Origin of the sequence: Pontibacterium granulatum (assembly GCF_029961155.1) — a bacterium.
Lineage (GTDB): Bacteria > Pseudomonadota > Gammaproteobacteria > Pseudomonadales > Balneatricaceae > Pontibacterium > Pontibacterium granulatum.
This window is the reverse complement of sequence record NZ_JASBRH010000013.1, coordinates 1-57671: the sequence shown is the minus strand read 5'-3', so window position 1 is coordinate 57671 and position 57671 is coordinate 1. Positions and strand designations below refer to the sequence as shown.

Genomic DNA, 57671 nt, shown 5'->3' with positions numbered 1-57671 from the left:
ACCGTCCGTTCCACCGCGAGATGTACAGCTTCGAAATGATGCCAAACCCGGAATTGAAAGACATTCTGGAGTTGGTGGAAGCCTACACCCGTATCGACCAAGCGAACGTCGGTTCGCTGTTCGACATGAAGTTCGACGAAGACAAGCCGCACCAAGATGCACTGGCCAAGATTCATGACGTATTGAAGGACGAAGGCGAGAGCAGCTTGCTGCAGGACTATCGTAACTTCTACAACTTCGAACTGGTGGTACGAGACCTGGAAGGTAACCGTAAGACGACGTTGTCCCAGCGTATCAAGACCGGTTCCGGTGGTGAGCACCAGGTACCGTTCTACGTGGCGATCGCTGCCGCACAGGGGGCAACCTACCGTCTGCGAGAGAGCGCTGATGGCAAACCGTTGGGTGGGATGAGCCTGGCGGTGTTCGATGAGGCGTTCAATAAACTGGACTCCGAGAACACAGTAACCTCCTTGGGCTTTATGGGGGATCTGGGCCTGCAGACCATTATTGCGGCACCGGATGAGAAGTACTCCCTGCTCAGCTCGTGCATGGACACTATCATCAACGTTTGCCGTGACGGCCGCGTCGTGGACGTGGATGTGGAGTTTCCAACCATTGCAGGGCGTGAACTGCTGAACTCCGATAACCCGCTGAAGATCATGAAAGAGATCGATGCGGCGGAAGCTGATGCACGTAATGAGCTGGAAGAGGCTGCTGCCGATACGGAAGCTGAACCGGTTTAATCCGGTTCAGTAACATCGTCGAAACAGATAACGCCCGTTGAGTGGCACCTCGTTCAGAGGTACTGCTGGCGGGCGTTTCCTTTTGCCTTAAGGCGTGGGCCCGGGGGCGTGAAGTCTGGGACCAGACTCACCATTGGCTGACGCTCCCGGAACAGGTGCAAGCGGTCTCCGTGGGGCTGTCCGATCCACTCCCAGGGTTTATCCAACAGCATTAGACGCAAGCTGTTGATTGAAGGTGTGGGGATACCACCGTTTAAGGTGTTGCCTTCGGTGCCCGGTAGAGCGATCTGTTCGCTGCGCAGATCATTATATTGGCCATTGGCGAGCAAGCGCAGCAGACTCTCCGCATGCCATATCTCCGGCGTGTTTTTCAGCGGCTTCAGCAGACCGACTTTGGAAGGCGCTACAACCGAGCGCTCCTTGGAAAAGAACTTGCGTGCCGTCAGATCGGTATGGACCCCCAGCAAGGAGTTATCGCGTACATTGCTGCTGAAATCCATCTGCTCCAAACCCGCGACCACGGCCGACAGATCCCAGTTACAGGCGCGGATCAGTTTCCAGGCGGGCTCCACAGAACGTCGTGAGCCCAGGCTGTACTTGATTGCATCTTTACCCTGTGAGCGGTTGGAGAGCAAGGTGATCTGCAGATGGGTACTTTGAAAATCTACCAGGCACTCGGGCTGGTCGACGAAACAATAGGGTGTTTCTCGACGGCAGAAGTCGATCCACTGTTGGCGACTGTTGAGTTGGGGTAGAACACGTATGATCATTAACGGGCTGTGATCGTATGATTAGACAGCCGAACAGTATATAGAAACCGCAGGATAAGAACCATGAAGCTGCTAAACCGTTCCGCTTTTGCCGTGATTCCCAAACAGCCATTTGTGGATTGGGCCAACAGTCTTGAGCAGGATGACGAAGGGTTGAATCAAACCCTGTCCCTCGAAGAGCACCAGCGCGAAGGCACAGTGTACCTGATCGACGAAGTGGAGAGTGAGACCGATTTTGATGATGCGCTGGCTGCACATTGGGCCTTGATCTTCGAAAATGAATTGGCTGCCTGGGATGAGATGGCCGATGCCTGGCCGGAGCCTCGCAGCGTGGAGCTATTCAATGAGTGGTTTGCGGTGACCCCCCAGGTGATGGCTTTGGATCTTGCATCCCAACCGCTGATGACGGCTGTCCTGGAGCCATAATATTTTTTCTGTTGCACCCAAGGATGGAGGCTATTGGCACCTCTGTGCAGTTGCGAAAAATGTTCAACAACGCTATCAATAGAGGCCCTGTAAATTTCGGAGCCCAAGATAGATGGATCAACTGCCCAGCAATCCGTATGGATTGGACCTGCATCCTTTACGGGGCGCGCTGTACGATGAGCTGCATTCGCGTCCCTTTCAGGTTATCCCCAGCCCGTCGCGGCTGACGTTCCTCGCTGCACAGATTGCCAGTGAATCCCGCGAGCAGGAATTTGAGCACTTTCAGAAGATTTACGAACACTTCGGGCATCGGGCGCCTGAAGAAGACGGTGTGTGTTACGAAGCGGACTTTGGGCAGGTCCGTGTTCGGCGTGAAAAACACCTGGAGTTCATTACCTATACGTTTGTGAATCTGGATGTGGAAGTGTGTGCTGATCCTTTTGAGTGTTCAGGCATCAGCCGGATTCCGGAAGAGTGGTTAAGAGCACTGCCGGGCACTGTGGTGGTGTCGTTCCACGTCGCGGTTGAAGATGCACGTCAACAACCGGAACCACCACTGCCGGTGGTCAAAAGCTTCTTCGAAGGCATGCGCCTGGTGGGCAGCAGCCCGCAGGGGGGCGATGCCCGGGTGTGGACCACTTTCCGGCTGCACAGCGACGGTTTTGGCCGCTTCCTGATCTACAACAAGAGGATGAGTGACAGCCAGTTAGGTCGTCTGACGCAGCGTGTAATGGAGATCGAAACCTACCGTCTAATGGCGCTGCTTGGTTTGCCATTAGCCAGAAAGTACAACCCGAAGCTGACCGATATGGATCGCCAGCTGGCGGAAACCACCAGTAACCTCGCGGCCAATGGGAATCTGGACGAGCGCGTGCTGTTGGGGAAGCTGACCGACATGGCCGCATGGGTCGAAGCCTGTCGTGCACGTACCACCTTCCGATTCAGTGCAACCCGGGCTTACCATGACCTGGTGCTCAAACGACTGGCTGAGCTGCGAGAGGATGAGGTATCCGGGCACTTAACCATCACTGAATTCATGACCCGTCGTCTGACACCGGCGGTGCGAACCTGTGAATCCGTCAGCGAACGTCTGGAAAACCTGTCCCGCCGTATCGACCGCGTGTCCGATATGATGCGTACCCGGGTGGAGCTGTCGATACAGGGGCAGAACCAAGAACTGCTGGCCTCGATGGACCGTCGCTCCAAGATTCAGCTCATGATGCAGCATACGGTGGAGGGGCTGTCTGTTGCCGCAATCAGTTACTACATGGTCGGACTGCTCAAGTATCTGATCGAAGCGCTGTATAATAGCGGTGTTGCGATTGATAAGAGCCTGACCGTAGGGATCTCGGTACCGGTAGTGGTATTGGTTGTCTGGTTTGCAACGCGTAAGATCCACAAAAAATTCCTCAAACTGGCGACCGAGCGGGCCGACCAGGACGATGAGGCACATTAGATTCTTCAAGGCTGGAGTGAAGTAAGCATGAGTGTTCAGGCAACAATCGAACAGAAACTGCAGGCGGGTATTGCCGTACAGCATATGGAAATTGAAAACGAGAGCCATATGCACTCCGGTCCTGCAACCGACAGCCACTTTAAGCTGACGCTGGTATCCGATGATTTTGCAGGTAAGCGCCTGGTGCAGCGTCATCAGGTGATCTACGGCTTGTTGGCAGAAGAGCTGCAATCACCGGTTCATGCGTTAGCAATGCACCTGTATACGCAGGATGAGTGGGAGAAGCGTGGCGCTCCTGCGCCAATGTCCCCAACTTGCCGAGGTGGTGAGTAACATCTCGTCACCGCTACCAAACGTAGGGTGCATTATAGAGGGTGTTGTAAAACGTAACGAGCGCAGCTGAGGCAAGGTAAAAAGCTGCGAAAACGCATTTAGGACGGGACAGACTGATAGGCATTTGTAGGGGCAGCGTTCACGCTGCCGGCAGCTTAAAAGTTGTCCTACAATGTGTAGGTGTAAATGAGCATTTTGAGCATATTTTTAACGCCGTATCAGCCTGCGCAGTAGTTTTGCGACACCCTCTATAACGCACCGGAAAGCCTGCACACGAGATTAGCGGATACGCTCCCTCAACGAAATGATCTCTCGGTCATAGTGGGTGAAGATCTCCTCCAGACAGCCACTGGCCAGGTTGAAGTAGATCTTGGATTCAATTTGCGGTGTATCTACCAAAACCCGATACTGTATGCACTGCAGCAATTCCCTCAGTTTGTGTTGTGCTTGTTGCGGCAGGCCCAGATTGCCCAGCAGGTTTTGGCTGGTCATTTCGATCTTGCTACTTAGGTAGCTCATCTGAATGCGCGAAACGCTGTCGCATTGGCCGGAGGCGGTAATTGCCGTGCCGATCGCCCTGGCCTGACCGATATGTTCAGCCGCGACCAACAGGTCGTGCCACACCCGTTGCCCTTGCCCCTCTGATTGGCACAGTGCCGTCAGGTGGTGGGTTTCCGCGATGTCCTCGATTAGGTAGATCAAGTTAGTCAGCAAACGGTTGTGTTGGTTGATGTTGTCGTCACGCTCCAGAGTTTTAAAGCGGGAGGTCAGGCGTTGCCAGTGTTCCTCAATACCTTGCCAACGGCTGTTTTCACAAATCCACTCATCCACCTGATTGATCGTATCCATATCACGATGAATTACGTGGTGTAGGTTATTGAGCTCGTTCAGCAATGCATGGTTCCCCGCGATATAGCCGCTGCTCAGGCCGCGGTGCTGCTGTATATGGGCCAGCACCAAGCGCAGTTTCTCCAACCACTCCAGGCCTCTTAGCTGCTGGGCGCGCCGAATACGGTTGTGCCGAAGCCGCAACATGCCGGCGATAAGTGCAAAGCCGATTGCGGCCGGGGTGATAAACATGATGACATTTTCCGAGGGGGTCATGCGGCACCTCCTGTGGTGGAGCGGTGGGTAAGGTTTGCGATATGACGGGCCACACGTGCTGTTTCTCCCGCCATATCGCTGTTGGATTGGGCGACCGCTGCAACCTGTTCGATATGCTGCGAGATGTCCCGGGTTGCGCATTCCTGCTGTTCGATAGCCGTTGCCACTTGGCTGATCTGGTCTGATACCATCTCAGTGCGTTCCGTAATATCGTTGAGGGCTTGTTCGACCTGGTTGGTGTTCTCGACGCAGCGCTCGCTACTGGAAACTACCGCCTCCATCTGGTCGTTTAACAGGTTCATCTGCTGTTGAATGCCGTTGATCACGCTGCTGATCTCAACAGACGCTTCGTGGCTGCGTTTTGCCAGAGCGCGTACCTCCTCTGCTACCACCGAGAAACCGCGGCCATGTTCTCCTGCGCGGGCGGCCTCGATTGCGGCATTCAGGGCGAGCAAGTTGGTCTGGTCAGACAGATCCCGGATGAACTCTGACATGGATGAAATCTTGTCTGAACGCGCCCGTAATGTAGCGAACAGAGATGAGGTTTCGGACGCCAATTGAGCAACCGACGAGACCTCGTTGCGGGTTGGGATCAGCACATCAATACCCTCAACCGACAGATCCTTTGCCGACCGAGCCGCCGTGAGTGTGTCACTGATGTGGCGTGTGACCTCCTCAACGCTATGACTTATTTGAGTGACGGCAGCCGCCGTGGATGCAGTGGCCTGTGATTGCTGATCGGTATTTTTGGCGACATTGTTTGCATTATTGGATAGCTCTGCAACGGAGTAGCTGATCTCATCGACGATCTCCGCGGCTTCTGAGTTTTTTCGCTCCCGGTCCTTGATATGTTCTGTAATCAGAACGGCCAGGGTTGAGAGAGGGCCGGTAATCTCTACTGATGGATCAGTATCGATTCCGTTGAGTTGTTCGGTGATAGTCAGCAGGTCCTGAGTCATAAGGCGTAGGTAGCCAAGGATGAAATATCCCAATACAAGCAGTGGGGGTAGGCCATAGATCTGCGTATCTGTCAGACCAACAGTTATCACAGAGATAAATAGCAGGGCAGTGATTATTGTGCTGATGAGGCGATTGCCACCTGCATTTACCAAGAAAAGAATAGGTTGCAGCATAGTTTCATTCCTGAAAATCCTCTCTTTTGATGCAATGCACAAAGTGTTCCAGTGCAGCCCTTCAGGCGGTATTAATAGGTTTTGGAGGCTGAGGCGGATGTTTAAACCTGATTTATAAGCCTGTATGCACTGGAGTGGTGCGCTCAGAAAAATAAGCTGTCCCAATTTAGGGCCTGTATGGCTGGTAATGCTCAAAAAAAGAGCGCAACGGCCGGCTTTAAAGTACTGGCATACTACTTGCTGTTTGAAAGCAAATGCATCAGCAACAAGGTAGAGAAGCAATGGATATGGAACTGTTCCCTTGGTATCAACCGATTGTGGAAACAGCCAGTGGTCGTATTGCCGGATATGAAGCGTTGGCGCGCACCCAAAATGAGCAAGGTGAAGTGGTATCTGCAGGCGCCTATTTTGCGGATTGCTCGATAGATCTCGAGAAGCGGATCAACGCTGACAGACATGTACGTTACCAGGCATTGTCCGCTTTACATGAAATACCGGGCGATAGTTTTGTCAGTATCAACTTGTCGCCAGAATGGTTGCATCATGTTGCCAAAACAGGTGAGTTGCCCACGCTTTCGATGCTCGAGGAGCTACAGGTTGACCCGTCCCGTGTGATGATCGAAATCACCGAGTTAAGCGGCGATCTTGAACTGATTTGCCAGGCGGTATCGTTATACCGGGCGGCCGGGTTCAAGATCGCGATAGATGATTTTGGTGCTGACTTCTCCCAACTGGATCGTGTGGCGCTGCTCATGCCTGATGTAGTGAAACTGGATATGAAATTGCTGCGTGATGGTTTGGATAACCCGCGCAACGCTTCGATGATTCAGGTACTGGGTGAGATGGCATCCCGGCTGGGGGCGAAGGTTCTGTGTGAAGGTGTAGAAACGGAAGAGGCGTATTTCCTGGCACTTACCTGCAATGCCTATTACATGCAGGGGTTCCTGTTTTCACAGGCGCGTGCTCACGCCCTGCCGGTTGAACAATTTAGTCGTAAATCGACCCTGTTGCGGGATAGCTATCGTGATATGGCCTTGGATAGCAGTACTCGCAGTCAGTGGTTGGCACAGAAAGTCAGTGCGGAGCTGGTGGGATTGCGCGAGCAGATCCGTGCCAAGGGCGTGGTTGCCGGGGTGATCGACCTAGAACACTATCTTCCCACGGGTCAGATGTTGCGGTTTTATATATGTGATCGCACTGGCACGCAGATTTCACCGAACTATGAAAACCGTTCCGGGGCGTGGAAAATCAACCGTGAAGCGGAAGGCAGCGACTGGAGCTGGCGCCCGTACTTTATCGAGCTGATGGCGTCCGACGATATCGAGCAGCGTTTGGTCTTTTCCGAGCCCTACCACGACATCTATGCCGGTGAGCTGTCTCAAACGGCCGCACTGCTGATCGATGAATCACATATCCTGCTGGCAGATCTGCGCAGCGGACAGGTCGATGGCGACCTGTTCCACAACGGGCGTGGTATGCGTGCCCGCTCTATTGATGTGTTCTGATGACTAACGTTGCTTTGGAGCCGGAGTGTGGCTTTGCTCTGGTTCTTTACCCAAAAACATCGCCAGTACACCCCCGGCACACACCAGCAGCGTACCGACAATCGCCAGGTGGTCGGGGATTTGCTCCCAAAACATCCAGCCCCAGAAACCGGTAAAGACGACACCGAGATAGTTGAGCGGTGAGATCACCGATGCCTTGGCGTAACGGTAGGCTTGGGTATAAAGCCACATCACCAGCCAGATGGATAAACCGATTAGCAGCAGGGGCAGCCAGGCGTCCGCAGGGATCGGTTGCCAACTGACCAGTGCCAGTGGGGCGGCCGTTACGGTAGAGATCGCAAAGTAGTAGAAGATGATCCGATTGCTTGGTTCCGTTAGGGTGAGGAAACGGGTGGTCACCATCGAGCCTGCCAGAGCGATGGCCGATCCAAACCCGATCAGGTGCCAGAAACTCAGTCCGTCTGAACCCGGCTTTAGAATAAGCAGCACACCCGCCAAACCGATAAAAATCGGCAACCAGCGCAGTGCCGGAATCCGAATCCCTTTCCACAGCAACAGCAATAACGGTACACAGAGCGGTGCCGAGTTACGTAGCAGTGCAGCATCCACCAGAGGCACGTAGTTGAGTGCCAGGTAATAGCAGTAGAAGCAGGCCCAGCCCGAGATGCCACGCACCAGGTGTAACCCGGGTTGTTCGGTCTTGAGTGCGCTGGGGCCTTTGCGTACGAGCCAGGGCAGCATTACGGTGACACAGACCAGGTACTGGCTGAATACGATGGTTTCGATACTGACCATCGCAGAGGTGTACTTGATCAGGGCGGCGGCAACACTCATTGTCAACGAGGTACCGATCGCAAATGCGACGCCCAAAGAGAGGTTTTGTGGTGTGCTGCTCATGCAATCTGTGCCGGTTCCGGTGTGAGAGGACTGCTTCTGAACTGACAGTCTCTCTGCCTTAAATTACAATGGGTTAGTTTATTTCTGTACTCAGGTAAAAAACATGGATACCGTTTTGCAGTTTATTCAGCACAACTGGCTGAACCTTCTGGCAATGGTGTGGTTCCTGATCTGTTTCAAGGGCTACATGTATTACTCCAAAAAGCGGAGTTACGACACAGCCTGTCTTGCCAGTATTTTGCATCTGTACCGGACCGAGTGGATGATGCGGATGCTGAATCGTGAAATGCGTATCGCCGATGCAACAGTGGTTGCAAATCTGGAGCGTAGCGTATCATTTTTTGCTTCAACTACAATGCTGATTCTGGCGGGTTTGATGACCGTGCTGGGCTCCACTGAGCAGGCGATCAATGTGATTGCAGACATCCCATTTTCAATGGAAGCCACCCGCCGGGAGTGGGAGGTGAAGCTGTTGGTGATGATTGCGCTCTTTATCTATGCATTCTTCAAGTTCACCTGGAGCCTGCGTCAGTACGGCTTCGTATCGGTAATGGTGGGTGGCGCGCCTGGTCCGGAAGAGCAGATTAGCGAGCAGGAGAAGAAGAGTATCGCCAACCGTATTGCGATCATGAGTTCTATGGCTGCTAACCACTTTAACTTTGGCTTGCGATCCTATTATTTCAGCCTAGCGATGCTGGGTTGGTTTATTAATCCCTGGCTGTTTATGGCCCTGTCTACCGGTGTGGTATACGTGCTGTATCGCCGTGAATTTAAGTCCTCAACCCTGAAAACCCTGATGATGAGCGTGGGGCCTATCGATGAGAAATCCTGAAATTGAAGCACGCTGCCAGCGATTTATGGATGCGCTGGCCCATGTCCGCAAACTTGGATTGCGTGTGATCAAGGCCAACGAGCGCCGGGTAACCTTGGTACTGCCGGTTCAGGATCAGCTTAAGAGTGACAAGACCACCACCTACCTGCTGGGCGGTGCACTGACCACCTTGATTGATACTGCCTCGGCAGTATCTACCCTCTGCGTATTGCCCGAGTTCGAGATTGCACCTACGCTGGATTTGCGCATCGACCATATGAAGGCACCGGAGAAGAACCAGCCGCTGTACATCCAGGCGGAGTGTTACCGCACCACCCGCAGTGTGATGTTTACCCGTGCCACAGTGTATCAAACGTCAGTGGACGAACCGGTAGCCTTTGGTATTGGTACCTTTATGCGCCTCGGTGCTGATGTGGTGGATCCGAAGATGAAAGCGCTGGTGGAAGGCGAGATTGAGAGTTACGACGATAACGGAGATGTGGAATCATGATCAGTCTCGAACAAACCGTGGCCAAAGCGCATGAAACCGGTGACTACAATCCGCTGATCGAATTGATCCCCTATGCCAATGTGATTGGCGTAAACTGCGAGCGTTTCGGTGAAGAGATGGTGTTCCGCCTGCCGCGTAACCCGGACAACCTCGGTAACCCGACGCTGCCTGCAATCCACGGTGGTGTGATCGCGGCGTTTATGGAGCTGTCTGCAGCATTTCAGGTATTGTTGCAAACCACCACGCCGGAGCTGCCGAAGATTATCGATTTCTCGGTGGACTATATGCGTGCGGGGCTCGACCGCGATACCTTCGCCATGTGCCAGTTGGAGCGTCAGGGCCGCCGCGTCACCAACTGCTCGGTCATCGCCTGGCAGGAAAAACGTACCGAACCGATCGCCACCGCTCGCGCTCACTTCCTTGTTAAACCTAATTAGCAGGTGCCTAATCTTAAGGGAAATTAAAAATAGCCCTTGAAATAGATGACCCAGCCCCAATCTTGGTATGAAACCAAAGGAGATCGGTTGTTCAGACCGGTCGAGATTACGTTTCAACTGAAAGTTTGGGCTAGTCATCTATGAGCACAGAAACACATTCCGAAACCCACGGATTTCAGACAGAAGTAAAACAGCTACTGCACCTGATGATCCACTCCTTGTATTCCAACAAGGAAATCTTTCTGCGTGAGCTGATCTCTAACGCGTCCGACGCAGCAGAGAAACTGCGTTTTGAAGCGCTGTCTAACGGCGAGCTGTACGAAGATGACGGTGATCTGAAAATCCGCATCGAATTTGATAAAGATGCGAAGACAGTCACCATCGACGACAACGGCATCGGTATGACCCGCGATGAGGTGGTAGAGCACCTGGGGACTATCGCGAAATCCGGCACCTCCCAGTTCTTCTCCCAACTGACCGGTGATCAGGCGAAAGACAGCGCACTGATCGGTCAGTTTGGTGTGGGTTTCTACTCCTCCTTCATCGTTGCCGACAAGGTAGATGTCTTTACCCGTAAGGCGGGCGCAGACAAAGCGGACGGTGTGCACTGGAGCTCCAAAGGTGAGGGTGAGTTCACCATCGCGACCACCGAGAAAGCGGGACGTGGTACCCGCATCGTACTGCACCTGAAAGAGGGTGAGGAAGAGTTTGCCGATGGCTGGCGCCTGCGCTCCCTGGTTCGCAAGTACTCCGACCACATCGCCATTCCTGTGATTATGCAGTCCGAGCCGATGCCTGCGGCAGAAGGCGAAGAGGAAAAAGCGCCGGAAGATGAAACCGTTAACAGCGCCACCGCGCTGTGGACCCGTAACAAGTCTGAGTTGAACGACGACGACTACAACGAATTCTATAAGCACATCTCCCACGATTTCACCGATCCACTGACCTGGGCGCACAACGCTGTAGAGGGTAACCTCGAATACACTAGCTTGCTGTACATTCCGGCTCGCGCACCATTTGACCTGTGGAATCGTGAAGCACCACGTGGCCTGAAACTGTACGTGCAGCGCGTATTCATCATGGATCAGGCGGACGAGTTCCTGCCGCTGTACCTGCGTTTCCTGAAAGGTGTGGTGGATACCAAGGACCTGTCCCTCAACGTATCCCGTGAGATCCTGCAGAAAGATCCGAACGTAGACAAGCTGCGCAGTGCGCTGACCAAGCGTGCACTGGATACCCTGATTAAACTGGGCAAAAACCACCCTGAGAAGTACCAGACTTTCTGGGACGAATTTGGTCAGGTGATCAAGGAAGGCCCTGCGGAAGATCACGGCAACAAAGAGAAGATTGCCAAGTTGATGCGTTTTGCGTCCACCCATAACGACGACGCAACTCAGAACGTATCGCTGGAAGACTACGTGTCTCGTATGCAGGAAGGCCAGGATAAGATCTACTACGTTGTGGCGGATAACTACCAGACAGCGAAGAACAGCCCGCACCTGGAGATCTTCCGTAAGAAAGGCATCGAAGTGCTGCTGATGACCGACCGTATCGACGAGTGGATGATGAGCCACCTGTTCGACTTCGATGGCAAGTCCTTCCAGGATGTAACCAAAGGTGAGCTGGACCTGGGCGAAGCGGAGTCTGAAGAAGAGAAGCAGGCGCAGGAAGAGCTGGCGAAATCCAAGGAAGCGCTGATCGAGCGTCTGAAAGAGAAGTTGGATGCCAAAGTGTCCGAAGTACGAGTGACCCACCGTCTGACCGACTCACCGGCGTGTCTGGTGATCGGTGACCACGACATGGGTGCGCAGATGCGTAAGATCATGGAAGCGGCAGGTCAGGCAGTGCCTGATGTGAAGCCGATCTTCGAGATCAACCCGGAACACCCTCTGATCAACAAGCTGGATCAGGAAGTGGACGAAGACCGCTTTGCTGAACTGGGTCTGGTGTTGTTCGAGCAGGCGGATCTTGCAGCGGGTGGTCAGCTGGAAGATCCGGCAGCGTATGTGTCCCGACTGAACAAACTGCTGCTGGAACTGTCTAGCTAACAGCTAAAGCGAAATTTGAGTTTGAGTTCTGTTTAAAAGGCGGCCTTCAGGCCGCCTTTTTCGTGCCGTTAAAAAATATGTGTCGTTTGGAGACCGGGTGAGCCAGATCAAGGTTAGCCTACAAGTTTTGGCATTCAATAAAGAAAAACTCTTGTGATACTGGAGATTACAAAAAATGAAAAAGACAGTTGCTTCCCTTTTTGCTGCTATGCTGATTGCAAGTCCGGTAATGGCCGACGGTCAGGCGGTTTTCGAAAAACATTGTAAGGCGTGCCACGATACTGGTTTAGCTGGTGCACCAAAGACCGGTGATGCTGCCGCGTGGCAGCCGCGCATTGCAAAAGGTGTGGATGCGATGCTGGCAACTGTAAAATCGGGTAAAGGCGCAATGCCGCCAAAAGGTACCTGTGCAAGCTGCGATGATGCGGGGCTGACCGGCGCAATTCAGGTCTTTGTTGATCTGGCAAAATAAGACCTCCGCAACGTACGCAGCTCAGGTCTGGATAAGGGGGTGCAGGCGCAGATGGCTGATTCACAGGGTAAGGATATGCTCGACTCACTGCTTGTGAGGTTGGAAGTACTGGAGCTGGAGTTGCGTACAGAAATCGACAGCCTGAAGGAACATGCAAAAACCGTTGCGCTGGAGCCGCAGGCTGTCGGGCGGGCTGCGCGCGATGGCGCGTCGCAGCAACAAAGCACGGCGCAGGTAAGTCTGGCACGCTGCGAACAGCGACTGGAACAGGTGTACCACGCCATGCGCCATCTTGAATCTGACAGCTATGGATACTGTGAGATTTGTGACGATCCGATCAGCCGTGCACGTCTCTGAAAGCCGCCTATGTGTGAAGTGTCAGCCGCATGCTGAATGAGCTTTTGATCTGCTAGGCAAGTGCTGTGCCGCATTGCCTTAGCCATTTTTTACGATACCTGCTCCGCTAATCCAACTTCTCAGGTTTGAGCGTCCGTGCTTTCGGCGTTGGCACCTATCATCTCTCTGATTAATTTACCCAGGATGCGAATCGCATCTTCCACTTCTTCGGATGGGCATTTGTTGTAGTTCAGGCGCATCTGATTCCGATACTTGTCGGTTGTCGTAAATACCTGGCCAGGTGCGAAGCTGATACCTTGTGCACGTGCCCGACGATTCAGTTCCATGGTATCGATATCACCCGGCAGTTCTACCCAGATGACAAAACCGCCTTGCGGGTAGGTCATGCGGGTGCCCTCAGGGAAATAGCGTTGGATCAACTCGATCAGGATATCCCGGCCGCGCTGATAGTTACTGCGCATGCGGCGCAAATGACGTTCATAGGCACCCTGAGCGATAAATTCGGCCATCGCCAGTTGCGGTAGTGTGGAGATGCTGATGCTGGAGATATAGCGGATATGCAGTATCTGCTCCTGATAGCGACCGGGTATCACCCAGCCGACCCGTAATCCGGGCGCAACGGTTTTGGAAAACGAAGAGCACAAAATGACGCGGTCTTCGGTATCAAAGGATTTCAGGCTGCGAGGACGGGGATATTGAAAGGAGAGGTCGCCGTAGATGTCATCTTCGATCAACACCACATCGTGCTTATTACAGATCTCAACGATCCTTGGGCGATCCTTTTCCGGTATGGAGTAGCCCAGCGGGTTGTTGCAGGTGGGCGTTAGTACCAGGGCTTTCACCGGCCACTGGGAGAGTGCCAGCTCCATCGCTTCCAGGCTGATACCGGTGTCTTTGTGACTGGGGATCTCGATCGCTTTCAGACCGCAGGCTTCAATAATCTGTACCGCACCGAAGTAAAACGGTGAATCAACGGCGACCACATCCCCCGGTTGAGTAACTGCGCGCAAACTGCACGACAGGGCTTCCTGGCAGCCGTTGGTAATCAGGATCTTGTCCGGATGCAGCTGCAGTCCTGCATCCACACCCAGGCGGGCGATCTGGCGCCGCAGTTTGACGTTACCGCGGAAGGAATCGTAGGCGTAGTTACGCATTCCCTGTCGACGGTTGATGTCGGCCAGTTCTTTGGTGAGGGGCTTTAGGGTGGGGCTGTCCAGATCCGGTACCGCCCAGCCCAGATTGAGAATATCACCGGTATCATCCGCTTCGAGCATTGCCATGATGTCGTGCCAAGCCGATATCTCTACCGGTTTCTGGGGCAATGATCGGATATTCGGTTGTACGAGCTGGGTGTTGCGGGCTTTAACAAAATGGCCTGATTTTGGGCGTATCTCCGTAAAACCTCGCTCTTCAAGCAGGCGATACGCTTCCTGCACGGTCGAGATACTGACGCCATATTCCTTCGATAGGTCACGAATTGAGGGTAGCTTCTGGCCGACGTTGTAATAAGCGCCTTCAATGCGGGTGATGAGTTCATCCGCTACCTGCTCGTACAGTTTGTCTGCCACGCCGTAAATCCTCCTGCTACCGGTACAGATCGTGTTAAAAGTAACCGGTACAGTTCAAGTAAGCTCTAATCTGTACTGGTTGAGATTGTCTGGTTTTGAATCTGTAATGGTTTTTTGCGCCAGCTTAAACTTTTCTCCTGTGAATTACTACGGGGGAGGTTGCTATGAACAGAAGGATGGCCAAGAGATTAAGCCGGATAGTGGAGACGGGTGGCTGCTGGTACGCACGCTATCGTCAACGTCGTCATTTACTGGCTTTGGATGACCGGATGTTAAAGGATATAGGGCTGACCCGGGCACTGGCACAGCATGAAGGTAACAAGCCGTTCTGGCGACAATAAAAGGAGAGTTGAAATGAATTACAGTTATTACACGCTGGATGTATTCACCAATGTGAGATTTGGCGGCAACCCGCTGGCGGTTTTTCCCCACGCAGAAGGTATCGACGGTGCCACCATGCAACAGATTGCCCGTGAGCTTAATTTGTCGGAGGCGGTGTTTGTTGGGGATCCAATGAACGAGAACCAGTTTCCGATCAGGATTTTTACGCCTGCAAGTGAATTGCCATTTGCAGGGCATCCAACCGTAGGTACAGCGTTCCTGCTGGCGAAGCTAGGATTGGCGAGTGGTGAACAGTTGGTGCTGAAAGAGGGCGTGGGTGATGTGCCAGTGGAGGTATCGCTGCAGCAGGGCTTCACGCGCTTCAACGTTGCACAGTTGCCAGAAGTTTCTGAGTCACATCTAACGGAGAAAGATGTGGTGAACCTGTTGGGTGTCCCTGAAGAAGCAGTCGTACGCAGGCCCTTTGTGTCGAGTTGTGGTATCCCGTTTCAGATGCTCGAGTTGGCCGATCAGGCAAGCGTGGATCGGGCCGAGCTAAACCTGGGTGTTTGGAAGGAACGTTTTCCTGACAAGTCCCTGAGTGATTTGTACCTGTTTAGCCGGAAAGGGGGCGGACAGCTGTACACCCGTATGTTTGGTCCGGCATTTGGTATCCCGGAAGATCCTGCGACGGGCAGTGCTGCGGCTGCCCTCACAGGGGCGCTTGCACTGGAAACTGCACAGCAATCTATTCAGGAGGGTGTACTGAGTTTTGTGGTGGAACAGGGGATGCGTATGGGGCGTCCAAGCCGCATTGAATGTAGGGCGGGTCTTAATGAGGGGGCAGTAACTGAACTGTCGGTGGCTGGGCAATCGGTGCTAATCAGTGAGGGGCGCTTTCTGTTGTAGTTTCTTGCAGCGTAGCTGCTGAAGGAGAGTCCGCTAAGTTGTTAAAAAAGAAGGCACAAATGCGAAAGACAACGGCACCACGACAGGCTATGCTGTAGCGATAACTATAAGATACAGATCGGAGGCGTGACGATGTTTCAAGAATTCTACCCTATCCGTTTGGGCAACCTGGATGGTGTACGTGAGCTTGTAACGCCTGACCATGAGCGTAAGCCAGGTTCTTTGCGCAGTCCTGCCTTAGAGGTGATGACCGACTTTGAACGAACCTGGCCGGTAACGGTCGGTGAATCTCTACAGATTGATGAAGCATTAGAGCACATGAAAACCCAGCATGTGCGTATGCTGTTTGCAGTGAACAGTGATCATCAGTTGAGTGGTGTGGTGTCTTCTTCGGATATCGAGAGCGAGAAGCCTCACAGCGTGATGCAACAGCATAACTGTGGACGCGATAAGGTCGAGGTGCGTCACCTGATGCTTGACGCTCTTCACATGAAGGCGCTGACCTTTGACCAGGTGCGTTGTGCCAAAATTGGTGACGTGATGCTCACCATGAAAAGTTCAGGTGATCACCACGTGCTGGTGACGGATGAGAAAGAGCCGGGCCACACTCGCATCCGTGGAATCATCTCTGCCAGTGATATTTCCCGCTACCTGCGCATCAACTTTGAAGTGATGTATGAAGCCAATTCATTTAATGAAATTGAGCGTTTAATTAAGCGTGGTCAAGAGTCCTAAAAAATATTTGCCACGTTTCATTGTTGCACTATACTTCGCCGCAAAATCCGTCTGAACAGCTGCCACTATCCTGGGGTGGCTGTGTTTCTCAACCTTGGGGTGATCCCCCGAATACTCTGTGAGTACCTATATAGATGAACGTTGCTGAGAAGATGTGCCCGCAGGTGTGGCAGAAGATCAAAAAGCTTGCGGAAACCCACGAGACGCCGTTTCTGGCGCTTGATCTCAACAGCATTAAAGAGAAGTACGACGAGCTCAAACAGGGGTTCGACTATGCACGTATCTTCTACGCGGTTAAGGCTAACCCTGCAGACGAGATAATCGAACTGCTTGCTGAACGCGGTGCCAACTTTGATATCGCTTCCACCTACGAGCTGGATAAAGTGATGAAGTTTGGGGTGTCACCGGATCGTATGAGCTTCGGTAACACCATCAAGAAAGCCCGCGATGTGGCATATTTCCACGAGCGTGGCATTGACCTCTTTGCGACCGATTCTGAACCGGATCTGCGGAATATTGCCAAACATGCGCCGGGTGCCCGTGTGTACATCCGTGTCCTGACGGAAGGTTCAGAAGGTGCCGACTGGCCGCTGTCCCGAAAATTTGGTTGCAACCCGGAAATGGCGATTGAGCTGGCAGTGCTGGCTCGTGATCTGGGGCTTAAACCTTATGGTGTGTCTTTTCATGTGGGCTCCCAGCAACGTGATATCGATGTTTGGGACGGTGCGATCGCCAAAGTAAAAGTAATCTTCGATCGTCTGGCAGAAGAGCACGGTATTACCCTGAAGATGATCAACATGGGCGGTGGTTTCCCTGCGAGTTATCTACACAAGACTAATGAGTTCAATACATACGTAGAAGAGATCACCCGCTTCCTGAAAGAGGATTTCGGTGAGGCGATTCCAGAGATCATTCTGGAGCCTGGACGCTCCCTGGTGGGTGATGCTGGTGTACTGGTATCCGAAGTTGTGTTGATCTCCCGTAAATCGGCTACCGCGTTGGAGCGCTGGGTCTATACCGACGTGGGGCTGTTCAATGGCCTCATTGAAACCATGGGTGAAGCGATCAAGTATCAGATCCACACCGATCGGGAGGGTGAAGAGGAAGAGGTGATCCTGGCGGGGCCAACCTGTGACAGCCTGGATATCATGTATGAAGATCACAAATACAGCCTGCCGCTCTCGATGCAGGAAGGCGATAAAATTTACTGGCTCTCAACCGGTGCATACACCACCAGTTACAGCTCGATTGAATTTAACGGCTTCCCTCCGCTGAAGTACTACGTTCTGTAACACTATTTCCTCAAAAAGCGGGTCCGAAGGTGACTTCTGGCCCGTACTTCTCTGCGTTTTTATATATTTCTGTCTATTCTTACACAGTCGATAACGTGTCACCGGACCTTCGGTGAGCCTAAGGACAAGTCGTAAAACAGAAGGATGCCTATCGGTGTCTGGGTATACGGTTTCAACTCAGGTAAACAGTGTATGAGCAGACAGCCGCTCGTTACGTTCTTTGTGATGTTGCTGTTCGCCTTGCCCCTGTGGGCGGATGAATGGAATGAGCTGACGGACAAAGAACGGGCTTGGTTAAAGCAGCACCCGGTTATCCGATTGGGCGTTGATCCCCAGTGGCCGCCGTTTGAGTATCTGGACGGTGGTGAATACAAAGGGTTGGCAGCAGATTATATTGGCCTCATCAGCGAACGCCTCGGCGTTAAGATGGTGGTAACCCCCAATCTTACATGGCCGGAGGTGTTGAAGGCGGTTAGGTCGCGTGATGTCGATCTGTTGCCTGCGGCTATGCCTACAGATGCCCGGCGCCAGTATCTGGATTTCACCTCCACCTACCTCAACTTTCCAATGGTCATCATCAGTCAACGTAATCACAGCGCCATTGGAGGATTAAGCGCGTTACGTGGTTCCAGCGTGGGTGTCGTCAATCAATACGTTTCGCACGAGCTATTGAAAAAGAACCATCCCGAGTTGTATCTGGTACCGACCAAGACTCTGGCGCAGGGGCTGGAAAAGCTGGCGCTGGGGGAGATTGACTACTTTGTGGGTAATCTGGCCTCCGCCACCTATATGATACGTACCCTTGGGCTAACCAATCTGCAGGTTGCTGCGCATACTCCTTATTCGTTTCAGCTAGGCATGGCTGTGCGCAAGGACTGGCCGGAGCTGGTATCGATCTTAAATAAATCTCTTATGACCATCAGTGATCGACAACACCGGGCGGTACAAAGTAGCTGGTTTACGCTGCCTACCGCAGTGGAGGAGCGTTTTCTGACATTTATCGCGGTCGTGCTCGCTGTCGCAGTGGTGTGCGTGCTGATGGTTGTACTCTCGCTCGTCTGGATAGGGCGATTGAGATTTGAGGTAACTGAACGAAAAAAGGCTGAACTGGCTCTGCGCCTGAATGAAGCCAAGCTGCTCGATTCGCAGCGCATCGCACGGATTGGTTCGTGGCAATGGTGTCCGGATACGCACGAAGCGCACTGGAGTGATGAGGTTTTCAGAATTCTGGGCATATCCAAAGGGGAATCGGAATTCACCTTCGAGAACTTTCTGGAGCGCGTCCCCCGGGATGATCGCACGGATGTGCGTATTGCCATCGAGCAGGCCCTCGATTTGGGTAGCAGGATGTGTCTGGAGCATCGCATCATGATGGACAGCGGTGAGCTGCGGCATGTGGAGCTACAGGGGCGCCTGCAATCCGAAATAGGCCGGCTGGACGGTACCATTCAGGATATCACCGAGCGGAAACGGATTGAGCTGTTTTTCAGAGGGCTGTCGGAGGATGTCGCAGGCCTGAGTGGTGAAAAGTATTTCGAGGCGATGGTCTGCTTCTTGTGTCGTTCGTTTGGTTGTTCGTACGCCATCATCGGCAAGTTGCTCTCCGATAGCACCGGCGAAGTGCGCACGCTGGCGGTTTATGCCAACGGTAAACACCCGGATAACTTCAACTACCTGCTGGCAAACACCCCGTGTGAGAACGTCATTCAGAATCGGGCCTGTGTCTATCCCCAGGATGTCCAACAGTTGTTTCCCAATGATCAGATGCTGGTTGAGATGGGCGTTGAGAGCTATGCCGGTGTGCCGCTGCACGATACGGCCGGACAGTGTGTGGGGGTGGTGGTTTTACTGGATGAGAAACCGCTAAAAGGTATCGAAAGCATTGGCTCGCTGCTGCAAATAGCCTCGACCCATGTCAGTGCTGAGCTGCAACGGCAAATTCTGGTTAGCCAGCTGCAGATGACGGCGAGTGTATTCGAAAATACGCGCGAAGGTATTCTTATTGCGAATGCTGAGCGGCGTGTGGTGAAGGTGAATCGCGGCTTTACGGAAATTACCGGCTTTAGCGAGTCTGAAGTGATTGGTTTAAAACCGGATGAGTTGTTTTGTACAAGCCATCATGACGATCGATTTATCGAGCAGCTCTGGTGGCAGGTAAACCAGGCTGGCTCCTGGCAGGGCGAAGTCTGGAATCGCAGTCGGAAGGGAGTGGTGTTCCCCTGCTTGCAAAGTATTGAGCAGGTTGTGGATGAAGAAGGGGGGGTACAGCAGTACATCAGCGTATTCACCGATATTACCGAGCAGAAGCGTTCGGAAGAGCGTATCCAGTACCTTGCCCACTACGATGTGTTAACCGGGTTGCCCAATCGTATTCTCTTTAATGACCGCTTGAAACATGCGATTGAACGTGCGACCCGTCAGGAAAGCATGCTGGGTGTGCTCTTCATCGACCTGGATCGCTTTAAATATGTAAACGACACGTTGGGTCACGATCAGGGGGATAATCTCCTCAAACTGGTCGCTACACGCCTGAATGCCTGTGTACGCCAGGCAGACACCGTGGCTCGTTTGGGTGGGGATGAGTTTACGGTTTTGCTGGAGGACATCGAGCGCCCCGATATGCTGGCGTCCATAGCGGATAAGATCAAAGACTCGCTCAACCAACCGATCGACCTGAGTGGGCATCAGGCTGTTGTGGGGTGTTCCATCGGTCTCAGTGTCTTTCCTGAAGATGGTTGTTCGTCTGATCAGTTACTTAAGCATGCCGATACGGCGATGTACTCGGCAAAAGAAAGTGGACGTAATACCTATGCATTCTATTCACCGGAGCTGAGTCAGAGTAGCCATGAACACTTCCGACTGGAACAGGAGCTGCGAAAGGCAATTGAGCAGCAGCAATTGATATTGCAGTACCAGCCGATGATTGAAACCGGCAACGATAAGGTAGTCACTGTCGAAGCGCTGGTACGCTGGCAACGACCGGACGGTGAACTGGTTTCGCCGGACAAGTTCATTCCTCTTGCTGAGGAAACTGGTCTGATCGTGCAGATGGGGGAGTGGATACTGAACAGTGCCTGTGCCCAAGCCCGATACTGGAGTAAGCAGGGAATAGAGATAAAAGTGGCTGCGAACATATCGGGCATACAGATTATGCGCAGGGATTTTGTGGATCAGGTGGAGAGGGCGCTCACGGCCAGCGGATTGTCACCGGCGCTGTTGGAACTGGAAGTCACAGAAAGTTATGTGATGAACACCAGCGATGGAGGTGTAATCGAAGCGTTGACGAAGTTGCGTGAGCTGGGCGTTAGTATATCGATCGACGATTTCGGCACGGGGTATTCGTCACTGAGCTATCTCAAGCAATTGCCGGTCGATGTGCTGAAGATTGATCGTTCCTTTATCAGCGATATTCCTCAGGATTCGGACGATGAAAAGATAGCCTCGGCGATCATCGCGATGGCTAAAAATCTCGGGCTGAAGGTGGTGGCCGAAGGGGTTGAAACGGATCAGCAGCTTCAATTCCTACGGGCCCGTGGCTGCGATCTGGCGCAAGGGTACTACATTGCGCGTCCGATGCCACCGGAAGAGGTGGAGGCGTTTCTAGCCCGTAAACGAAGCCAGGCTTATGCCATCTCCTGACAACTGTCATTCATTCGTTTGTATTCTTCAAACAGTGCCCGAGGGACCGGGCGGCTGAACAGGTAACCCTGGAAGCTGTTGCAGTTACGTCGCTGCAGGCAGGCTTTCTGAGCCTCTGTCTCTACCCCCTCCGCAATCACGCCAATGCCCAAATTATGGGCCATGGCGATGATCGCTTGCACAATCGCCAGGTCATCCGGGTCATCGGTAATGTTGCGGACAAAGGAGCGGTCAATTTTCAACTGATCCACGGGCAGGTGTTTCAGGTGGAATAGAGAGGAGTAGCCGGTGCCAAAGTCATCAATTGCGAAGTGAATACCCAGTTCCTTTAGTTGCATCATCTTATCGGCGGTGCTTTCAACATCGTTCAGCACAGCACTTTCAGTTAGCTCCAATTTCAGCAAGTCAGGACTAGCCCCAGTCTCTTGAAGAATGCGCTCGACCGTCGCTACAAAATCCGGTGCGCTGAACTGGTGGGCACTTACATTGACGGACAGGGTGAGTGTATTCAATTCGGGGTCTGTGGCCCAAAGTGTAAGCTGTTTGCAGGCCTGCTCCATTACCCAGGTACCCACCTGTACAATCAGCCCAGTCTGTTCGGCAAGAGGAATAAATTGTGCGGGCGGAATCATGCCTTTTAACGGGTGGTTCCAGCGTAGCAGGACTTCAGCGCCTGTTGCTTCGCCATGCTGAACCTGAACCTGGAAATAAAGTTCCAGTTGGTCTTCGGTAAGTGCACGTCTCAGCTCTGTTTCGATTTCGGCCTGCAGGTACAGCTCCTGTTGAATCTTCGGATCGAAGAAGCGCAAGGTGTTGCGACCGGATTCCTTTGCCTGATACATGGCAACGTCGGCGCGTTTTAGGAGGTCCTTGGCGCTCTTGTCACGATGATCGAATAGGCTCAGGCCGATGCTGGCAGTACCATGATAGTCGCCTTGCTTGAGGCGGTAGGGTTCATTCAGAGCCGCAACCACTTTTTCTGCAACCAGTTCGGCGTCCGATGCTGCCTGTTGATAGTCCTGATTCAGCTCTTCCAGAATGATAATAAATTCATCCCCGCCCAGGCGGGCTACGGTATCAACCTCACGGACACAGCTGCGCAGGCGCTTGGCAACCTCCACAAGCAGGCTATCCCCTACGTCATGACCGCGGGTGTCGTTGAGGGTTTTGAAGTTGTCCAGGTCGATAAACATCAGCGCGCCAAGCTGTGTGCGTCGTTTGCGTAGCATGAGTGACTGCTTCAAACGGTCCAGTAGCAGCCGTCGGTTGGGTAAGCCCGTTAGGGAGTCATAAAATGCCAGGTTGTGTATATCCGCTTCCGCCTGCTTGCGCTGGGTAATATCCATGAAGGCAGCCACATAGTTGGTGACTTTTTCCTGGTCGTCGGTAACCGCGGTTATGGTCAGCCATTCAGGGTAAATTTCGCCATTCTTTCGTTTGTTCCAGATCTCGCCCTGCCAGTACCGGTTCTCATCAAGGTCGTGCATCATTTTGTCGTAGAACTCCCGGTCGTGGCGCCCGGAACTCAGCAGGGATGGTCTTTTGTTCACGACCTCTTCGGCGCTGTAGCCTGTGACTTCGCTAAAAGCGTTGTTGACGCGCAAAATCTTATGATCGGTATCGGTGATGATCATGCCTTCCTGCGAGTTAAAAGCAGTGGCCGCGATATGGAGTTCCTGTTCCGCTTTCTTGCGGTCAGAGATATCCCGCGACAATACAACAAATCGCGGCGCTTCATCAGCACGGGTGTGACGGCGGGCGATGGAGAGTTCGTAGCAGCGGGGGCCGTCCTTGCCGTTGAGGGTGATCTGGGTGCCGTGGTTTCGGCCGTTGATCTTGGCATCCTGCAGGGCCTGAAGCAGCGCATCACAGGCTTCAGCTGGCATAATTTGTTCGATGTGATGGGTCAGGATGGGTGCTGACTGAGCGTCGCGTCCGGTTTTGGTGATCTGACTGCAGTCGTAGTAATGCCCATCCAAATCAATCTCAAACAGTTGATCCGGAATAGTTTTCAGTGTCGCCTGCAACTGGTCTGCCGTACGACGGTGTTTTAATTCGCTGGCACGCAGGGCTTCTTCCGTTTCTTTACGGGTCCGCTGGTGGCTAAGGGCCATACACAGCAGCACGGTCACGGCCGGGTAGAGCAGCAAGACCGGCAATGTGATGCCTGAAGTGACGCCAATGGCGATACTCTCAGGCAGGAAAATAAGGGTTATCAATAGCATGACCAGATGGACTACCAGGCCAAAGATATACAGTTCGGTCCAGTGTAACGTCCGCCCTTGGGTGTTGCGGTAGTGGCGCCAGATTAAACCAATGGCCCCGGACGAGAGAATAAAGGCGATACCTGCCAGCATCCCCTGGCCACCCTCCAAAATGCGAAACAGTACCGTAAACAGGGCTGTCACAAGGGTGGGGATCAGGCCAAAGAACAGACCTGCTGTAGACAGCAGAACCGAGCGACTATCAATGATCACTCCATCCGTGATCTGCATCGGGGTGGCCATGATCGCAATACCGATAAGTCCCAACGCGATACCACTGAAATGTGACTTATAGGGAATGGATGCGCGTGAAGACAGCAGCACCGCATCGTAGATGGCGCCCATGGCCAACAGGAGTGCCGCGTTATTCGCTAATGCAAAATATGTAGAGTCATACATCATCATTCGGATCGTCTAGCGCAACCTTGCCCGTGTTTGAATTCCGTTTCGTGTATGTCGATACAGAAGGTGTATCCAAGAGCGGAATCGCCGCCAAAAAGCACTACAGATACTAGTAGATTCAAACAGTGGTGGCTATTGCAAAGAGTAGGCGGATGGGTGGTTTTGCGTTTGGTTATGCTGCGCTTTTTGCAGGATTATTTTGTTAAAATACTGAAAAGTAAGGTTTTTTTAATTTTTTCTAACGGGGTATTTTTGATTTTTTAGAGTGTTGATCTGGATCAATTAAAACGCATGTCGGCTCTTGGAATAAAATGGAACGCCCTGCGCTTGGCAGGGCGTACGACCATGAGAGGATACACGCTTTCGTTTAGTTCAGGCCTGTAAAGATATTACTGGCGTTGTTGATAGTATCCAGCAGCTTTTCTGAGGAGCGGTTTACCAGGCCCGGCACAAACGTATCTCCCTTTGCGAGCTGCACCCTTTTGAACTGGCGTTTGATCTTCTTGAGTGCAGCAGCCGATTTATCCGCATCGATGTTGACAGGGACAATGCCTTCCATCAGGTCCATTGTTTTCTGAAAGTCGGCGTAGCTTTTCTCGTAACTACTGCGGTATTTGTCCTGATAACCCCAGGCCATCAACGCGTATGTGCCCGCGATTCTCTGGCTCAGCATCGCCTGACGACCGCTGAGTTGGATCAACTTGCTGTTTGCCGGTTGATTGGCGGCGATGATGGAGTTGATCACCTGGGTCGAGCCTTGCAGCAGCGCATCAAATTGCTCACGCACATTTTCCACGCTGGTTTTACTCGGAGCCTTGGTCAGCTCGGGTTTTGCCTTTTCCCACAGTGTGGTTACGGCACTTAGGCTTGCGCGGGTGGTGTCATCATTGGCGAAGTTACGCAGCTCGCTCATATGATTCTCAAAGGCCGAGATCGTTTCCTGCAGCTCGGCGTCAGCTTTGCGTGCCCGTATGTCTTGGCCGACAAGTGCGTAGTTTTTCAGCATTCGTTGGGTATACATGCGGGCTTCGCTGGCTTTTAACAGGGCCTCTTCCGGTGAGGCTATTTCGGCACGGGCACTACCTGCTAAGCCCAAGCTAAGCAGGGTAAACAAGGTGCCGATCATCGTGAGAATATTCTTATTGTTCATCATCTTCACTCTGACATTTAAATTCCTAAGACAGGGCTATCCCAGCTGGTTTTGAATCCGGCTAAGCAGGCCCTCCTCGGTCCAGGGTTTGGTTAGATACTCGGAAACACCCGCGGCCGTGGCCTCCTCGCGATGTTTCTCAGTAGATCGGGAGGTGATCATGATCACTGGAAGATCCTGAGTCGCCGCATTGTTGCGAAGCGCGGACGACAGCTCGATACCGGACATACGTGGCATCTCCAGATCGGTCAGGACAAGGTCGGGTGGATCTTTACGAATCTGGTTCAGTGCATCCAGGCCGTCAATCGCGGTGGAGACTTCGTAACCGGTATCCTTCAGCAGTGTTGCCAATGATTTGCGGGCACTGATCGAATCATCTACAACCATCAGTTTCGGCAGTTCCGGCACAGAATGTTGCTCCAGCAACTCCTGGTATTCGATGCGGGAAGACTGCTGATGCAGGATGCGGGATGGTAAGTCGATAATCGGTGCGGCTTCACCGTTGGCCAGTATGGTGACACCTGGGATACCCGGGATATCCGGTACGTACTCACCCATCTCTTTAAAGACGAGCTCGCGGTGGGCAACAATCTCTTTCACCATCAGGGCGACTTTTTCGCCCTGACCCAGGTTGATGATCAGCACCGGATGGATGGCGCCCTCGGTGTATTCACCACGGGGTTCGGCCAGCAGCATCTCGAGGCTCAGCAGCGGATATTCCTCTTCGCCCACCACGAAACGCTCGCCGCTTTCACTATCGTGACGCTCGCCGTCGAGTGAAAGAATACTCTGTTCGATACCGTGGCTGGACAGGGCGACGAGCTGGCGGCCTGCACGCACCAGCAGAGCCCGGATCATCAGGGAGCTGGACGGCATCTTCAGCTCAAAGTGTGAGCCCTGGCCACGTTCGGAGTCTATTTTCAAAGTGCCCTGCATACGCATGATCTGCTGGTATACCACGTCCATGCCGATGCCGCGCCCCGAGAGCTGGCTGACTTCGTCGCGGGTAGAGAAACCCGGTACCAGAATCAGACGTTGCAATTCCGCATCGCTGAGCAGGGTGTGCTCTTCAATCAGGCCTTTCTCACTTGCTACACGGCGGATTTTATCGGTATCGATGCCAGCGCCGTCATCGCTACAGCTCACCAGAATCTGATCGTTTTCCTGCACAAAGCGCAGGGTCAGGTTGCCTTCCTCCGGCTTGCCAGACGCTACGCGCTCTTCCGGTGTTTCCAGGCCGTGGTCGACCGCATTACGGATGATATGCATTAGTGGGTCGGTCAGCTGGGCCAGGATCTGGCTATCGATCTGTACCTCGTCACCCTCAATCACCAGGCGAGCCTGTTTACCGGCGGCACGGCAAGCTTGGCGCATGATGCGCTGTACACGGGAACTGATTGATTTCACGGCAACCAGTCGGGTGCTGAGGATATTTGCCAGGTTCTCTTTTTGCAGGCCCGTCTGGGTTACGTGCAGATCGGTCAGGTTACGGATCTGTTCATCCATTTCTTGCTCGACTTCACGAACGTCGGCGGCAGATTCATGCAAACGGGAGAGACTGGTGTGCATCTCGTTGTAGTTGTCCATCTCCAGCGGGTCGAAACCTTCGGAGGCCGGATCAAGCTCGGGATGCAGGGTGTAGTATTCGTTTAACTGCTGCTCCAGTTCGAAGATGATTCGCTGCAAGTGACGCTGACGTTCACGATTTACGCGGGTCAGGGTGCGCAGTTGGGTGATCGCCTCGTCAACTTGGGAGGTCAGGGTGTTGGATTCCCCGGTAATACGGAACAGGGTATCCAGCAGTGACTGCGGCACGCGCAGGAAGTTTTCTTCACGGCGTATCTGGCTATTGTTGGCTTCAACAGCCGGTGTTGCAGCGCTTTCCGCCTCGGCTTTCGCAGCGGGAGCTTCAGATCCTGCACGTTCACCCTGGGCGGCATTGGCGCCTTCGGTTTTCAGCAGATAGGACCAGTCCAGAACGGTTTGCAGGACCTCTAGAGCATCCTCCGGAGGCGCTGCATGTGCGGTCACCGATTCACCCATCGCTGCCAGGCAGTCGGCTGCTTCCAGCAGGTCGTCCTTCAGCTGAATGCCCGGCAGGGATTGACTGTCCACCAGGATATCGAGGATGTCCTCCATGCTATGGGTGAGGTTGGCCAGCCCCTGAATGCCGGCCATGTTACCCAGCCCCTTGATCGTGTGAGCCGTACGACGGGCAGTATCCAGATCGGTCAGGCTGTCTGTTTCGATCATCTGCTGTAGGTTGCTTAGCAGATCTTCAATCAGCGTTGGCAGCTCGGCCACCAACATATCAAACAGGTTTGGATCGAGATCATCCTGCACCGTGACGCTGATGTCGTCTGCGGTTGCGTTTTGTTTGGTGATATCGTCAACGGTGCGCACCGAAGCCAGTGCCAGCATGCCACGCAGAAAGGCGGCTTGCTCCTCGGTCAGAGGACATGGCAGGTCAGGGCTGGTGCACAGGTCGACCAGGGTATTCTGGACCTGCTGATTTTCGATCTCGCCAAGATGCTGCTGCACGGTTCGCAGACATTGAGTGACTTGTTCGTAAGTATCAGCGGGCTGGCTGTCCTGTCGATCTAGCAGCGACAGATTCAGTTCCAGGCCGCCCAGCAGGATGTGAATGCCCCGCAGGTGCAATGTGTCCAGCGCGCGGCTAATTGGGGTCAGAGCCTCAATGGTGTCGGATAGTAGACTGCTCTCATTGGTGCTGCTTTGCTGCCAGCGTTCAACCAGTGCGCTGAGCGATTCGGTCAGCATCTGTAGCACGGCGGGGTCGACGTTAGGGCCGGTTTCTTCCAGTAGGCTGAAGTCGATTTCGCAGAATGTATGCGCTTGATCCGTGTTTGCTGAAGTCTGCCCTGCGAGCGTACTTTCCACAGCAGTTACTTCTTCCAACTGCACCAACGTATCGATCTCAGCGTCGAGCTGCAGGCGCTGACGGTCCTCGTCGAGTAGCTCTGCCAGGAACTCGATATCGTCGCTACCTACCGGCTCCGGCCAGCTGTCGTCTCTGAGCGAGACCAGAAACACCGTGGCACTCTCGTCTGACGGTGTGCGTAAAAGGGTTGTGAACGCTTCAGTCAGATTCTGACGGAGTGTGTGGTCGCTGGTGTCCTGGTCCAATAGCTCGGCGGCGAGGGCACAGCTGTCAGCGAAACCTGAAAGTTCCTCTTCACTGAAGCGGTCAACCAAGTCGTGCAGGATGTTGATCTGATCAGCGTTGTTTTCAGCTGAAGTGAACAAACGAGCGGCTTCTTCAGTAAGTGACTCTTCTATAGGTGTCTCTTCTGAAGGTGACTTTGGCTGAGTTCCGGATTGTGTTTCCGCTTCCGGCTTTGTTTGTAGTTCAACAGGCGTGTGCGCGGTGCTTTTTAGCTCGGTAGCGCGTTCTGGCAGTATCTCCTCTACCAAATGTACTTCGTCCAGCTCGATCACATCTTCGGCTTCGTCTGCTCTGTTCAGGCGTTGAATATCGTCCTGCAGGATTTCGGCGAGAAACTGGGTGTCATCGCCGGCGACAGGTTCCGGCCAAGCACTGTTGCCCAACAGTGACGTGATCTGCCCGATGGCTGTCTGGTTACCCCGGCTCAGTGCGTTAAACGCGCCGCTCGCTTCAACCATCAGATCCAGCGCGGTCTGCTCGCTGGGATAACGTTCGTCCGGGCAGATCTGGCTGAGTAGTTCACCGTAGAGAGCGAGGGCATCGGCAAGGCCAGCCAGGTCGGCCTCGCTGGCATCATCGATCAGTGTATACAGGCGCTCGGACAGCGCCTGATAACATTGTGCTGTTTCATCACCCGAGCTGCAGAGATACGCCCGTTGGCAATCAAAAAGCTGTGCAACCTCAGTACGTGCATCAAACGACATAGTTACCACCTCTAACTGGTCCTGATCGGTGATCAGGACGCAGCAAGTTTAAACACGCTGATGGAACGCTGAAGTTCTTCTGCCGCTTGTACCAGCTCGTCAGACAGCTGTGCCTGCTGCTGCATCTCGGCGTTGGTTGCGTTGGAGGTTTCACCGATGTTGTTCGCACGTTCACGCAGCTGCTCGGCCACTTTGGCCTGCTTCACGGAGTTTTGTGCGATGCGCATTACGGAGTCTACCAGGGTCTGTGTAGTGGCACGGGTTTCATCCATACGCTCACCCGCTTCCTCTGCCAGACGGGTACCCTCGACAACGTCGGTGATTACAGTGTTCATTACGTTGATGGTGTCGGCCGTCTCAAGCTGGATGTTGTTCACCAGGCTTTCGATCTCCGCGGTTGCTTCACGGGAGTTCTCCGCCAGACGCTGTACCTCGTCTACAACCACCATCAGACCACGACCGGCTTCACCGGCAGATGCGGCGTGCATACTCGCGTTCAGGGACAATACGTGGGTACGTTCGGAGATGTTGTTGATCAGGTTTACGATACCGCCGATCTCCTGGGAACGTTCCCCCAGGCGTTTAATACGTTTTTCCGCCTCGTGAATGGTCTGGCGGATCTTCGTGATACTGTTGATTGTCTGGGATACGGAATCCATCGCCGTTTCGGAGGTCTTGATCGCTTTCTGGGAGGCGTTGTTGGAGAGCAACGCCAGCTTGGAGATCAGTTCCATCGCCTTGATCGCAGAGTCCAGACCCTGCAGGGTTTCGAGGATCTCCTCCTGCTCACGGGTTGCATAGTTCAGCACGGTTTCAGACTGCGATTTTACCTGCACCGATGCGTTGTTTACGCGGTTGGATACGGCATTTACATCGTGCAGTACCGATTCGATCGAAGATGCCAGCTGGTTGATGGAGTCGGCTATCGCGCCGGTTACGTCTTCCGCTACCGGTACACGTACGGTCAGGTCCCGCTGACTGATTCGGAATACGTTCTGGATCAACTCGATGATGGAGCTGTTAAGGCGACGGTTCTCTTCCTCTTTTTCGGACAGTGCGTGCTCTTTCTCATCCAGAAGGGCGTCAAGAATGGTCGCCAGCTGACCCAACTCGTCGCGGGTCTCTAGTTCGCTTCGCGCGGTTACGTCGCCTTCACGTACGCGGTTTACCGTTTGCTGAATGCGGTTGATTGGGTCGATTACACCGTATTTTGCGATCGACATTGCGACTGCCATCGCCACGATCATCAGGCCCATGGAGAGAAAGAAGTAGGTTACCATGTCCAATCTATCGGCAGCCTGCTGATCTTCGTTCTGCATCTTGTAAACGCCGGTGAGCTTATTCAGTTCTTCGATCGCCGGTACCAGTTTCTGAATAATAAAGTTCACCCGATTGAACTGGATGGCACTTCGGTCGATGGCTGTAGACAGTTCATTAAACAACGCTTGCGCTTCACGCATATTTTCCAATACCGCCACCTTGTTCTGCTGGTAGCTCGTTACCTTGGCTGCTTCAAGCTGGTTGATTAGCCGGGTCAGGTTTTTGTTCACGTCGGAGCTGGTCACCTCCACACCGCCGCTGGCAATATATTCGTCGATGGCGCTGCGGGTTTGGTCGAACTGTTCACGCAGCCATGTACGTTCCAGCCAAATGATCAGTGCGTCCGTTGCCCACAGCAGGCCCCGCAGCTCTTTGGCGATACCTTCGTCAGAGGTTAGACCTGCTTCTATTAAAGCTTCGGAGCCGTCGTAGAAGGTGTCCTGATAGTCATCTATGATCGCTTGGAACTGTTTGATCTGCTGCTTATCTTCCTCGCTACGCAGGAGGCTCTGCAGTCGGAGGAGCTTGTCATCGATCACACTGGTAGCAACGTTAAACTGGTTCAGCTGTTCCAGATCTCGGTCGATCTGGAAGCTTTTTTCATAGAAACGGGCACGGGCGATGTTGATCTCGACGCCGTTGATCAGTGTGGTGAATTCGGCCAGCTCGTTAGATCGGACCTGCGCTTTTTCCTCGATTACGATGGTCTGATAGTAAGCCGCACCCATGAATGTCAGGCCGATTACCAGGAGGGCCAGGGACATAAAGAACTTGGTCGGTATCTTTATGTCACTGAAGCTCTCAATCTTCCTGGACTTCAATAAGCTGTCAGATTCCAAAAACGAACTCATTACCTTCGTACCTCGTCAGAGTTTATCTGTTTGCCTGTGCCGTTACAGGCGGCTACGGGGAGGGTGGCGCGGTGCCCCGTGTCATGAAAAGCGTTCTTTAACCGCCGCAAAAAACTGGCGGTGGTTCAGTTCGGCCCAGACCCTACCTTTGTGTTCAACGTACCCATGGGTGTGCGCGCGCAGCGCTTCACTCAGGTGCTTGGCGGCCGTCTCATCCAGTGGTGTTGGCGCTACAAGGGCTGCAGGGGGCTCGGACAGCAGGATGCCTACCATGTAAGGCTGCTCATCCAGCAGCAGTACCCAGCGCTTGGGTTTCTCACCGGTGTCGGTTTCACCTTCCCCAATGAGGGCTGCCAGGTCGAAGATCGGCACTGTCTCACCACGGTGGTTAATAAAACCGCTGAACCAGATTGGTGTAGTCGGGATGCGGCAGATACGTGGACGGCTGATCAATTCGGAGTACAGGTCGCGGGGCACCAACAGGTGATTGCTTGCCACTTCGAAACCGTGGCGGACTTCCTGAAAGTCCTCCGGGGGCTCTGTAAGATCGAACAGTTCAGCTTCCATCTACCGTCTCCTTAGGTCGTTTCTATTTTCGGGACTGATTCATTCACTCCCAAGTCGGGTGTTGCTTACAACAGTTCGCGTACGTGATTAAGAATCTCTTCGTCGTCGTATGGCTTGCCGACGACGGCTTTAGCGCCTTGCAGTTGTGCCCATACTTTGTCTGCTTCCTGGTTTTTGCTGGAAACAATCACAACAGGAATATCTTTAGTGGCGGCGTCTTGGGTGATCTGGCGGCATGCGGCAAAACCGTCGACTTCTGGCATCACCACGTCCATAAAAATCAGATCAGGTTTCTCTTCCTGCGCTTTCTGTACGCCTTCGCTGCCATTGGTGGCAACAATAACTTCTGCGTCGATAGAGTTGAGGAGTTTACAGATGTGCAATTGCTGTACTGCATCATCTTCAACTACGAGGATTTTAGGTGATGACATGTTGGGTCCCGTTCTTTTCTCTTGCTTATTCGCGTATTGGCTGATTTTTAATCAGTTCTTTTAGTCTTTTTTAAATTCAGCTACCCAATTGGATACGCGATTAATCACCTTCTGGAATTCATCCGGGTTAATCGGTTTGGTCAGGTAGGTTGAGCACCCTGACATAATGCCCTTTACCTCATCCAAAGGAGAGTTTTTGGAGGAGAGCATAATGATCGGGGTTTTCTTCAGTGCTGGCTGTTCGCGCATCCGGGAGCAGGTTTCAAACCCGTCGATACCCGGCATAACGATATCCAGAAACATAAAGTCGTATTGGTTGCTTTCCACTTTTTCCAGTGCACTTTCGCCATCATCGGCAAAGTCAATCTCAACTGCTTGTGGTAGCTTCTGTAGTTCCGTTGCCAGGGCCTGTTGCATTGCATGGCTGTCGTCCACAACCAGCACGTTATAGCCGTTGCGCTCACTGATGGTTTCTTCAGCGGCGCGGTGTGCGCTTTCCGCCTGGGCCGCATACTTCTGGAACAGGTTTTCCTTATCTTCATTTGTGCTAGCTGACTCTTCGGGATTGTACTCCTCGTTCTCGGAGGTCATCTGGTCCAGGGTGCGAACAACACGAGATGAGACAAGCGGGTAGCCCAGGTGTGAAACGCTGGTATCAGTTGGTTTCTCTTTGGAGACTATGATCAGGCGAGACTGGTAACCGCGTGGCAACGCGGCAATTGCTTCGGCGTCGAGGTTTTCGATGCCAAAGACAAGCAATAGGTCAGGTAGGTGATTAGGGTCAAACTCGGTCAGCAGGTAGCGGTTATTTTTTGAGAGCTTGAGAATTTTTTCGAGTTTAACCAGCTGGTCGGCAGGAAAACCAAACGATCCAATATTCATCTTTTATCCTGTCTGAGTACTAAATTTAGATCACCGGGCGCTGGTTAAAATATAATCAGTCTGTCCGCGCCGGAGATTAACGGCGCACCGAATTCGTGCCTAGATCAGTACAATATTATTCTTATTTTTGTTCGGTAGTTCCTCTACCGAGCTGTAAGTTTTACACCAACATAGTTGTTTAAGACAAGGTGCAATGATCAAAAATGTAAAAAAAATTAAACGCTTGTTTGCATGGTTGAAGCGCTATTTTTTGATGTGTAGCGGTAAGGCGTAGAGAGCACTTGTATTGGCAGAAATAAAAAAGCCACAGCAGGTGCCGTGGCTTTTCTGGGAGCGGCAGGAACTGATCAGGCTTTGACGTTCTGCTTCAGCAGGTCAGCAATCTGATCCAGAGCAACTTCCTGTTTGTCTTCGTCGCGGCGGCCTTTGTACTCAACGGTACCGGCCTTGATGCCACGATCGGAGATCACCACGCGGTGAGGGATACCGATCAGCTCCATGTCGGCAAACTTCACCCCCGGGCTTACTTTAGCGCGGTCATCCAGCAATACATCGTAGCCCGCTGCAGTCAGCTCTTCGTACAGACGTTCAGCTTCAGTACGCACTTCTTCGGATTTCTCGTACTTCAGTGCCACAATCGCAACGGTGAATGGTGCGATGGATTCAGGCCAGATGATGCCGCGGTCGTCGTTGTTCTGCTCGATGGCAGCCGCTACAACGCGAGTGACACCGATACCGTAACAACCCATGTCCATCACAACGGACTTACCGTTCTCGTCCAGAACGGTTGCGTTCAGGGCTTCGGAGTACTTCTGGCCCAGCTGGAAGATGTGGCCCACTTCGATACCGCGTTTGATCACCAGCTTACCCTGGCCGTCCGGGCTTGGGTCGCCTTCCACCACGTTACGCAGGTCTGCCACTTCCGGCATCTCGACGTCGCGGCCCCAGTTCACGCCGAAGTAGTGTTTGCCATCGATGTTGGCGCCTGCACCGAAGTCAGAAGACTTGGATACCGCGCGGTCGATGATGCATGGGATGTTCAGGTTTACAGGACCCAGGGAACCTGCGCCTGCGCCGATGACGTCGCGGAAGTCGTCTTCGGATGCCATGGTCAGCGGTTCAGCTACCTGAGGCAGTTTTTCGGCTTTGATCTCGTTCAGCTCGTGGTCACCACGTACGATCAGCGCAACAAAGTCCGCTTCACACTCTTCGGATGCTTGTACGATCAGAGTCTTGATGGTTTTCTCGATCGGCTGGTTGTACTTTTCGACCAGATCCGCAATAGTTTTTGCGTCTGGTGTATCAACCAGGGTCATCTCCTGAGTTGGTGCCGCCAGCTCACCTGCCGGTGTCAGGGCTTCAGCCAGTTCGATGTTCGCTGCGTAGTCGCTGGTATCGGAGAATGCGATGTCGTCTTCACCGGATTCAGCCAGTACGTGGAATTCGTGGGAAGCGTCGCCACCGATTGAGCCGCTGTCAGCCTGTACCGGACGGTAGTCCAGGCCCAGGCGGTCGAAGATGTTCACGTAGGTCTGGTGCATCACATCGTACGTTTCCTGCAGGGATTCTTTGCCGATGTGGAAGGAATACGCATCCTTCATGATGAACTCGCGGGAGCGCATCACACCAAAACGTGGACGGATCTCGTCACGGAATTTGGTCTGGATCTGGTAGAAGTTAACCGGCAGCTGCTTGTAGCTCTGCAGCTCGTTACGCACCATGTCGGTGATAACTTCTTCATGGGTCGGACCAACGCAGAATTCGCGGCTGTGGCGATCGTTTACGCGCAGCAGTTCCGGGCCGTATTGCTCCCAGCGGCCGGATTCCTGCCACAGTTCTGCCGGCTGGATCGCGGGCATCAGGACTTCCTGAGCGCCAGATTTGTTCATCTCGTCACGAACAATCTTTTCCACTTTGCGCAGGGTTTTCAGGCCCATTGGCAGCCAGGTGTACAAACCGGACGCCAGTTTACGGATCATACCAGCACGCAGCATCAGCTGGTGGCTGATAACCTCTGCGTCGGAGGGGGTCTCTTTGAGAGTAGCAATCAGATATTGGCTTGCGCGCATAAATCCTTAACCCATGAATGAATTCTGTCTTTGAAAGGCGGACATTTTAGGGTGCGGGCAGCGGCCTGCCAAGCGTTGCAATGGATCAATTAGTCCTGAGCGGGAGAAAAGGGCAGATATTTGGCTGTTTTGGCAGGGTATGTGCGCCTTTTTAAGCGCACATACCTCTGTTTAGATTAAGTCTTAAGCGCTGTTCTTCAGCATGACTTCGCGTTGTGGGAACGGAATCTCGATACCTTCCTCTTTAAACGCGTTATACAGCGCCAGGTTCACTTGATACTGCACCTCGAAATAACGTTGCGTGGGTACCCAATAACGGTAGCCGATATCCACGGAGGAGTCGCCAAACCCTTCTATACCTACCTGTGGGGCAGGTTCGGACGTTACCTCGTTAAAGCCCTCCAGGGTGCTTCGCACGACCTTGATAGCATGATTGGCATCGGCGCTGTAGCTGATACCAATACTTGCTTCCACCACTTTGTTACCAAAGGAGTTGGTGATCACCTCGCCGACAATGTGTTTGTTCGGGATCGTGATGATCTCGCCGTCTTCGGTGGAGAGCTGAGTGTAGGCCAGCTTGATCTCTTCTACGATGCCGGTGATGTCGTTGATGGTTATGGTGTTGCCAACCACAAATGGGCGCGTAAGGACGATGGTGAAGCCTGCGCCGTAGTTGGAGAAAACCCCTTGTAACGCCAAACCTGCGCTCAGGGATATTGCACCGATTGCGGCCACAAACGGGGCGACGCTGATACCGAATTTGCCCAAACAGATCACCGCGATCATGGCGATAAACAGCAGGCGTACACAGTTGGAGATAAACAGGCGCAGCGTGATGTCGATCTCATTCCGTTCGCAGATGCGCAGGGTGATGTTGCTTATCCAGCGGGCGACGATCAGGCCGATTATAAAAATGATTATCGCGCCAATGACCTGGAAACTGTAATTGACGAAAAAGTCGACGATGAGGGTGTACAAGTGGGTGAAGGCTTTAAGTTCCTCTTGCATCGCAAAGGCTCCCTGGTAGCGATTTTAGCCAGAGAACCGTCGCAGTGTGCGGAGGTCTCTAGCGTTCTGAAACAAACTGGAGCAGATCTTCCAGTTGGTGTTCATTAAACACCGGAATGCCGTTGCGTAAAAGCTCAGAGGCAGCAACACCGCTACCTTCTGTTAGCTGGCCGGAAAACGAGCCGTCATAAATTTGCGTGTTGCCGCAAGAGGGGCTGTTGGCTTTCATCAAAGCGCAGCACACCTTCTCTTTCTTCGCGCGTTCCAGTGTTTTTTCCGCGCCCAGCAGGAAGGCAGGGGTCACATCTTCACCGGTGCGATCGGTGATCAAAATTGGAAACTTGGACTGAGTTTCTGCCGGTGGGCGCGGTGTTGGTAATCCACCAGAACATTCAGGGCAGATTTTGACGAGCCGCCCCTCGTCGTTCCAACGCTGAATTACCGGGTGATCGATGAGTGAGTGACCGCCGTCGTAACGGACCGAGTCGCCCATCAGACAAGCACTTACAAGTATTTTTCCCATAACAGAGCCGTTGTTATTGTTATTGTCGCGGGCCTATTCTACTCACGCGCTAACACTCTGCAAGTTACCGAAATTGACGGAGGTCACTCAGTTTTTGATTTGGTTTCTTTTTGTACAGCAGTTTCTGTGTTATTGCCGTGAGATAATCCGTTCCACCATATTACTTTGCATGTTGGCCAGGCGAAGGGTGGAGCGATTCATCTCGAGTGTTTTCTCCGCCTCGTCTGAAACCTGGCTGGCAGCGTTGCTGATGGTGTGGATCTGCGCATTCACCTCTTGGGTGGCAGCACTCTGTTGATGGGTTGAGCTGGCAATTTCGGAAGTCATGCCGCTGATGACATCGACAGCACTCAGAATCGAGATCAGGTTATGGCCCGCTTCTTCAATGCGCTCGACTGTGGAATCAGCCAGGCTCTGACCGCTTTTTATGGCTGACGAGATGTCGCGGGTTTCTGCTTGCAGGCCCTCAATGATTTTGCCGATCTCCTGGGTGGACATACGGGTACGCAATGCGAGCGAACGGACTTCGTCGGCGACGACAGCAAAGCCACGTCCGTTCTCCCCGGCTCGCGCCGCTTCAATGGCGGCGTTCAGCGCCAGTAGATTGGTTTGCTCGGCAATATCGTGGATAACTTCGACCACCTTATCGATCTGGGAATTGCGGGCTTCCAGGCTCGTAAGGTTTTCACCGATGGTGTCTATCGCCGCATCCAGCTGCTTAATGGCATCTACTGCCTGGTGAACCACACCGGTCCCGACCTCGGCATCCTGCTGCACTCGATTGACCTGATCCAACGCGAGTTGGGTGTTTTCCGCCATATTGCTGGTAGTGGCGGTCATCTCCTCGACGGTCACCGCTATCTGTTCAAGGGCGTTGGTCTGTGCCTGCAGATTATCGAAGGTAGCGTTCATCACCTTATCGGAGGTATCGGAGCTGCGTTTGACCTCGTTTGACGCATCCTGAACGCGGCGCAAGACAGCATCCAGTTGGGACTGCAATTGGCACTGAACCAACTCAAGCTGTCCAATATCATCGGTTGAGCCGGTGTAGATTAGCTGTTTGACCGGATGGCTGACAATGCTGCGACTGGAATTCACCAGTCGCTGGAATCTACGTGTCAGCAATTTGCATCCGGTTATAGCCAGAACGGCCGACAGCGAGGCTGCAATGTATGACCCGGTGCTGGGTTGCTGCCATAGCATCCAGCCAAGTATTGGGGATAGCGATAACAGTGCAAACAGGCTGAGTCGGGTTCCAAGTTCAAACTGTTTTCTGGAAAGTGCTGGTGGGGTCTTGCCCTGAAGTCGCTGCTGGTAGATCGATTGTGCGAACCGCATGACCTGTTTCGAAGGTTGTCGATAGACAACCTGGTATTCGCTGACGGCGTCGTTCTCCAAGGTGGGAATGATGTAGGTATCCAGCCACATATCGTCACCCCGGCGGTTGCGATTAAGGATGATCCCCATCCAGGGTTGGCCGGCAGTCACCGTTTCCCATAGTTGATCAAACGGCCCCGCAGGCATCTGGGGATGGCGCAGTATTTTGATGTTCTTACCGTAAAGCTCTTCTCGGGCGTAACCGGATAACCGGCAGAAGTCATCGCTTACATAGCGGATATTGGCGTTCGGATCGGTGGTCACTACAAGAATGTCATTATCCGATGGATGTTTATTTTTATCGTTATTCATCGTGTATTCGATCTCTCCAAGTCGTTGTATCCCGTGGGAAAGTGCTGCCGCAGACTCCAGCAGGAACCGTGCCATGCAGTTCATCCAGCCCTATAAAGCCATTTCATGCGGTAAGGACGTGGGTTAACCGATTGGAGGCTTGATCATTTGATGAGATTGGAAGGGCATCGTGCTCAATTTTCATCAGGGGATTAATCTTTTGGATATGCCGCACTTGCAGCATGATCAGGAGGTGATTGGCCGACAGCGTACGAAGGCAGGAGTCTGCAGGGCGATTCAGGCTGTTGAACGGAACCTGGGTTTGTATCTGGTGCACGAGATTGATGTTTACGTAAACGTAAATTTGGGGTATAGATTAGGGTAAACCCTTAAGTGGAGACCCTGATGGACCTTTCTCTGACAGAAGAACAACAACTCATCCAGGACACCGCAAAACGTTTTGCCGAGACCGAACTGGCACCTGTAGCGGAAAAGCTGGATCAGACCAAAGATAAATCCATCCTGCTGGAAAATTGTAAAAAGCTCGCCGAGTTGGGCTTTATGGGCCTGAACATCAAAGGCCAGTATGGCGGTACTGAGGCTGGCGTTGTTGCGTTCAGTCTGGCGATGACTGAGATCGCCCGCGCCTGTGCATCCACCGCCGTGACCATGTCCGTAACCAACATGGTGGCGGAAGTGATCCAGGCGATGGGTACCGAAGAGCAGAAAGACAAATACCTGCCGCTGATCTGCAGCGGTGAATACCGTGCCGGCAGCTTCTGCCTGACCGAATCCGGTGCCGGTTCCGACCCTGCCTCTATGCGGGCCAAAGCAGTCAAAACCGAAAACGGCTACGCGATCTCCGGAACTAAGCAGTGGATCACCAGTGCCGAATTTGCCGGTGTATTTGTAGTGTGGGCAGTCACTGACCCGGACGCGAAGAAAGGCAAAGGCATCACCTGCTTCCTGGTGGAAGCCGGTACACCGGGTATCACCGTAGCACCTGCCGAGAAGAAGATGGGCCAGCACGGCTCTGCGACCAACGAAGTGCACTTTGAGAATGTAGAAGTGCCGGAATCTGCAATCCTGGGCAAGCTGAACGACGGTTTCCGACTGGCGGTGGCCGAGCTGGCCGGTGGCCGCATCGGCATCGGTTCCCTGGCGCTGGGTGTAGGCCTGGCGGCGATGGACTATGCGACTGCGTATATCCAGGAGCGTAAGCAGTTTGGTCGTCCAATCTCTGATTTCCAGGGCCTGCAGTGGATGATGGCGGACCGTTACACCGAACTGGAAGCCGCGCGTTTACTGTTGATGTCTGCAGCGGATCGCAAAGAGCGTGGTCTGCCATTCGCCAAGGAAGCATCTATGGCGAAAGTGTTTGCCAGCGAGAAGGCAAACCAGGCGTGTTACAGCGCACTGCAGATGCTGGGTGGCTACGGCTATATGCAGGAATACCCACTGGAGCGCTACACCCGCGATGTGCGTATCACCTCGATCTACGAAGGCACCAGTGAGATTCAGCGTGTGATTATCGCGCGTGAAATCCTGCGTGAGTTCAGCTAAGGGTCGCGTTATATGAAACCACTTGCCGGGCTTAAAGTACTCGACTTTTCCACCCTGTTACCGGGACCGTACGCCACCATGCTGCTGGCTGATATGGGTGCGGAGGTTGTGCGTGTCGAGTCGCCCGTGCGGGATGATCTGGTGCGCAACATGAAACCGCAGATTGATGGGCAGTCTGCGGCGTTTCGGTACCTGAATCGGGGTAAGCAATCGATCACTCTGGATCTGAAACATCCTGACGCTCAGTCCATCGTGCATAAATTGGTGGAGGCGTTCGACATCGTTGTTGAACAGTTCCGTCCGGGGGTGATGCATCGACTGGGATTGGGATATGAGGACCTGAGCAAGGTTAAACCTGATCTGATCTATTGCTCCATCTCGGGTTACGGCCAGGTTGGTGCCTATGCTGAAAAGGCAGGGCACGATATCAATTTCCTCGCCCTTGCCGGTGTCTCCAGTCATATGGGACGTGCCGGGCAGGGGCCTTGTCCGCTGGGTGTGCAAGTGGCGGATATTGCAGCCGGTTCCCATCCAGCCGTGGTGTCTATTCTAGCCGCTGTGATTCAGCGCGATCGTCAGGGTAAAGGTGCCCAGATCGATATCTCCATGGCGGATAACAGCATGGCGTTGCAGGCGTTGCTGGCACCGGGGGCACTCAACGGTGGTTGTGAAGAGGGATACGAAACCCATTTCCTCAACGGCGCTGGTTTCTATGATTACTACCCAACCCGTGACGGACGTTTTATGGCGGTGGGCAGTCTTGAACCGCAATTCAAGCGTGCTTTGCTGGAAACCCTTGACGCATCAGAGCTGGCAGAGCTGGATGACAAAACACTCAAAGTTCAGCTGCGTGAGATCTTCCAAAGGCAGGACCTGGTGCACTGGCAGCAGGCATTTGCCGACGTGGATGCCTGTGTCGAACCCGTACTGACCATGACAGAGGCGGCCGACCATCCTGCTTTTGTGTCCCGTGGACTGATTCAGAAGAACGACAAAAACGGTGAGGTGCAGGTTGCACCGGCGATCCGCTTTAACAACGAATCCATGCCTCTGCCCGCCGAAGCGCCCCTGCGTGGTGCCAACACGGATGAAGTCCTGCAGATGGCGGGAATGAACAACGATGAAATAGATACACTCCGGACGGCGGGCGTATTCGGCTGACAGGGTCGGACTGGTCAAGTCTCTACCGGGGAAAGAATAACAACGATAAACGAGAGAAAGAAAATGACTACGGAAAACTACCAGGCATATTACGATCAGTTTGATCCAGCGATGATCGAGGAGAAGATGATCGGTAATCTGAAGGACGGTTTTAACGTCTGCGAAGAGATCGTTGATAAATGGGCTGATGGTGATGGCGTAGCGCTGAAGTACGAAGGTGCGACCCGCGAAGCCTCTCAACTGACCTTTGCTGAGCTGAAAGAGAAAGCGGCTCAGTTTGCCAACTATCTGGCGTCTCAGGGCATCGGTAAAGGTGACCGCGTTGCGGCGCTGCTGCCACGTACCCCTGAACTGATGGTTGTGATCATGGGGACCCTGCGTGCCGGTGCGGTGTACCAGCCGCTGTTTACCGCGTTTGGTCCGGGTGCGATTGAGTACCGTGTACAGCAGGCCGGTACCAAACTGGTAGTCACCGACCCGGTAAACCGGTCCAAGCTGGATGACGTGCAGGGATGTCCATCCATTCTGCTGGTTAACCGCGCGGCGGCTGACGACAAGTACGCAGCGGATCGTGACTTCTCCGAACAGGTTGATGGCCTGTCCACCGAATTTGCACCAGTGCGCGTCGGTGCGGAAGATCCGTTCCTGCAGATGTTTACCTCCGGTACCGTAGGGAAGTCCAAGGGCGTTGCAGTTCCGACTCGGGCGATTCTTTCTTTCTATGTCTACATGCGCTTTGCGATTGGTCTGCGTCCGGAAGACACGTACTGGAACGTGGCCGATCCAGGTTGGGCATACGGTCTGTACTACGCCGTAGTGGGCCCGCTCCTGCTGGGCAACACCACTCACTTCTGTGAAGCGGCATTTACGCCGGAAACCACTTACGACATGCTGCGTAAGTACAACATCACCAACCTGGCCGCGGCGCCAACTGCATACCGTATGCTGATGGCGAACGACAACGTACTGTCTGCGGACGATAAATTTGACCTGCGTGTAGCGAGCAGTGCGGGAGAGCCGCTGAACCCTGAAGTTATTGGCTGGGTTGATAAACGTCTGGGTTGCCCGGTCATGGACCACTACGGTCAGACCGAAACCGGTATGACCGCATGTAACCACCACGACCTGGAGCAGGACGTAGTGCGCGTTGGTTCCATGGGCTTCTCTATGCCGGGTCACCGCGTTGTGGCGCTGGATGCAGATTACAACGAGATCGAAGAAGGTGAAACCGGTCAGTTGGCTGTAGATGTGGATAACTCTCCACTGTTCTTCTTCCAGGGGTACACCTGGCAGGAAAAGAACCCGTTCCACGGTAAGTACTACCTGACAGGTGACGTGGTAATGAGCCATGGTGACGGCAGCTACTCCTTCACCGGTCGCGACGATGACATCATCACCACTGCCGGATACCGTGTAGGGCCTGCGGATGTAGAGAGCACGCTGATCGAGCACGAAGCGGTGGCCGAGTCTGGTGTTGTTGGTAAGCCTGATCCGAAACGTGGTTCCATCATTAAAGCATACGTTGTGATCAAGCCGCAGTTCGATGCCGGCGAAGAGCTGGCAGAAGAGTTGAAACAGCACGTGCGTAACCGCCTCTCCACTCACGCGTTCCCACGTGAGATCGAGTTCGTGCAGGAACTGCCTAAAACGCCAAGTGGCAAAATCCAGCGCTTTATCCTGCGTAACCAGGCCCGTGACGAAAGCGAGACTGTTACTGCCTAACGGAGGTCGCCTGAATGCAACCGAGCAACCCGGACTACGAGTCTGAGACTCGCCGGGTTTTCGATCAGGCACCGTTTATCCGTTTACTAGGGGCTGAACTCCTTGAGTTCAGCCCCGGTCGTTGTCGGACCCGGATATCCCTGAACGAAAACCACAAACAGCAGGACGGTTTTGTCCATGCCGGCGTACAAGCAACACTGGCGGATCACAGTTGTGGCACAGCGGCTGCGACCCTGATCGCTCAGGGGCAGCGGGTTCTGACCGCCGACTTTACCGTTAACCTGTTGCGTCCCGGCCTAGGGCACACACTGGAGTGCGAAGCCAAAGTGATCAAACAAGGCAAAACCCTGACTGTTGCTGAAGGCGAAGTGTATGCAGTGGGGGAGCAGCGTAAACTGGTGGCCAAGGCGACCGTGACGCTGGCAATCGTAACTGTCTAGAGGTAGCGCGATGGAGATGAATTTCGAAGAGATGCGGCAGTTCCTGGCGGATCATTTCCCGCAGGGAGAGCAGTACGGTGAGTTGCTGGAGCTGGGCGACGGTACGTCCACAATGCGCTTGCCGGTGGATGACCAACACCTGCGTCCCGGTGGCACCGTGTCAGGCCCAGCCATGATGGGGTTGGCTGATGTGGCTGTTTATGCCGCGTTGCTGAGCCGTATAGGCCCTGTTGCCCTCGCGGTGACGACCAATCTGAATATCAATTTCCTGCGTAAACCGGCCTCTGATCTGGATATCATCGCCAAAGCACAGATGCTGAAGGTGGGTAAGCGTTTGGGTGTGGGTGAAGTCTATATCCTGTCGGATGGTGAAGACGATCCTGTCGCCCACGCGACCATGACCTATTCGATCCCAGCGCCGGAGAACCGTTCATGAGTCTGACTTGGAACGACCGGATGCTGACGCTGTCGGATGGGCAGAAGATACACGCCAGGCATGGTACGCAGATCTCGGGCCCTGATAAACCGACCTTGGTTTTTCTGCACGAAGCGCTGGGCCATATCCGTATGTGGAAGCAGTTTCCGCAGCGTGTTGCCGAAGCGACGGGCTGTGATGTGTTTGTGTACGAGCGCTTGGGGTACGGCGAATCCTCTCCGATCACTTTGCCACGCGCCGACGACTATCTGGTGCCGGAAGGTGAGCAGCGGGTAGGGGACGTGCTGGATGCTGCGGGTATCGGCGAAGTGATCCTGATCGGTCACAGCGATGGCGGCACGATTACCCTGATCGCAGCGTCCGTGTTGGGCGATCGGGTGAAGGCGATCATCACCGAAGCCGCGCATCTGTATGCGGATCACCTGACACTGGCCGGGATTCGCGAAGCGGTCGAGCGGTATAACAATTCCGATCTACCGGAGCGGTTGGCGCGCTACCACGGTGATCGCACCGACCTGCTGTTCCGCGCCTGGTCCGAGACCTGGTTAAGGGAGAGCTGTCACCAGAATATGGATTTCAGCCGCTGGCTACCGGGTATAAACTGTCCGGCCCTGATTATTCAGGGTAAGGACGACCAGTACGGTGTACCTGAGCAGGTTACTGATATCTGTGCAGGCATTGGTGAAAATGCCACCGCCCTTTATCTTGACGGCTGTGGTCATGTCCCGCATCTGGAAGCGGAGCAGCAGGCGCTGGAGGCGATGGTGCCGTTTATCCTACGTCAGCTTGAAGAAGAAACAGTGGATATCTGAGTGTGACGGTGTTGGGCATTGCTTCGCAATGGCCAACCTACTGATATGTAATTTGTTTAGAAAGTAGGTTGGCCAACGCAACGCGTTGCCCAACCTACTTGAGGTGGGGCAGACGTTGGGCATTGCTGTGCAATGACCAACCTACAGGGGGCGTTAGCTCGCTTCCGCCAGCTTTGCTGCCTGCTGAACCAGTTCCGGCAGGCTACCCGCACGCATCTTGCTCATCACACGTGCGCGGTGTACTTCCACGGTTTTGGGGCTGATACCCAGCTCTTCCGCGATCTCACGGTTGGCTTTGCCCACAACCACCAGACCCATCACCTCTTTCTCGCGACGGCTCAGGCTGTCGTGGCAGGCTTGGATCTCACCCAGTTCGCTCAGGTCTTTGCGCATCTCTTCCGCGCGGCTCAGCGCTTTATCCACCAGGCGCAGCAGCACTTCGTCATCAAACGGCTTCTCCAGGAAATCCAGGGCCCCGTTCTTCATTGCACTCACGGCCATCGGGATATCACCGTGGCCGGACAGTACGATGATCGGCAGCTGGATGCCGCGATCCTGCATTATCTGCTGCAGAGCCAGGCCGTTGATCTCCGGCATACGTACGTCGAGCAGCATGCAGCCGATCTCGCCGTTGAAGTTATCCAGAAACGCTTGGGCAGACGGGTAGGTGATCACTTGATGGCTGGCAGATTCCAGCAACCACTGCATAGAGTCACGAAAATCTTCGTCATCGTCGACGATATAGATAGTACCTGTCACGCTTGCTTGCATTATTTATCCCTTAACGGAAGTTTCAGATGGAAATGGGTTCCGGTCTTACCGTCGCTCTCGGCCCAAAGCTGCCCACCATGGGTCTCGATAATGGTGCGGGAGATGGACAGTCCCATACCCAGACCTGTGGATTTCGACGTGTAGAACGGTTCAAACAGGTTAGCCAGCCCCTCACTTGAAATCCCTTTGGCTTCATCTTCTACCGAGATATAGATATATCCCCCGGCGTTGCGGGTGCTGATAATAACGGGTCTGTATGCCTTATCACAATCGCTGTATGCCTCAATGGCATTTCGCATCAGGTTCAGCAGCACCTGTTCAATCTGGACCTTGTCTGCCAGCAGCGGCGGCGCATCCTCGTCCAGATGAAAATCGAAGGTGATGTTATGGTCAATGGCTTCCTGATGCAAAAAGTGGCTCACCTCGTGGCAGGCATCATTCACCGAGAATTCAAGGCGTTGGTACTCCGTCTTACGCACGAAGGCACGCATACGCTTGATGATCTCGGCTGCACGCTTGGCCTGCTTGGTGATCAGCTCCATAGAGCGGGTCACTGTATCTACAGCATCATCGGGTTTATCTTCCAGGCGACGCTGAGTGCCGCGGCAGTAATTAAGGATTGCCGCCAACGGTTGGTTAATCTCATGCGCCAGACCGGTTGCCATTTCACCGACGGACAGCAGGCGTGACATATGGGCCAGTTCAAGTTGGTGGCGTTTGGCTTCCTCTTCGGCCTTGCGGCGCAGGGTAATGTCGCGGCCGATAATGGAGTAGTACTCCACCTTGTTGTTCTCACGACGGTTGCGGTGGGCGATGATCTCGCGCACTTCTGCCACGCGGTTTAGCTGCTCGGGCAGATGCATTGGCACGCTGCCATACCAGACACCGTGAATGGCGGCATGATCCAGAGCGTCGTTCAGTAGTGACTCGATCACATCCGGTGCAAACAGCTGGTTCAGGTAGTAGATCACCGGAGTATCTTTTTCCGTCCCCAGCGTGTGGTAGGCGGACTCGTTCAGATAGGTCAGCTTGCGGGTGTCATGGTTGCAGAACATGATCATATCGGATGATGCTTCTACAACACGGGCCAGGCGGCGCATGGCGCGCTGGGCCTCCTCGCGCTCGGTCACATCGCGGGATACGCAGATGATCTCGACCGGATTGCCGTCGTCGTCACGGATCGTGCGGCTGGTGGTCTCCAACCAGATATAGTGGCCCGCCTTGTGACGATAGCGGTAGACGTTGGTGTACATCCCTTCGCGATAACGCACGGAGTCTGCACGGGTCAGCAGGTTGTCGGCATCTTCCGGGTGGAACATGTCGTAACCCGACATGCCGATAATTTCGTCCTGGGTGTAACCCACAACGGATTCCACTGCTGGGCTAACATCGATATAGATCCAGTCGGGCGCCGGCGTGTGGCGCGAGATCATATCCGTGGACTGTTCCACTAGAAGGCGGTAACGGTCGGCATCCTCCCGACATTGTTCTAGTTCCATAGAGGCTTTCTTATTCATGTAGAGGGCCTGTTAATACTATTTGATTCGAGCCTATTGCCCCTGAGAAAACGTCAATCCAGGCGCGAGTCTGCGAAGTTTGGTTATTCCAAATAAGCAGCGAGCAACGACGAGTGGCGCTTTCTCAGGGGCAACCCGCAGGGCTTTAGCAGGCCTGATGCAAATGGTTTTATCAGGTCCAACGCCTAGGGGATTTCCCCCTTTAATGTTCTTGGGACTAATAATATGACTTTAGAATAACTTGAGTAATAAGGGAAATTGCGTAGTATTGAAGGTTGTATAGGGGAAAGTCCCTATCTGCTAACAAGCAATCACGACCTGGTTTACCAGCGGGTCGTGAGAAATAACTACAACAGGAAAGAGAACGATGAGCACAAAGCATAACCCTTATGAGCTTGGGCTTGAGCAAAATGCAGCCAACTACGCTGCGCTGACTCCGCTTAGTTTTATTGAGCGTGCGGCATTCGTTTACCCGGAGCATACAGCAACGGTTCATGGACAGGTACGTCGTAACTGGGCAGAGACCTACAGCCGCTGCCGCCAGCTGGCGAGCGCGCTGCAGAAACACGGTATCGAAAAAGGCGATACGGTATCCGTCGTAGCACCGAACCTGCCGGAAGTGTTTGAATCTCACTTTGGTGTGCCAATGTCTGGTGCCGTGCTGAACGCTATCAACATCCGCCTGGATGCTGAAGCGATCGCCTTCATCCTGCAGCACGCTGAAAGTAAAGTGATCATCGTTGATCGTGAATTTTCTGAAGTAGTTTCCAAGGCCGTGAAGATGTCCGGCCAAAACCCGCTGGTTATCGATATCGATGATCCCGACTATGAAGGCGGTGAGTTGATCGGCTCCACCAACTACGAAGCCTTTATCGCCGAAGGTGATCCTGAATTCGCATGGCAACCACCGGCAGACGAGTGGGATGCGATCAGCTTGAACTACACCTCCGGTACCACCGGCAACCCGAAAGGTGTTGTGTACCATCACCGTGGCGCTTATCTGAATGCGATGAGCAACATCGTGTCCTGGGACATGGGTCGTCACCCAACCTACCTGTGGACGCTGCCAATGTTCCACTGCAACGGTTGGTGTTTCCCGTGGGCGATCGCCGCTGCTGCGGGTACCTCTGTCTCCCTGCGTCACGTACGCGACAAAGATATCTACGATCTGATCCGTGAAGAGAAAGTGGATCACTTCTGTGGTGCGCCAATCGTGCTGAACATGCTGAACAACGCACCGGCTAAACTGAAAGAGGGCATCAATCACAAGATCAAGGTAATGACCGCGGGTGCTGCGCCTCCGGCTGCTGTCATTCAGGGCATGGAAGAGATGGGTGTGGAAGTAACCCACGTATACGGTCTGACCGAAACCTACGGTCCATCGGTAGTTTGTGCATGGAAAGATCAGTGGGATGACAGCACCCTTGAGCAGAAAGCACGTCTGAAAGCGCGCCAGGGTGTGAAAGCACCGATGCTGGAAGGCCTGATGGTGGCGAACCCAGAAACCCTGGAGCCGGTACCTCAGGACGGCGAAACCATGGGTGAGATCTTCATGCGCGGCAACCTGGTGATGAAGGGCTACCTGAAGAACCCATCCACCACCGATGAGTCCTTTGAAGGCGGCTGGTTCCACTCCGGTGACCTGGCAGTATGGCACGAAGACGGTTACATCGAAATCAAAGACCGTTCCAAAGACATCATCATCTCCGGTGGTGAGAACATCTCCAGTATCGAAGTGGAAGACGTTCTGTACCGTCACCCAGAGGTTATGGAAGCGGCGGTTGTTGCCAAGTCCGACGAGAAGTGGGGTGAGGTACCGTGTGCATTCGTGAAACTGAAAGAGGGTGCGAAGGTAGACGAAGCCGGCATCATCGAGTTCTGCCGCAACAACATGGCACGCTTTAAGGCGCCTAAGGCTGTGGTGTTCGGTGATCTACCGAAAACGTCTACCGGTAAGATCCAGAAGTTCATGTTGCGTGAGCAAGCGGATTCTTAACAGGTAGTCAAGAGCGCCACTCTGTGAAAGCAGAGTGGCGTTTTGCGATTAAGCGTCGCGCTTGTCAACCATGAAGGTTGCAGAACCGGAGGCTACCAGCGTTTCACCCACGTGTACGTCGGTTGTCGCTTTTACACGACCACGGCGCTGATCAATCTCGGAGATGGTCACGGTTGCGGTAGCGGTATCACCGATGTAAATCGGACGACGGAATTTGATCTGCTGATCCACATAGATAGCACCAGGTCCCGGTAGGCGGGTGCCTGCCACGGTGGAGATCAGTGCAGCACTGAACATACCGTGCACGATACGTTTCTTAAACGGTGTGGTCTGTGCGTATTCCTCGTTGATGTGAATAGGGTTGTTGTCCCCGGATACGCCAGCGAACGTGTAAACGTCGCTTTCGGAGATGGTTTTGGCGTAGCTCGCGCTCATGCCGACTTCAAGATCTTCCAGATAGTAGCCGTGTAGCTCTTGCATGGGTGACGTCCTCAATGGTTGCTGCGTCGCAAAAAAATGTTTCGGTATCTTATCGGAATCCAAATAACGAGTATAATAAGTGAAAACCCTTATTTGTGAGTTTGCGCAAAATTTAAGGGTGGGTACAGAGGGCTTGTAAAAACGTAATGAGCGCAGACTAGAGAAGGCAAAAAGACACGAATAAGCGGAATTTACTGAAGTAAATGAGCATTTTGAGTGGTTTTTTAGCGCCCTATAGGCAAGTCGCAATAGTTTTTACACGGCCTCGTAGAGATCACTTTACAAGGCAGGTACGTGATGGCTGACTACAAAGCTCCCCTGAAAGATATGCATTTCTCCCTGCGCCACAACGCGCGTATGGAACAGCTGGCCCAGCTTCCGGGTTTCGAAGAAGCGTCCGACGATATGGTGACGGCGATTCTGGAAGAGGCCGGTAAAGTTGCGAACGAAATCCTCTCTCCGCTGAACGAAGTGGGTGATAACACCGGCGTGAAGCTGGTGGATCTGGATGTGCCAACGCCGGAAGGTTTTAAAGAGGCGTACCAGCAGTTTGCCGAAGGTGGCTGGGGTTCCCTGCAGTTTGACCCTGAGTTTGGTGGTCAGGGGTTGCCGTATGCGCTGTCTATTCCGGTGATGGAGATGTGGCAGTCTGCCAACATGGCGTGGGGCCTCTGTCCGCTGTTGAGCCAGGGCGCGGTTGAAGCGATCTACCACAACGCCAGCGATGAGCTGAAAGCCAAGTACCTGCCGCAGCTGATCAGCGGTGAGTGGACCGGCACCATGAACCTGACCGAGCCGCAGGCCGGTTCTGATCTGGCGGCGATCCGCGCCAAGGCGGAGCCTGAAGGCGACCACTACCGCATCAAAGGGCAGAAGATCTTTATTACCTGGGGTGAGCACGATATGGCTGACAACATCGTGCACCTGGTGCTGGCGCGTCTGCCGGATGCTCCTCCGGGCGTAAAAGGGATCAGTCTGTTTGTTGTGCCTAAGTTCCTGGTAAACGAAGACGGTTCTCTGGGTGAGCGTAACGACGCGAAATGTGTCTCCCTAGAGCACAAGCTGGGTATCCACGCGAGTCCGACCTGCGTGATGGCGTTTGGTGATGACGAGGGTGCGATCGGTTACCTGGTGGGTGAAGAGAACAAAGGTCTGGCGTGCATGTTCACCATGATGAATAACGCGCGTCTGGCGGTTGGTCTGCAGGGTGTGGCGATATCCGAGCGTGCATATCAGCATGCACTGGAATACGCCCATGACCGTGTGCAGAGCCCGCCAGTGGGTAGCCGAGAAGCCGGTCCGATCATCCGTCACGCGGATGTACGCCGTATGCTGCTGACCATGAAATCGATCACCGAAGCGGGTCGTGCACTGGCGTACGATGCGTGTGCGAGCCTCGACTTTGCCCACAACGCGACCGATGCAGACACCAAAGCGAAAGAAGCGGCGCGTGCTGCTTACCTGACACCCATCGTAAAAGGCTGGTGTACAGAAGTAGCGCAGGAAGTAACCTCCCTGGGTGTGCAGGTCCACGGTGGTATGGGCTTCATTGAAGAAACCGGTGCTGCTCAGCACTACCGCGATGCACGTATCCTGCCGATCTACGAAGGTACCAACGCGATTCAGGCGCTGGACCTGGTGGGTCGTAAGACCCTGTTTGATAAAGGTGAAGCGGGAGCAGCGGTTCAGGCAGAGATTGCCGAGCTGGTATCTGCACTGGAAGCACAGGGCGGTTTTGCAGCAGAAGCAGCCGCACTGAAATCATCGTTGGAGCAGGCTCAGAATGCGCAGGCGCTGTTGCTGAACGGTGCGGCGGATGACGCACTGATGCCGGGCTCTGTCGCTTACAACTACCTGATGCTGATGGGCACCCTGTGTGGCGGCTGGCAGATTCTGCGTGGTGCTCTGGCGGCACAGCAGGAGCTGGGTAACGGCGGCGATGAGACCTTCCTCAGTGCCAAGATTCTGAGTGCTCGTTTCTATGCCGCTCAGGTTTTGCCACGTACTGCATCGTTTGCGCAGATAGTTGCAGCAGGCAGCGAAAGCGTGATGGCGATGAGCGATGAGCAGCTGGCCTCAGCCTGGTTCTCTTAACAAAAACTATCTGCGTTGTTATCACGGCGTTAAACATCGACTCAAAATGCTCATTTATTACGTATAAACTCTGCTTTTTCGTCGATGTTTGCCTTGTGATAATGGCCTCGAAAACGTTTTTGAACAGTCTGCCCACTTCGATTTACAGGCGGCGTGAGCCGTCTTACATCTATAATATCAGCCCGAAATCGGTTAAGGTTACGGGCTGATTTTTTATGTAACGGATTGAGACTCTAGTTAACCATGATCATCAAACCAAAAATTCGTGGCTTCATCTGTACCACTACCCATCCAACAGGTTGTGCGGCAAATGTGCGCGAGCAGATTGCTTACACTAAAGAGAAAGGCGAGATCGCTGGTGCTAAACGCGTGCTGGTAATTGGTTCTTCCAGTGGTTACGGTCTCTCTTCCCGTATCGCAGCCGCGTTTGGCTGTGGTGCAGCAACCATCGGCGTGTTCTTCGAAAAGCCGGGTACCGAGCGTAAAACCGGTACTGCGGGCTGGTACAACGCCGCTGAATTCGACAAGGCTGCGCACGAAGCGGGCCTGTACGCGAAAAGCCTGAACGGCGACGCGTTCTCCCACGAAGCCAAAGCGAAAACCATTGAGCTGATCAAAGAAGATCTGGGTCAGATCGATCTGGTGGTTTACTCCCTGGCGTCTCCTGTCCGCAAAATGCCGGACACTGGCGAAGTTATCCGTTCTACACTGAAGCCAATCGGCGAGCCATACCGCTCCACTGCAATCGACACCAACAAAGACGTGATCATCGATGCAGAGATCGAGCCGGCGACCCAGGAAGAGATCGACGCGACCGTAACCGTCATGGGCGGTGAAGACTGGGAACTGTGGATGAACGCGCTGAATGACGCGGGTGTTCTGGCTGACGGTGCCAAATCTGTTGCGTACTCCTACATCGGTTCCGACATCACCTGGCCGATCTACTGGGACGGTGCGCTGGGTAAAGCAAAACAGGATCTGGACCGTGCAGCTGGCGAAATCAACAGCATGCTGCAGGCTAAAGGTGGCCAGGGTAACGTTGCAGTACTGAAGTCCGTTGTGACTCAGGCGAGCTCCGCAATCCCTGTAATGCCTCTGTACCTGTCCATGGTCTTCAAGGTCATGAAAGAGAAGGGCCTGCACGAAGGTTGTATGGAACAGGTTCAGCGTCTGTTCGCGACCGGCCTGTACGGTGACACTGCAGAGATGGACGACGGTAACCGTTTCCGTATCGACGACTGGGAACTGCGTGAAGACGTTCAGCAGGCTTGCCGCGAGATGTGGCCTCAGATCACCTCTGAGAACCTGTTCGAAAAAACCGACTACCAGTACTACAAGGACGAGTTCCTGAAACTGTTTGGTTTCGGTATCGAGTCTGTTGACTACGAAGCGGACGTAAGCCCGCTGGTAGAGTTCGACGTAATCGACATCTAATCGCCGTTTAACGCGATCAGACAACAAAAGCCCGAGGCTTGATGTTTACTTGAAACGTCAACCTTGGGCTTTTTTGTGAGCAATATAGTCCTTTTTTTTTGGAATAAATGGGACTATGCTTGCCTGTAATAAACACTTCATAAGGATTTTGAAGGCATGTTTCAGACGGATTTTCTCCGGCGTTTTGCGCCCGTTCTCTTTCTCGCATTAGCGGGCTGTCAGTCGATGGCACCGCAAGAAAACTCCCCTGTAAATCACACGTCTGACAACGCGCAGGCATCGGCCACGCTTGATCGTACCTATTGGCGCGTTAAAACCCTTGTTGGTCGTGATGTATCCGGTGAGTTGAACGCCTCGGTTGCGTTCCGTAACAACCGCCTGAGTGGCCGTGCTGGATGCAACTTCTTCTTTGCCGAGTATTCCGAAGAGGAAAACCAGCTGCACGTCGCAGGGATCACCACCTCTAAGAAGATCTGTTTTGCCGCGGTGATGCAGCAGGAGAAACTGCTGCTGCGAACCCTGGCCTCTGCTGACCGTTTCGAAAAGGATGAAGACGGCAATCTAATCATCTATTCCAGCCGCTCTGACGTACCAGTGGTATTCCGACCGATCCCACGCACCGAGATGCCTGTGCTGGCGGTGAGGTAAGCCACAGCGATCGATTTCAATATTTCCATCCAGTGATTTGCCGGCCTTGCGCCGGTTTTTTTTTGAATTCGGCTGCCATTGGTACACGCTACTGTTTCTGGTTCCAATGCTCTTGATACCTGATTTGTAGGGCAACCTTTAGGTTGCCGGCAGTCTGAAAGACTGCCCTACAGAATTCATTAAATATCTCCTGCCGCCCCAAAAAAGAATCATTCGAAACCTGAGTAATTTTCTGGGAAAATGGCTGCCTTGAATTACTGTGTAAAACAGTCGGGTATTATCCCGCTGCATCTGCGGTAATCGCTTCCTCACGAATCATATTGAACAGGCCACATGATCAGAACTGCTCCCGATCTCTTTTCCTATCCGCGTTACTGGGCTGAATGCTACGGTACGGCGAAATTCCTACCGACCACCCGCAAAGAGATGGATGCGTTGGGATGGGACAGCTGTGACATCATCTTGGTCACCGGTGATGCCTACGTCGACCACCCAAGTTTTGGTATGGCGGTGATGGGGCGTCTGCTGGAAGCGCAGGGCTACCGGGTGGGTATTATCGACCAGCCCGACTGGCGTAGCGCAGAGGCGTTTAAAGAGCTGGGCAAGCCAAACCTCTATTTTGGAGTGACTGCGGGCAACATGGATTCCATGATCAACCGCTACACTGCCGATCTGCGCATTCGTCATGATGACGCCTACACGGCGGGCGGTGAGGGCGGTAAACGTCCTAACCGTGCCGTAATCGTCTACAGCCAGCGCTGTAAGGAAGCGTACAACGATGTGCCGGTGGTGATTGGCGGTATTGAAGCCAGTCTGCGCCGAATCGCCCAGTACGATTACTGGAGCGACAAGGTACGCCGTTCCGTCCTGATCGACTCTACCGCTGATATCCTGCTGTACGGTAACGCCGAGCGTGCCATTGTGGATCTAACCCGCAAACTGGCCGACGGCACTCCGCTGGAAGAGCTGACCGACATTCGTGGCACCGTGGTAATCCGTAATGCACCGCCGGAAGGTTATGTGGAAGTCGACTCCACCCGTGTCGACTGGCCGGGGCATATCGACAAGATTCCTAACCCGTATGAATACCTGCCTGAGAAAGGGGATGGTAAGGGCGAGGGTGATGGAGATGATAAAGCCAAGAACGCCGCCGATGACGTGCAGCCGCTACGTATCATTCCTGAGCCGCTGAAAGGCAAGCAGCGCCTGCCTGAGAAAACCTATATCCGTCTGCCGTCCTTCGAGAAGGTGGAGAAAGACCCGGTCCTCTACGCCCATGCCTCCCGCGTATTGCACCTGGAGTCTAACCCGCACAACGCCCGTGCGTTGATCCAGAAACACGGCAAACGTGAGATCTGGGTGAATCCGGCGCCGATCCCGCTGGAAACACCGGAAATGGACGGCGTATTTGGTCTGCCGTACCAGCGTGTGCCACACCCGAAATACGGTAAGCAGCGTATTCCGGCGTACGACATGATCCGCTTCTCGGTCAATATCATGCGTGGTTGTTTTGGTGGTTGTACCTTCTGTTCCATCACCGAGCACGAAGGTCGTATTATCCAGAGCCGCTCCCACGAGTCGATCCTCAACGAGATCGAAGAGATTCGCGACAAGGTGCCGGGTTTTACCGGTGCGATCTCCGATTTGGGTGGTCCGACCTCCAACATGTACAAGCTGAACTGTAACGACCCTGAGATCCAGGCGTCGTGCCGTAAGTTGTCGTGCGTGTATCCGACCATCTGTCAGAACCTGAACACCGATCACAGTCCAACCACCCAGCTGTACCGTAAAGCGCGTAAGCTGGACGGCGTACACACCATCTCCATCTCCTCCGGTCTACGTTATGACCTGGCGGTGGAAGATCCCGAATATGTACGCGAGTTGGTGACCTACCACGTGGGTGGTTTGCTCAAGATCGCACCGGAGCACAGCGAGGAGGGGACGCTCTCCAAGATGATGAAACCGGGCATGGGCACCTACGATGCGTTCAAGAAGATGTTCGATAAGTTCTCCAAGGAAGCGGGCAAGAAACAGTACCTGATCCCGTATTTCATTGGTGCGCATCCGGGCTGTGAAGACAGCGATATGGTCAGCCTGGCCCAGTGGCTGAAGAAGAACGAATTCAAGGTAGACCAGGTGCAGACCTTCTACCCGTCGCCGATGTCGCTGGCAACGGCGATGTACCACTCGGACCGTAACCCGTTGAAGAAGGTGACCTACAAGTCCGAGAAGCTGTACACGCCGAAGAACGACGAGCAGCGTAAGCTGCACAAGGCACTGATGCGTTACCACGATCCGGAAAACTGGAGCATGTTGCGTGGTGCGCTGAAAGATATGGGCCGTGCCGATCTGATCGGTGACGGTCCAAACCAACTGGTACCGGCGGAAGAGAAAGAGCAGACCGCCAAGCGACACTCCAACCGTCCGGCCAAGCCGGGCCAAACTGCCCGTGGTGGCCAGTGGTCTGGTTCTACGCCAAAAGCGCGGGTGGATGATTCACCGAGCAAGCGCGGTAACGGCAAACGTCCGGCATCGGGTAAAGGCGGTTCGTTTAAGAACAGCGGCACCTCCACCAAGCGTGCAGCAGGTTCCGGCAGTGCACCTGCCGCCCGAAAGGGCAAGCCGGGCAAGAAAAAGCAGCAGCGCAGTGTCAAACGTGGCTAAAGCATTACAAAAAGCCAGTGTTTAGAATCTGATCAACCTGATAGAATTCGCGCTCGCTAACATCGATGGGTAGCCAACCTGACCGCTACCCACCTTGCGTTAAGATTTGAAAGTGGAGAGAGCCTTATGGCATTTGTACGTTGGTTTCTGGGTCGTATCATTTTGTTACTGAACTTTATCTTCAGCCCGCGCAGTGTAAAGCGCCCCGCTGATGCCCAGGCAAAGATCGACCAGCGCACCCAAAACATGTCCCTGTACCAGTTTGAAGCCTGCCCGTTTTGCGTAAAGGTTCGCCGTGCCATGAAGCGCAACGCTCTGAGCATCGAACTGCGTGACGCCAAGAACGATAACACCCACCGCACCGCACTGCAGAACGAAGGCGGCCGCGTGAAAGTGCCATGCCTGCGTATCGAAAAAGAAGACGGCTCTGTGCAGTGGATGTACGAATCCAAAGAGATTATCGCCTACCTCGAAAACGAGGTGGTAGCAGCCTGATCTCAGATCCAGTCTGATCAATAAAAAACGCCGGTGGGTTAGCGCTCACCGGCGTTTTTTATTGCTACTTTACCTCACATCAAGTCTTAGCAATTATCCTATTGTCATCAAGATAGGGAGTGTGCAAGGATAGACGTCACAATGACGTATTTCCCCGGATGGGAAGCAAGAAGCGTAAAGGAAAACGCGATATGTATCAGATACCTACCTTTCGCTCATCGGACCCACCCTCTGGGGATAGACGTCAAACTGACGCAATTAAACACGTCATAATGACGTCTATTTAGCTGTTATGTGGCGCACAATAAAATTCATCGCTACTTGAATATGGAATTTATAAAGCCTACGCACGGATGGTTTAGGAATGATATATTTAATTTCAGTAATACCTCTTTATATTGCAATGATATTTTCAATTGTTGTTGTTATATGGTCACTATATTCTGTTTTCAATTTTATTCTGAGAGTGCTGGCTGTAAAAGTCGGAATCTTGAATAATGCTCAGATATACCCTTCGCTTTTTCTGGCTGCTTCAGTGTATTGGCTTTTATTTGATATTCCTGTCGTTAAGGGGAATGCGGCTGCAGGATGGAGTTTGGTAGGAATAGAATTTAAAACATTATTTATTGCATGGGTGATATGTATTTTCTTTACAGGTTTTAATGCGTTATATGGTAAATATGTAGTACAGTCCCTGAAGAATGAGTAATTAAATGCAATGGTAAAAATAAATAACAAAGCCAAGCACAATCGCGCAACAAGTTGTGCTGGACTCGCTAAAGCTCGCCTGTGTTGGCGGCGTTGAGGCTGTCGGATAAGTCCCGCAGCCCTTGGCAGCCGGACTTTTCTTCCGCTACAATCGATTCAACGAACTTTACTGCTGATGGTGCAAGGGATGGCGCGCTACAAACACTACGATTACAACCAGACCAAGATGATTCCGCT

General features: G+C 53.4%; 48 protein-coding genes (1 of these 48 running past the window's edge). 29 read left to right on the top strand and 19 right to left on the bottom strand.

From position 1 onward, the window contains the following. Positions 1–743: the 3' portion of an SbcC/MukB-like Walker B domain-containing protein gene (locus QKW35_RS13255; RefSeq protein ID WP_282353789.1), read on the top strand. 2725 nt of this gene lie to the left of the window's left edge; 743 of the gene's 3468 nt are visible here — the last part of the coding sequence; the start codon falls outside the window, past its left edge; the stop codon is at positions 741–743. A gap of 53 nt (positions 744–796) precedes the next feature. Here QKW35_RS13255 and QKW35_RS13250 read toward each other — a convergent pair whose 3' ends face one another. After that, positions 797–1513, bottom strand: coding sequence for a hypothetical protein (locus QKW35_RS13250; RefSeq protein WP_282353787.1), 717 nt, complete (start codon positions 1511–1513; stop codon positions 797–799). Between the two features lie 63 nt (positions 1514–1576). On the opposite strand from QKW35_RS13250, the gene QKW35_RS13245 reads away from it, so the two are divergent. The 3 genes from QKW35_RS13245 to QKW35_RS13235 all read left to right on the top strand — a co-directional run bounded on the left by QKW35_RS13245 (position 1577) and on the right by QKW35_RS13235 (position 3728). Then, a complete protein-coding gene (locus tag QKW35_RS13245; protein ID WP_282353785.1) occupies positions 1577–1939 on the top strand; it encodes a hypothetical protein in 363 nt (120 codons plus the stop codon). A 112-nt stretch (positions 1940–2051) separates the two neighbouring features. Then, positions 2052–3395, top strand: a complete 1344-nt coding sequence (locus QKW35_RS13240; protein ID WP_282353784.1) for a DUF3422 family protein — start codon at positions 2052–2054, stop codon at positions 3393–3395. A 27-nt stretch (positions 3396–3422) separates the two neighbouring features. After that, positions 3423–3728 (top strand): BolA family protein, encoded by a 306-nt coding sequence (locus QKW35_RS13235; protein ID WP_282353782.1) that lies wholly within the window; start codon positions 3423–3425, stop codon positions 3726–3728. Positions 3729–4007: 279 nt separating this feature from the next. Here QKW35_RS13235 and QKW35_RS13230 read toward each other — a convergent pair whose 3' ends face one another. After that, positions 4008–4832, bottom strand: coding sequence for a nitrate- and nitrite sensing domain-containing protein (locus tag QKW35_RS13230; RefSeq protein ID WP_282353779.1), 825 nt, complete (start codon positions 4830–4832; stop codon positions 4008–4010). Beyond that, positions 4829–5965 carry a methyl-accepting chemotaxis protein gene (locus tag QKW35_RS13225; protein WP_282353776.1) on the bottom strand — a complete coding sequence of 379 codons (1137 nt, stop codon included), beginning with the start codon at positions 5963–5965 and terminating at the stop codon, positions 4829–4831. The genes QKW35_RS13230 and QKW35_RS13225 overlap by 4 nt, the downstream gene beginning before the upstream one ends. 281 nt (positions 5966–6246) lie before the next feature. On the opposite strand from QKW35_RS13225, the gene QKW35_RS13220 reads away from it, so the two are divergent. Continuing rightward, complete coding sequence (locus tag QKW35_RS13220) at positions 6247–7470, top strand: EAL domain-containing protein (RefSeq protein WP_282353774.1); 1224 nt, start codon at positions 6247–6249, stop codon at positions 7468–7470. A 3-nt stretch (positions 7471–7473) separates the two neighbouring features. Here the strand turns inward: QKW35_RS13220 and QKW35_RS13215 are convergent, their stop codons facing one another. After that, the gene (locus tag QKW35_RS13215) at positions 7474–8367 is read right to left on the bottom strand and encodes a DMT family transporter (protein WP_282353773.1); all 894 of its coding nucleotides are present in this window, start codon (positions 8365–8367) and stop codon (positions 7474–7476) included. 103 nt (positions 8368–8470) lie between these two features. On the opposite strand from QKW35_RS13215, the gene QKW35_RS13210 reads away from it, so the two are divergent. The 6 genes from QKW35_RS13210 (at position 8471) to QKW35_RS13185 (ending at position 13003) form a co-directional block, all read left to right on the top strand. Beyond that, the gene (locus QKW35_RS13210; protein WP_282353771.1) at positions 8471–9199 is read left to right on the top strand and encodes a DUF599 domain-containing protein; all 729 of its coding nucleotides are present in this window, start codon (positions 8471–8473) and stop codon (positions 9197–9199) included. Further along, a complete protein-coding gene (locus QKW35_RS13205) occupies positions 9186–9689 on the top strand; it encodes a PaaI family thioesterase (RefSeq protein ID WP_282353769.1) in 504 nt (167 codons plus the stop codon). Before QKW35_RS13210 ends, QKW35_RS13205 begins: the two co-directional genes overlap by 14 nt. Further along, positions 9686–10126 carry a PaaI family thioesterase gene (locus tag QKW35_RS13200; protein ID WP_282353766.1) on the top strand — a complete coding sequence of 147 codons (441 nt, stop codon included), beginning with the start codon at positions 9686–9688 and terminating at the stop codon, positions 10124–10126. Before QKW35_RS13205 ends, QKW35_RS13200 begins: the two co-directional genes overlap by 4 nt. A gap of 140 nt (positions 10127–10266) precedes the next feature. Beyond that, positions 10267–12174 (top strand): molecular chaperone HtpG, encoded by a 1908-nt coding sequence (gene htpG / locus QKW35_RS13195; RefSeq protein WP_282353763.1) that lies wholly within the window; start codon positions 10267–10269, stop codon positions 12172–12174. A 175-nt stretch (positions 12175–12349) separates the two neighbouring features. Continuing rightward, entirely contained in the window at positions 12350–12646 is a 297-nt protein-coding gene (locus tag QKW35_RS13190; protein ID WP_282353762.1) for a c-type cytochrome, read from the top strand. 51 nt (positions 12647–12697) lie between these two features. Next, positions 12698–13003, top strand: a complete 306-nt coding sequence (locus QKW35_RS13185; protein WP_282353761.1) for a hypothetical protein — start codon at positions 12698–12700, stop codon at positions 13001–13003. 119 nt (positions 13004–13122) lie between these two features. Here the strand turns inward: QKW35_RS13185 and QKW35_RS13180 are convergent, their stop codons facing one another. After that, positions 13123–14571, bottom strand: coding sequence for an aminotransferase-like domain-containing protein (locus tag QKW35_RS13180; RefSeq protein ID WP_282353758.1), 1449 nt, complete (start codon positions 14569–14571; stop codon positions 13123–13125). 164 nt (positions 14572–14735) lie between these two features. Here QKW35_RS13180 and QKW35_RS13175 point away from each other — a divergent pair, with 164 nt between their 5' ends. The 5 genes from QKW35_RS13175 to QKW35_RS13155 all read left to right on the top strand — a co-directional run bounded on the left by QKW35_RS13175 (position 14736) and on the right by QKW35_RS13155 (position 21467). Beyond that, complete coding sequence (locus QKW35_RS13175) at positions 14736–14912, top strand: DUF1127 domain-containing protein (RefSeq protein WP_345774495.1); 177 nt, start codon at positions 14736–14738, stop codon at positions 14910–14912. A gap of 13 nt (positions 14913–14925) precedes the next feature. Next, positions 14926–15801 carry a PhzF family phenazine biosynthesis protein gene (locus QKW35_RS13170; protein ID WP_282353756.1) on the top strand — a complete coding sequence of 292 codons (876 nt, stop codon included), beginning with the start codon at positions 14926–14928 and terminating at the stop codon, positions 15799–15801. Between the two features lie 132 nt (positions 15802–15933). Then, a complete protein-coding gene (locus QKW35_RS13165; RefSeq protein WP_282353755.1) occupies positions 15934–16536 on the top strand; it encodes a CBS domain-containing protein in 603 nt (200 codons plus the stop codon). Between the two features lie 134 nt (positions 16537–16670). Continuing rightward, positions 16671–17828 carry a type III PLP-dependent enzyme gene (locus tag QKW35_RS13160; protein WP_282353754.1) on the top strand — a complete coding sequence of 386 codons (1158 nt, stop codon included), beginning with the start codon at positions 16671–16673 and terminating at the stop codon, positions 17826–17828. A gap of 192 nt (positions 17829–18020) precedes the next feature. Then, positions 18021–21467, top strand: coding sequence for an EAL domain-containing protein (locus QKW35_RS13155; protein WP_282353753.1), 3447 nt, complete (start codon positions 18021–18023; stop codon positions 21465–21467). Here QKW35_RS13155 and QKW35_RS13150 read toward each other — a convergent pair. The 11 genes from QKW35_RS13150 to QKW35_RS13100 all read right to left on the bottom strand — a co-directional run bounded on the left by QKW35_RS13150 (position 21452) and on the right by QKW35_RS13100 (position 38589). Beyond that, complete coding sequence (locus QKW35_RS13150; protein ID WP_282353751.1) at positions 21452–24136, bottom strand: EAL domain-containing protein; 2685 nt, start codon at positions 24134–24136, stop codon at positions 21452–21454. The two genes, QKW35_RS13155 and QKW35_RS13150, sit on opposite strands and share 16 nt — an antisense overlap. A 364-nt stretch (positions 24137–24500) precedes the next feature. After that, the gene (locus QKW35_RS13145) at positions 24501–25286 is read right to left on the bottom strand and encodes a type IV pili methyl-accepting chemotaxis transducer N-terminal domain-containing protein (RefSeq protein ID WP_282353750.1); all 786 of its coding nucleotides are present in this window, start codon (positions 25284–25286) and stop codon (positions 24501–24503) included. A 33-nt stretch (positions 25287–25319) separates the two neighbouring features. Beyond that, positions 25320–29174 carry a hybrid sensor histidine kinase/response regulator gene (locus QKW35_RS13140; protein WP_282353749.1) on the bottom strand — a complete coding sequence of 1285 codons (3855 nt, stop codon included), beginning with the start codon at positions 29172–29174 and terminating at the stop codon, positions 25320–25322. Positions 29175–29206: 32 nt separating this feature from the next. Continuing rightward, positions 29207–31345 (bottom strand): methyl-accepting chemotaxis protein, encoded by a 2139-nt coding sequence (locus QKW35_RS13135; RefSeq protein ID WP_282353748.1) that lies wholly within the window; start codon positions 31343–31345, stop codon positions 29207–29209. Between the two features lie 81 nt (positions 31346–31426). Then, positions 31427–31912 carry a chemotaxis protein CheW gene (locus QKW35_RS13130; RefSeq protein WP_282353747.1) on the bottom strand — a complete coding sequence of 162 codons (486 nt, stop codon included), beginning with the start codon at positions 31910–31912 and terminating at the stop codon, positions 31427–31429. A gap of 65 nt (positions 31913–31977) precedes the next feature. Next, positions 31978–32343 (bottom strand): response regulator, encoded by a 366-nt coding sequence (locus tag QKW35_RS13125; RefSeq protein ID WP_282353745.1) that lies wholly within the window; start codon positions 32341–32343, stop codon positions 31978–31980. A 60-nt stretch (positions 32344–32403) separates the two neighbouring features. Then, a complete protein-coding gene (locus QKW35_RS13120; RefSeq protein WP_282353744.1) occupies positions 32404–33225 on the bottom strand; it encodes a response regulator in 822 nt (273 codons plus the stop codon). A 347-nt stretch (positions 33226–33572) separates the two neighbouring features. Next, positions 33573–35294, bottom strand: a complete 1722-nt coding sequence (locus tag QKW35_RS13115) for a proline--tRNA ligase (RefSeq protein WP_282353743.1) — start codon at positions 35292–35294, stop codon at positions 33573–33575. 183 nt (positions 35295–35477) lie between these two features. Next, the gene (locus tag QKW35_RS13110; RefSeq protein ID WP_282353742.1) at positions 35478–36302 is read right to left on the bottom strand and encodes a mechanosensitive ion channel family protein; all 825 of its coding nucleotides are present in this window, start codon (positions 36300–36302) and stop codon (positions 35478–35480) included. A 58-nt stretch (positions 36303–36360) separates the two neighbouring features. Then, on the bottom strand, positions 36361–36825 hold the full coding sequence (locus tag QKW35_RS13105; protein ID WP_282353741.1) for a 2-thiouracil desulfurase family protein: 465 nt from the start codon (positions 36823–36825) through the stop codon (positions 36361–36363). Positions 36826–36954: 129 nt separating this feature from the next. Then, a complete protein-coding gene (locus tag QKW35_RS13100) occupies positions 36955–38589 on the bottom strand; it encodes a methyl-accepting chemotaxis protein (protein WP_282353740.1) in 1635 nt (544 codons plus the stop codon). A gap of 309 nt (positions 38590–38898) precedes the next feature. On the opposite strand from QKW35_RS13100, the gene QKW35_RS13095 reads away from it, so the two are divergent. The 6 genes from QKW35_RS13095 (at position 38899) to QKW35_RS13070 (ending at position 44627) form a co-directional block, all read left to right on the top strand. Further along, the gene (locus QKW35_RS13095; RefSeq protein WP_282353739.1) at positions 38899–40056 is read left to right on the top strand and encodes an acyl-CoA dehydrogenase family protein; all 1158 of its coding nucleotides are present in this window, start codon (positions 38899–38901) and stop codon (positions 40054–40056) included. A 12-nt stretch (positions 40057–40068) separates the two neighbouring features. Further along, positions 40069–41217 carry a CaiB/BaiF CoA transferase family protein gene (locus QKW35_RS13090; RefSeq protein WP_282353737.1) on the top strand — a complete coding sequence of 383 codons (1149 nt, stop codon included), beginning with the start codon at positions 40069–40071 and terminating at the stop codon, positions 41215–41217. A 63-nt stretch (positions 41218–41280) separates the two neighbouring features. Further along, the gene (locus QKW35_RS13085; RefSeq protein WP_282353735.1) at positions 41281–42939 is read left to right on the top strand and encodes an AMP-binding protein; all 1659 of its coding nucleotides are present in this window, start codon (positions 41281–41283) and stop codon (positions 42937–42939) included. Between the two features lie 14 nt (positions 42940–42953). Beyond that, complete coding sequence (locus QKW35_RS13080) at positions 42954–43379, top strand: PaaI family thioesterase (protein WP_282353731.1); 426 nt, start codon at positions 42954–42956, stop codon at positions 43377–43379. A gap of 10 nt (positions 43380–43389) precedes the next feature. Beyond that, a complete protein-coding gene (locus QKW35_RS13075) occupies positions 43390–43815 on the top strand; it encodes a PaaI family thioesterase (RefSeq protein ID WP_282353728.1) in 426 nt (141 codons plus the stop codon). Further along, positions 43812–44627: an alpha/beta fold hydrolase gene (locus QKW35_RS13070; RefSeq protein WP_282353725.1), complete on the top strand. Its 816-nt coding sequence runs from the start codon at positions 43812–43814 to the stop codon at positions 44625–44627. The genes QKW35_RS13075 and QKW35_RS13070 overlap by 4 nt, the downstream gene beginning before the upstream one ends. Positions 44628–44780: 153 nt before the next feature. Here QKW35_RS13070 and QKW35_RS13065 read toward each other — a convergent pair whose 3' ends face one another. Together QKW35_RS13065 and QKW35_RS13060 are read right to left on the bottom strand one after the other, a co-directional pair. Further along, entirely contained in the window at positions 44781–45398 is a 618-nt protein-coding gene (locus tag QKW35_RS13065) for a response regulator transcription factor (protein ID WP_282353723.1), read from the bottom strand. Beyond that, entirely contained in the window at positions 45398–46897 is a 1500-nt protein-coding gene (locus QKW35_RS13060) for a PAS domain-containing sensor histidine kinase (RefSeq protein WP_282353721.1), read from the bottom strand. Before QKW35_RS13060 ends, QKW35_RS13065 begins: the two co-directional genes overlap by 1 nt. Before the next feature lie 385 nt (positions 46898–47282). Between QKW35_RS13060 and QKW35_RS13055 the strand changes: the two genes are divergently transcribed. Further along, the gene (locus QKW35_RS13055; RefSeq protein ID WP_282353719.1) at positions 47283–48911 is read left to right on the top strand and encodes an acyl-CoA synthetase; all 1629 of its coding nucleotides are present in this window, start codon (positions 47283–47285) and stop codon (positions 48909–48911) included. Between the two features lie 48 nt (positions 48912–48959). Here QKW35_RS13055 and QKW35_RS13050 read toward each other — a convergent pair whose 3' ends face one another. Further along, the gene (locus tag QKW35_RS13050; RefSeq protein WP_282353718.1) at positions 48960–49391 is read right to left on the bottom strand and encodes a MaoC family dehydratase; all 432 of its coding nucleotides are present in this window, start codon (positions 49389–49391) and stop codon (positions 48960–48962) included. Positions 49392–49688: 297 nt separating this feature from the next. Here QKW35_RS13050 and QKW35_RS13045 point away from each other — a divergent pair, with 297 nt between their 5' ends. The 6 genes from QKW35_RS13045 to QKW35_RS13020 all read left to right on the top strand — a co-directional run bounded on the left by QKW35_RS13045 (position 49689) and on the right by QKW35_RS13020 (position 57435). Further along, the gene (locus QKW35_RS13045; RefSeq protein WP_282353717.1) at positions 49689–51485 is read left to right on the top strand and encodes an acyl-CoA dehydrogenase family protein; all 1797 of its coding nucleotides are present in this window, start codon (positions 49689–49691) and stop codon (positions 51483–51485) included. Between the two features lie 243 nt (positions 51486–51728). After that, entirely contained in the window at positions 51729–52919 is a 1191-nt protein-coding gene (gene fabV / locus QKW35_RS13040; RefSeq protein WP_282353715.1) for an enoyl-ACP reductase FabV, read from the top strand. Between the two features lie 225 nt (positions 52920–53144). Beyond that, positions 53145–53567, top strand: a complete 423-nt coding sequence (locus QKW35_RS13035) for an META domain-containing protein (protein WP_282353714.1) — start codon at positions 53145–53147, stop codon at positions 53565–53567. Between the two features lie 333 nt (positions 53568–53900). After that, the gene (locus QKW35_RS13030; protein ID WP_282353713.1) at positions 53901–56231 is read left to right on the top strand and encodes a YgiQ family radical SAM protein; all 2331 of its coding nucleotides are present in this window, start codon (positions 53901–53903) and stop codon (positions 56229–56231) included. A 126-nt stretch (positions 56232–56357) separates the two neighbouring features. Continuing rightward, positions 56358–56726 (top strand): glutaredoxin family protein, encoded by a 369-nt coding sequence (locus QKW35_RS13025; RefSeq protein ID WP_282353712.1) that lies wholly within the window; start codon positions 56358–56360, stop codon positions 56724–56726. Between the two features lie 364 nt (positions 56727–57090). Next, entirely contained in the window at positions 57091–57435 is a 345-nt protein-coding gene (locus QKW35_RS13020) for a hypothetical protein (protein WP_282353711.1), read from the top strand. Positions 57436–57671: the final 236 nt, after the last annotated feature.

What these genes read in the sequence shown, in the direction of transcription:
- QKW35_RS13145 (WP_282353750.1), bottom strand. Translation starts at nt 25,286, where the DNA reads ATGATGAACAATAAGAATATTCTCACGATGATCGGCACCTTGTTTACC.
- QKW35_RS13165 (WP_282353755.1), top strand. Translation starts at nt 15,934, where the DNA reads ATGTTTCAAGAATTCTACCCTATCCGTTTGGGCAACCTGGATGGTGTA.
- QKW35_RS13060 (WP_282353721.1), bottom strand. Translation starts at nt 46,897, where the DNA reads ATGGAACTAGAACAATGTCGGGAGGATGCCGACCGTTACCGCCTTCTA.
- QKW35_RS13250 (WP_282353787.1), bottom strand. Translation starts at nt 1,513, where the DNA reads ATGATCATACGTGTTCTACCCCAACTCAACAGTCGCCAACAGTGGATC.
- QKW35_RS13095 (WP_282353739.1), top strand. Translation starts at nt 38,899, where the DNA reads ATGGACCTTTCTCTGACAGAAGAACAACAACTCATCCAGGACACCGCA.
- QKW35_RS13245 (WP_282353785.1), top strand. Translation starts at nt 1,577, where the DNA reads ATGAAGCTGCTAAACCGTTCCGCTTTTGCCGTGATTCCCAAACAGCCA.
- QKW35_RS13220 (WP_282353774.1), top strand. Translation starts at nt 6,247, where the DNA reads ATGGATATGGAACTGTTCCCTTGGTATCAACCGATTGTGGAAACAGCC.
- QKW35_RS13190 (WP_282353762.1), top strand. Translation starts at nt 12,350, where the DNA reads ATGAAAAAGACAGTTGCTTCCCTTTTTGCTGCTATGCTGATTGCAAGT.
- QKW35_RS13085 (WP_282353735.1), top strand. Translation starts at nt 41,281, where the DNA reads ATGACTACGGAAAACTACCAGGCATATTACGATCAGTTTGATCCAGCG.
- QKW35_RS13215 (WP_282353773.1), bottom strand. Translation starts at nt 8,367, where the DNA reads ATGAGCAGCACACCACAAAACCTCTCTTTGGGCGTCGCATTTGCGATC.
- QKW35_RS13075 (WP_282353728.1), top strand. Translation starts at nt 43,390, where the DNA reads ATGGAGATGAATTTCGAAGAGATGCGGCAGTTCCTGGCGGATCATTTC.
- QKW35_RS13065 (WP_282353723.1), bottom strand. Translation starts at nt 45,398, where the DNA reads ATGCAAGCAAGCGTGACAGGTACTATCTATATCGTCGACGATGACGAA.
- QKW35_RS13140 (WP_282353749.1), bottom strand. Translation starts at nt 29,174, where the DNA reads ATGTCGTTTGATGCACGTACTGAGGTTGCACAGCTTTTTGATTGCCAA.
- fabV (WP_282353715.1), top strand. Translation starts at nt 51,729, where the DNA reads ATGATCATCAAACCAAAAATTCGTGGCTTCATCTGTACCACTACCCAT.
- QKW35_RS13130 (WP_282353747.1), bottom strand. Translation starts at nt 31,912, where the DNA reads ATGGAAGCTGAACTGTTCGATCTTACAGAGCCCCCGGAGGACTTTCAG.
- QKW35_RS13240 (WP_282353784.1), top strand. Translation starts at nt 2,052, where the DNA reads ATGGATCAACTGCCCAGCAATCCGTATGGATTGGACCTGCATCCTTTA.
- QKW35_RS13205 (WP_282353769.1), top strand. Translation starts at nt 9,186, where the DNA reads ATGAGAAATCCTGAAATTGAAGCACGCTGCCAGCGATTTATGGATGCG.
- QKW35_RS13035 (WP_282353714.1), top strand. Translation starts at nt 53,145, where the DNA reads ATGGCACCGCAAGAAAACTCCCCTGTAAATCACACGTCTGACAACGCG.
- QKW35_RS13110 (WP_282353742.1), bottom strand. Translation starts at nt 36,302, where the DNA reads ATGCAAGAGGAACTTAAAGCCTTCACCCACTTGTACACCCTCATCGTC.
- QKW35_RS13160 (WP_282353754.1), top strand. Translation starts at nt 16,671, where the DNA reads ATGAACGTTGCTGAGAAGATGTGCCCGCAGGTGTGGCAGAAGATCAAA.
- QKW35_RS13150 (WP_282353751.1), bottom strand. Translation starts at nt 24,136, where the DNA reads ATGATGATGTATGACTCTACATATTTTGCATTAGCGAATAACGCGGCA.
- QKW35_RS13125 (WP_282353745.1), bottom strand. Translation starts at nt 32,343, where the DNA reads ATGTCATCACCTAAAATCCTCGTAGTTGAAGATGATGCAGTACAGCAA.
- QKW35_RS13115 (WP_282353743.1), bottom strand. Translation starts at nt 35,294, where the DNA reads ATGCGCGCAAGCCAATATCTGATTGCTACTCTCAAAGAGACCCCCTCC.
- QKW35_RS13185 (WP_282353761.1), top strand. Translation starts at nt 12,698, where the DNA reads ATGGCTGATTCACAGGGTAAGGATATGCTCGACTCACTGCTTGTGAGG.
- QKW35_RS13210 (WP_282353771.1), top strand. Translation starts at nt 8,471, where the DNA reads ATGGATACCGTTTTGCAGTTTATTCAGCACAACTGGCTGAACCTTCTG.
- QKW35_RS13135 (WP_282353748.1), bottom strand. Translation starts at nt 31,345, where the DNA reads ATGAGTTCGTTTTTGGAATCTGACAGCTTATTGAAGTCCAGGAAGATT.
- QKW35_RS13020 (WP_282353711.1), top strand. Translation starts at nt 57,091, where the DNA reads ATGATATATTTAATTTCAGTAATACCTCTTTATATTGCAATGATATTT.
- QKW35_RS13230 (WP_282353779.1), bottom strand. Translation starts at nt 4,832, where the DNA reads ATGACCCCCTCGGAAAATGTCATCATGTTTATCACCCCGGCCGCAATC.
- QKW35_RS13050 (WP_282353718.1), bottom strand. Translation starts at nt 49,391, where the DNA reads ATGCAAGAGCTACACGGCTACTATCTGGAAGATCTTGAAGTCGGCATG.
- QKW35_RS13200 (WP_282353766.1), top strand. Translation starts at nt 9,686, where the DNA reads ATGATCAGTCTCGAACAAACCGTGGCCAAAGCGCATGAAACCGGTGAC.
- QKW35_RS13090 (WP_282353737.1), top strand. Translation starts at nt 40,069, where the DNA reads ATGAAACCACTTGCCGGGCTTAAAGTACTCGACTTTTCCACCCTGTTA.
- QKW35_RS13105 (WP_282353741.1), bottom strand. Translation starts at nt 36,825, where the DNA reads ATGGGAAAAATACTTGTAAGTGCTTGTCTGATGGGCGACTCGGTCCGT.
- QKW35_RS13175 (WP_345774495.1), top strand. Translation starts at nt 14,736, where the DNA reads ATGAACAGAAGGATGGCCAAGAGATTAAGCCGGATAGTGGAGACGGGT.
- htpG (WP_282353763.1), top strand. Translation starts at nt 10,267, where the DNA reads ATGAGCACAGAAACACATTCCGAAACCCACGGATTTCAGACAGAAGTA.
- QKW35_RS13030 (WP_282353713.1), top strand. Translation starts at nt 53,901, where the DNA reads ATGATCAGAACTGCTCCCGATCTCTTTTCCTATCCGCGTTACTGGGCT.
- QKW35_RS13055 (WP_282353719.1), top strand. Translation starts at nt 47,283, where the DNA reads ATGAGCACAAAGCATAACCCTTATGAGCTTGGGCTTGAGCAAAATGCA.
- QKW35_RS13100 (WP_282353740.1), bottom strand. Translation starts at nt 38,589, where the DNA reads ATGGCACGGTTCCTGCTGGAGTCTGCGGCAGCACTTTCCCACGGGATA.
- QKW35_RS13155 (WP_282353753.1), top strand. Translation starts at nt 18,021, where the DNA reads ATGAGCAGACAGCCGCTCGTTACGTTCTTTGTGATGTTGCTGTTCGCC.
- QKW35_RS13120 (WP_282353744.1), bottom strand. Translation starts at nt 33,225, where the DNA reads ATGAATATTGGATCGTTTGGTTTTCCTGCCGACCAGCTGGTTAAACTC.
- QKW35_RS13225 (WP_282353776.1), bottom strand. Translation starts at nt 5,965, where the DNA reads ATGCTGCAACCTATTCTTTTCTTGGTAAATGCAGGTGGCAATCGCCTC.
- QKW35_RS13045 (WP_282353717.1), top strand. Translation starts at nt 49,689, where the DNA reads ATGGCTGACTACAAAGCTCCCCTGAAAGATATGCATTTCTCCCTGCGC.
- QKW35_RS13025 (WP_282353712.1), top strand. Translation starts at nt 56,358, where the DNA reads ATGGCATTTGTACGTTGGTTTCTGGGTCGTATCATTTTGTTACTGAAC.
- QKW35_RS13235 (WP_282353782.1), top strand. Translation starts at nt 3,423, where the DNA reads ATGAGTGTTCAGGCAACAATCGAACAGAAACTGCAGGCGGGTATTGCC.
- QKW35_RS13170 (WP_282353756.1), top strand. Translation starts at nt 14,926, where the DNA reads ATGAATTACAGTTATTACACGCTGGATGTATTCACCAATGTGAGATTT.
- QKW35_RS13080 (WP_282353731.1), top strand. Translation starts at nt 42,954, where the DNA reads ATGCAACCGAGCAACCCGGACTACGAGTCTGAGACTCGCCGGGTTTTC.
- QKW35_RS13070 (WP_282353725.1), top strand. Translation starts at nt 43,812, where the DNA reads ATGAGTCTGACTTGGAACGACCGGATGCTGACGCTGTCGGATGGGCAG.